56 protein-coding genes, 1 tRNA gene and 1 pseudogene (1 of these 58 cut by a window edge) are annotated in these 55,324 nt (G+C 65.0%); 28 read left to right on the forward strand and 30 right to left on the reverse strand.

Going from position 1 to position 55,324, the window contains the following annotated elements:
- The first annotated feature begins 449 nt into the window (after nt 1–449).
- Complete coding sequence (gene rpoH / locus KW832_RS24675; protein ID WP_121420951.1) at nt 450–1,391, forward strand: RNA polymerase sigma factor RpoH; 942 nt, start codon at nt 450–452, stop codon at nt 1,389–1,391.
- 116 nt (nt 1,392–1,507) lie between these two features.
- Complete coding sequence (locus KW832_RS24680; protein WP_121505573.1) at nt 1,508–2,545, forward strand: tripartite tricarboxylate transporter substrate binding protein; 1,038 nt, start codon at nt 1,508–1,510, stop codon at nt 2,543–2,545.
- A gap of 133 nt (nt 2,546–2,678) precedes the next feature.
- Here KW832_RS24680 and KW832_RS24685 read toward each other — a convergent pair whose 3' ends face one another.
- The 5 genes from KW832_RS24685 to KW832_RS24705 are packed head-to-tail and all read right to left on the reverse strand — an operon-like array spanning nt 2,679 to nt 6,855.
- Nucleotides 2,679–3,296, reverse strand: a complete 618-nt coding sequence (locus KW832_RS24685) for an SCO family protein (RefSeq protein ID WP_370628785.1) — start codon at nt 3,294–3,296, stop codon at nt 2,679–2,681.
- Between the two features lie 8 nt (nt 3,297–3,304).
- The gene (gene cyoE, locus KW832_RS24690; protein ID WP_055398593.1) at nt 3,305–4,207 is read right to left on the reverse strand and encodes a heme o synthase; all 903 of its coding nucleotides are present in this window, start codon (nt 4,205–4,207) and stop codon (nt 3,305–3,307) included.
- A complete protein-coding gene (locus KW832_RS24695) occupies nt 4,204–5,385 on the reverse strand; it encodes a heme A synthase (RefSeq protein ID WP_218301840.1) in 1,182 nt (393 codons plus the stop codon). The genes cyoE and KW832_RS24695 overlap by 4 nt, the downstream gene beginning before the upstream one ends.
- A complete protein-coding gene (locus tag KW832_RS24700) occupies nt 5,385–6,128 on the reverse strand; it encodes a hypothetical protein (protein WP_218301841.1) in 744 nt (247 codons plus the stop codon). Before KW832_RS24700 ends, KW832_RS24695 begins: the two co-directional genes overlap by 1 nt.
- Nucleotides 6,070–6,855: an SURF1 family protein gene (locus KW832_RS24705; RefSeq protein WP_218301842.1), complete on the reverse strand. Its 786-nt coding sequence runs from the start codon at nt 6,853–6,855 to the stop codon at nt 6,070–6,072. The genes KW832_RS24700 and KW832_RS24705 overlap by 59 nt, the downstream gene beginning before the upstream one ends.
- A 15-nt stretch (nt 6,856–6,870) precedes the next feature.
- Between KW832_RS24705 and KW832_RS24710 the strand changes: the two genes are divergently transcribed.
- Nucleotides 6,871–7,095, forward strand: coding sequence for a twin transmembrane helix small protein (locus tag KW832_RS24710; RefSeq protein ID WP_055398589.1), 225 nt, complete (start codon nt 6,871–6,873; stop codon nt 7,093–7,095).
- Nucleotides 7,096–7,212: 117 nt separating this feature from the next.
- Here the strand turns inward: KW832_RS24710 and KW832_RS24715 are convergent, their stop codons facing one another.
- The 8 genes from KW832_RS24715 to KW832_RS24750 form a co-directional block, all read right to left on the reverse strand.
- Nucleotides 7,213–8,094 carry a cytochrome c oxidase subunit 3 gene (locus tag KW832_RS24715; protein WP_121420955.1) on the reverse strand — a complete coding sequence of 294 codons (882 nt, stop codon included), beginning with the start codon at nt 8,092–8,094 and terminating at the stop codon, nt 7,213–7,215.
- 65 nt (nt 8,095–8,159) lie between these two features.
- Nucleotides 8,160–8,384, reverse strand: coding sequence for a DUF2970 domain-containing protein (locus KW832_RS24720; RefSeq protein WP_218301843.1), 225 nt, complete (start codon nt 8,382–8,384; stop codon nt 8,160–8,162).
- On the reverse strand, nt 8,381–9,016 hold the full coding sequence (locus tag KW832_RS24725) for a cytochrome c oxidase assembly protein (RefSeq protein ID WP_121505569.1): 636 nt from the start codon (nt 9,014–9,016) through the stop codon (nt 8,381–8,383). The genes KW832_RS24720 and KW832_RS24725 overlap by 4 nt, the downstream gene beginning before the upstream one ends.
- A 13-nt stretch (nt 9,017–9,029) precedes the next feature.
- A complete protein-coding gene (locus KW832_RS24730; protein WP_212742253.1) occupies nt 9,030–9,140 on the reverse strand; it encodes a cytochrome oxidase small assembly protein in 111 nt (36 codons plus the stop codon).
- 11 nt (nt 9,141–9,151) lie between these two features.
- On the reverse strand, nt 9,152–10,783 hold the full coding sequence (ctaD, locus tag KW832_RS24735; RefSeq protein WP_055398585.1) for a cytochrome c oxidase subunit I: 1,632 nt from the start codon (nt 10,781–10,783) through the stop codon (nt 9,152–9,154).
- A 30-nt stretch (nt 10,784–10,813) separates the two neighbouring features.
- Nucleotides 10,814–11,983, reverse strand: coding sequence for a cytochrome c oxidase subunit II (coxB, locus tag KW832_RS24740; RefSeq protein WP_055398584.1), 1,170 nt, complete (start codon nt 11,981–11,983; stop codon nt 10,814–10,816).
- Between the two features lie 59 nt (nt 11,984–12,042).
- Entirely contained in the window at nt 12,043–12,519 is a 477-nt protein-coding gene (locus KW832_RS24745; protein ID WP_121420957.1) for a DUF2244 domain-containing protein, read from the reverse strand.
- A gap of 151 nt (nt 12,520–12,670) precedes the next feature.
- The gene (locus tag KW832_RS24750; protein WP_218301844.1) at nt 12,671–13,576 is read right to left on the reverse strand and encodes a biotin synthase; all 906 of its coding nucleotides are present in this window, start codon (nt 13,574–13,576) and stop codon (nt 12,671–12,673) included.
- Nucleotides 13,577–13,599: 23 nt separating this feature from the next.
- Here KW832_RS24750 and KW832_RS24755 point away from each other — a divergent pair, with 23 nt between their 5' ends.
- Together KW832_RS24755 and KW832_RS24760 are read left to right on the forward strand one after the other, a co-directional pair.
- The gene (locus tag KW832_RS24755; RefSeq protein ID WP_218301845.1) at nt 13,600–14,322 is read left to right on the forward strand and encodes a ComF family protein; all 723 of its coding nucleotides are present in this window, start codon (nt 13,600–13,602) and stop codon (nt 14,320–14,322) included.
- A gap of 85 nt (nt 14,323–14,407) precedes the next feature.
- Complete coding sequence (locus KW832_RS24760) at nt 14,408–14,935, forward strand: tRNA (cytidine(34)-2'-O)-methyltransferase (protein ID WP_055398580.1); 528 nt, start codon at nt 14,408–14,410, stop codon at nt 14,933–14,935.
- Between the two features lie 49 nt (nt 14,936–14,984).
- On the opposite strand, the gene KW832_RS24765 is transcribed toward KW832_RS24760, so the two are convergent.
- From KW832_RS24765 to KW832_RS24780, 4 genes are all read right to left on the reverse strand, one after another.
- Entirely contained in the window at nt 14,985–15,929 is a 945-nt protein-coding gene (locus KW832_RS24765; protein WP_121505565.1) for a LysR family transcriptional regulator, read from the reverse strand.
- A gap of 32 nt (nt 15,930–15,961) precedes the next feature.
- A complete protein-coding gene (locus tag KW832_RS24770; RefSeq protein ID WP_218301846.1) occupies nt 15,962–16,426 on the reverse strand; it encodes a MaoC family dehydratase in 465 nt (154 codons plus the stop codon).
- A 96-nt stretch (nt 16,427–16,522) separates the two neighbouring features.
- Nucleotides 16,523–17,143: a ParA family protein gene (locus KW832_RS24775; protein ID WP_055398577.1), complete on the reverse strand. Its 621-nt coding sequence runs from the start codon at nt 17,141–17,143 to the stop codon at nt 16,523–16,525.
- 108 nt (nt 17,144–17,251) lie between these two features.
- Nucleotides 17,252–17,890 carry a LysE family translocator gene (locus KW832_RS24780; protein WP_218301847.1) on the reverse strand — a complete coding sequence of 213 codons (639 nt, stop codon included), beginning with the start codon at nt 17,888–17,890 and terminating at the stop codon, nt 17,252–17,254.
- 252 nt (nt 17,891–18,142) lie between these two features.
- Between KW832_RS24780 and kefC the strand changes: the two genes are divergently transcribed.
- From kefC to KW832_RS24830, 10 genes and pseudogenes are all read left to right on the forward strand, one after another.
- Nucleotides 18,143–20,041 (forward strand): glutathione-regulated potassium-efflux system protein KefC, encoded by a 1,899-nt coding sequence (gene kefC, locus KW832_RS24785; protein ID WP_218301848.1) that lies wholly within the window; start codon nt 18,143–18,145, stop codon nt 20,039–20,041.
- A gap of 394 nt (nt 20,042–20,435) precedes the next feature.
- A complete protein-coding gene (gene kdsA / locus KW832_RS24790) occupies nt 20,436–21,287 on the forward strand; it encodes a 3-deoxy-8-phosphooctulonate synthase (protein WP_218301849.1) in 852 nt (283 codons plus the stop codon).
- A 404-nt stretch (nt 21,288–21,691) separates the two neighbouring features.
- Nucleotides 21,692–23,851, forward strand: coding sequence for a TonB-dependent siderophore receptor (locus KW832_RS24795; RefSeq protein ID WP_218301850.1), 2,160 nt, complete (start codon nt 21,692–21,694; stop codon nt 23,849–23,851).
- Between the two features lie 30 nt (nt 23,852–23,881).
- A pseudogene (locus tag KW832_RS25960) lies at nt 23,882–25,015 on the forward strand (PepSY-associated TM helix domain-containing protein); the annotation flags it as partial.
- Nucleotides 25,016–25,926: 911 nt separating this feature from the next.
- Nucleotides 25,927–26,301 carry a hypothetical protein gene (locus tag KW832_RS24805; RefSeq protein ID WP_218301851.1) on the forward strand — a complete coding sequence of 125 codons (375 nt, stop codon included), beginning with the start codon at nt 25,927–25,929 and terminating at the stop codon, nt 26,299–26,301.
- A gap of 172 nt (nt 26,302–26,473) precedes the next feature.
- Entirely contained in the window at nt 26,474–27,118 is a 645-nt protein-coding gene (locus KW832_RS24810) for a trimeric intracellular cation channel family protein (RefSeq protein WP_121505556.1), read from the forward strand.
- A gap of 104 nt (nt 27,119–27,222) precedes the next feature.
- Complete coding sequence (locus tag KW832_RS24815) at nt 27,223–27,915, forward strand: transglutaminase family protein (protein ID WP_218301852.1); 693 nt, start codon at nt 27,223–27,225, stop codon at nt 27,913–27,915.
- Nucleotides 27,912–28,355: a PaaI family thioesterase gene (locus KW832_RS24820; protein WP_218301853.1), complete on the forward strand. Its 444-nt coding sequence runs from the start codon at nt 27,912–27,914 to the stop codon at nt 28,353–28,355. Before KW832_RS24815 ends, KW832_RS24820 begins: the two co-directional genes overlap by 4 nt.
- Nucleotides 28,356–28,580: 225 nt before the next feature.
- Nucleotides 28,581–29,213: a helix-turn-helix transcriptional regulator gene (locus tag KW832_RS25800; RefSeq protein ID WP_255577948.1), complete on the forward strand. Its 633-nt coding sequence runs from the start codon at nt 28,581–28,583 to the stop codon at nt 29,211–29,213.
- Nucleotides 29,210–30,499 carry a type II toxin-antitoxin system HipA family toxin gene (locus KW832_RS24830; RefSeq protein WP_218301854.1) on the forward strand — a complete coding sequence of 430 codons (1,290 nt, stop codon included), beginning with the start codon at nt 29,210–29,212 and terminating at the stop codon, nt 30,497–30,499. Before KW832_RS25800 ends, KW832_RS24830 begins: the two co-directional genes overlap by 4 nt.
- A 21-nt stretch (nt 30,500–30,520) precedes the next feature.
- On the opposite strand, the gene KW832_RS24835 is transcribed toward KW832_RS24830, so the two are convergent.
- Nucleotides 30,521–31,414 carry a LysR family transcriptional regulator gene (locus tag KW832_RS24835; RefSeq protein ID WP_218301855.1) on the reverse strand — a complete coding sequence of 298 codons (894 nt, stop codon included), beginning with the start codon at nt 31,412–31,414 and terminating at the stop codon, nt 30,521–30,523.
- Nucleotides 31,415–31,544: 130 nt separating this feature from the next.
- On the opposite strand from KW832_RS24835, the gene KW832_RS24840 reads away from it, so the two are divergent.
- A complete protein-coding gene (locus KW832_RS24840) occupies nt 31,545–32,147 on the forward strand; it encodes a short chain dehydrogenase (protein ID WP_218301856.1) in 603 nt (200 codons plus the stop codon).
- Between the two features lie 99 nt (nt 32,148–32,246).
- Here the strand turns inward: KW832_RS24840 and KW832_RS24845 are convergent, their stop codons facing one another.
- From KW832_RS24845 to KW832_RS24865, 5 genes are all read right to left on the reverse strand, one after another.
- Nucleotides 32,247–33,260 carry a tripartite tricarboxylate transporter substrate binding protein gene (locus tag KW832_RS24845; protein ID WP_218301857.1) on the reverse strand — a complete coding sequence of 338 codons (1,014 nt, stop codon included), beginning with the start codon at nt 33,258–33,260 and terminating at the stop codon, nt 32,247–32,249.
- Between the two features lie 163 nt (nt 33,261–33,423).
- Nucleotides 33,424–34,155 (reverse strand): SDR family NAD(P)-dependent oxidoreductase, encoded by a 732-nt coding sequence (locus tag KW832_RS24850; RefSeq protein ID WP_218301858.1) that lies wholly within the window; start codon nt 34,153–34,155, stop codon nt 33,424–33,426.
- A 5-nt stretch (nt 34,156–34,160) separates the two neighbouring features.
- Complete coding sequence (gene pcaF, locus KW832_RS24855) at nt 34,161–35,372, reverse strand: 3-oxoadipyl-CoA thiolase (protein ID WP_218301859.1); 1,212 nt, start codon at nt 35,370–35,372, stop codon at nt 34,161–34,163.
- 36 nt (nt 35,373–35,408) lie between these two features.
- Nucleotides 35,409–36,059, reverse strand: coding sequence for a 3-oxoacid CoA-transferase subunit B (locus tag KW832_RS24860; RefSeq protein ID WP_218301860.1), 651 nt, complete (start codon nt 36,057–36,059; stop codon nt 35,409–35,411).
- A gap of 29 nt (nt 36,060–36,088) precedes the next feature.
- Nucleotides 36,089–36,790 carry a 3-oxoacid CoA-transferase subunit A gene (locus KW832_RS24865; protein ID WP_218301861.1) on the reverse strand — a complete coding sequence of 234 codons (702 nt, stop codon included), beginning with the start codon at nt 36,788–36,790 and terminating at the stop codon, nt 36,089–36,091.
- A gap of 91 nt (nt 36,791–36,881) precedes the next feature.
- On the opposite strand from KW832_RS24865, the gene KW832_RS24870 reads away from it, so the two are divergent.
- A complete protein-coding gene (locus KW832_RS24870) occupies nt 36,882–37,682 on the forward strand; it encodes an IclR family transcriptional regulator C-terminal domain-containing protein (protein WP_218301862.1) in 801 nt (266 codons plus the stop codon).
- A 140-nt stretch (nt 37,683–37,822) separates the two neighbouring features.
- On the opposite strand, the gene KW832_RS24875 is transcribed toward KW832_RS24870, so the two are convergent.
- On the reverse strand, nt 37,823–38,044 hold the full coding sequence (locus KW832_RS24875; protein WP_176886849.1) for a hypothetical protein: 222 nt from the start codon (nt 38,042–38,044) through the stop codon (nt 37,823–37,825).
- Between the two features lie 200 nt (nt 38,045–38,244).
- Here KW832_RS24875 and KW832_RS24880 point away from each other — a divergent pair, with 200 nt between their 5' ends.
- On the forward strand, nt 38,245–38,679 hold the full coding sequence (locus KW832_RS24880; RefSeq protein ID WP_010459392.1) for a DUF1841 family protein: 435 nt from the start codon (nt 38,245–38,247) through the stop codon (nt 38,677–38,679).
- A gap of 26 nt (nt 38,680–38,705) precedes the next feature.
- Here KW832_RS24880 and KW832_RS24885 read toward each other — a convergent pair whose 3' ends face one another.
- A complete protein-coding gene (locus tag KW832_RS24885; protein WP_055398597.1) occupies nt 38,706–39,968 on the reverse strand; it encodes a putative Na+/H+ antiporter in 1,263 nt (420 codons plus the stop codon).
- A gap of 239 nt (nt 39,969–40,207) precedes the next feature.
- Here KW832_RS24885 and KW832_RS24890 point away from each other — a divergent pair, with 239 nt between their 5' ends.
- Nucleotides 40,208–40,663 carry a DUF3429 domain-containing protein gene (locus tag KW832_RS24890; protein WP_255577949.1) on the forward strand — a complete coding sequence of 152 codons (456 nt, stop codon included), beginning with the start codon at nt 40,208–40,210 and terminating at the stop codon, nt 40,661–40,663.
- A 62-nt stretch (nt 40,664–40,725) separates the two neighbouring features.
- Here the strand turns inward: KW832_RS24890 and KW832_RS24895 are convergent, their stop codons facing one another.
- The gene (locus KW832_RS24895; protein ID WP_218301864.1) at nt 40,726–41,388 is read right to left on the reverse strand and encodes a cytochrome c; all 663 of its coding nucleotides are present in this window, start codon (nt 41,386–41,388) and stop codon (nt 40,726–40,728) included.
- A 106-nt stretch (nt 41,389–41,494) separates the two neighbouring features.
- On the opposite strand from KW832_RS24895, the gene KW832_RS24900 reads away from it, so the two are divergent.
- The 7 genes from KW832_RS24900 to KW832_RS24930 all read left to right on the forward strand — a co-directional run bounded on the left by KW832_RS24900 (nt 41,495) and on the right by KW832_RS24930 (nt 51,103).
- The gene (locus KW832_RS24900) at nt 41,495–42,349 is read left to right on the forward strand and encodes a MoxR family ATPase (RefSeq protein WP_218301865.1); all 855 of its coding nucleotides are present in this window, start codon (nt 41,495–41,497) and stop codon (nt 42,347–42,349) included.
- 10 nt (nt 42,350–42,359) lie between these two features.
- Complete coding sequence (locus tag KW832_RS24905) at nt 42,360–42,596, forward strand: hypothetical protein (RefSeq protein ID WP_055401590.1); 237 nt, start codon at nt 42,360–42,362, stop codon at nt 42,594–42,596.
- Nucleotides 42,597–42,612: 16 nt separating this feature from the next.
- Nucleotides 42,613–43,215 (forward strand): GNAT family N-acetyltransferase, encoded by a 603-nt coding sequence (locus KW832_RS24910; protein ID WP_218301866.1) that lies wholly within the window; start codon nt 42,613–42,615, stop codon nt 43,213–43,215.
- Between the two features lie 18 nt (nt 43,216–43,233).
- Nucleotides 43,234–44,421 carry a VWA domain-containing protein gene (locus KW832_RS24915; protein WP_218301867.1) on the forward strand — a complete coding sequence of 396 codons (1,188 nt, stop codon included), beginning with the start codon at nt 43,234–43,236 and terminating at the stop codon, nt 44,419–44,421.
- Between the two features lie 133 nt (nt 44,422–44,554).
- Nucleotides 44,555–46,510 (forward strand): BamA/TamA family outer membrane protein, encoded by a 1,956-nt coding sequence (locus tag KW832_RS24920; protein WP_218301868.1) that lies wholly within the window; start codon nt 44,555–44,557, stop codon nt 46,508–46,510.
- Between the two features lie 14 nt (nt 46,511–46,524).
- Nucleotides 46,525–50,973: a translocation/assembly module TamB domain-containing protein gene (locus tag KW832_RS24925; protein WP_218301869.1), complete on the forward strand. Its 4,449-nt coding sequence runs from the start codon at nt 46,525–46,527 to the stop codon at nt 50,971–50,973.
- A gap of 55 nt (nt 50,974–51,028) precedes the next feature.
- A tRNA-Arg gene (locus KW832_RS24930) sits at nt 51,029–51,103 on the forward strand.
- A gap of 130 nt (nt 51,104–51,233) precedes the next feature.
- Here the strand turns inward: KW832_RS24930 and KW832_RS24935 are convergent.
- Nucleotides 51,234–51,611 (reverse strand): hypothetical protein, encoded by a 378-nt coding sequence (locus KW832_RS24935; RefSeq protein WP_218301870.1) that lies wholly within the window; start codon nt 51,609–51,611, stop codon nt 51,234–51,236.
- Nucleotides 51,612–51,796: 185 nt separating this feature from the next.
- On the opposite strand from KW832_RS24935, the gene KW832_RS24940 reads away from it, so the two are divergent.
- A complete protein-coding gene (locus KW832_RS24940) occupies nt 51,797–52,624 on the forward strand; it encodes a hypothetical protein (RefSeq protein WP_218301871.1) in 828 nt (275 codons plus the stop codon).
- A gap of 38 nt (nt 52,625–52,662) precedes the next feature.
- Here the strand turns inward: KW832_RS24940 and KW832_RS24945 are convergent, their stop codons facing one another.
- Together KW832_RS24945 and KW832_RS24950 are read right to left on the reverse strand one after the other, a co-directional pair.
- A complete protein-coding gene (locus KW832_RS24945; RefSeq protein WP_121420983.1) occupies nt 52,663–52,884 on the reverse strand; it encodes a hypothetical protein in 222 nt (73 codons plus the stop codon).
- 130 nt (nt 52,885–53,014) lie between these two features.
- Nucleotides 53,015–53,905: an EamA family transporter gene (locus KW832_RS24950; RefSeq protein WP_176886870.1), complete on the reverse strand. Its 891-nt coding sequence runs from the start codon at nt 53,903–53,905 to the stop codon at nt 53,015–53,017.
- 89 nt (nt 53,906–53,994) lie between these two features.
- On the opposite strand from KW832_RS24950, the gene KW832_RS24955 reads away from it, so the two are divergent.
- Nucleotides 53,995–54,486, forward strand: coding sequence for an Lrp/AsnC family transcriptional regulator (locus tag KW832_RS24955; protein WP_218301872.1), 492 nt, complete (start codon nt 53,995–53,997; stop codon nt 54,484–54,486).
- On the opposite strand, the gene KW832_RS24960 is transcribed toward KW832_RS24955, so the two are convergent.
- Nucleotides 54,487–55,324: the 3' portion of a 2-dehydropantoate 2-reductase gene (locus KW832_RS24960; protein ID WP_218301873.1), read on the reverse strand. Its footprint extends 155 nt past the window's final position; the window shows 838 of its 993 coding nt (coding positions 156–993); its start codon lies off the right edge, out of view — the gene reads right to left on this strand; the stop codon is at nt 54,487–54,489.

The raw sequence follows: 55,324 nt of genomic DNA on the forward strand, positions 1-55,324 counted from the left end.
AAAACGGAATTGAAGTGAACTTCACTTCTATTCTCATGAGCGTTTGTAGTGCTAAGCACTAGTTCCAAAGAACTTGGCACTCGCCATCAAACGCCCACGCTTATCGGCTGTATATTTTTAATGAACCTGACCACAAATCCAACCGAAGTTTTCTTTGCTTTCCCGACTTAGCTGCGATCAGCTGAGCCTTGAATTCTAGCACAGTTTTTGAAGACCAGCCAAACGCGTGCCTTCGGTTCCCGAGCTGACACTAATGAAGCGCCTCAGTTTCCGTGGAGGCCGTTTGTGTTGGTACCGATGCAAATTTGACCAGCCGGGTTAGGTTTGCTTGGAAATTAACACGACAGTGACAGGCAGGCGGCATCGCCTACAACCGGACGGGAACTCCTGGCTTAGCACTCTGTCCTATGGAGTGCTAATATCATGGCTTAGAGGAAAGGATTCCCGGAATGAACATTCAATCTGGAACCGCTACGACGACTTTGGCGCCCGCCAACCCGTGGGCGCTGGTGCCCCCATTGGGCAACCTGGACGCGTACATCTCCGCCGTCAATCGCCTGCCGCTGCTCACGCACGAAGAAGAGCAGACCTACGCTCGGCAGCTCAAGGACAACAACGATCTGGACGCCGCCGGTCGGCTGGTGATGTCGCACCTGCGTCTGGTGGTTTCGATTGCGCGCCAGTACCTGGGCTATGGCCTGCCCCATGGCGACCTGATCCAGGAAGGCAATGTGGGCCTGATGAAAGCCGTCAAGCGCTTTGACCCCGACCAGGGCGTGCGTCTGGTGAGCTATGCCATGCACTGGATCAAGGCCGAGATCCACGAGTACATCCTGAAAAACTGGCGCATGGTGAAGGTTGCCACCACCAAGGCGCAGCGCAAGCTTTTCTTCAACCTGCGTTCCATGAAGCAGGGGTTCAAGGCCGATGCGTCTGCCGCTGATGCGGCCACACACCGCGATACGCTGTCGGACCACGAAATCGACACGGTGGCTGCGCAGCTCAACGTCAAGCGCGAGGAAGTCATCGAGATGGAAACCCGCATGTCGGGCGGTGATGTGCTGCTGGACCCCGCACCCTCGGACGATGGCGAACAGGCTTTTGGGCCGATTGCCTATCTGGCCGACGCCTCGCACGAACCTACGGCCATGATCGAGTCGCGCCAGCGCGATGCCCTGGCCACCGATGGCATTGCCACGGCGCTGGGCAGCCTGGACGACCGCAGCCGCCGCATCGTGGAAGAGCGCTGGCTCAAGGTCAACGATGACGGTACGGGCGGCATGACGTTGCACGAGCTGGCAGCTGTGTATGGCGTGAGCGCCGAGCGCATCCGGCAGATTGAAGTGGCTGCAATGAAGAAGATGAAGAAGGCGCTGGCGGAGTACGCCTGAGCCTGAGGGCGGCGGGGTTAATATCCCCGGCTGCAGAAGTTGCCTCACGGGGCCCCAGTTCTGGGGCCCCGTGTCGTTTTGGCCCCTGAATGTTCTTGTTGAGGAGACCCCTTCCCATGTTGTCGTCACGTCCTGTTGTTTCTCGCCGTGCGTCTACGCTGCTGATTGCCCTGGCAGCCGCCTCCCCCTGGGCTCTCGCCCAGAACGCCGCCAAGCCCGGTGCCGCAGCAGCCGCCGCGCCCCTGGCATGGCCCACCAAGCCGCTCAAGATCATCGTGGGCTTTCCGGCCGGGTCTTCGCCCGACCTCACGGCGCGCACGTTCAGCGAGCCGCTGTCCAAGGCCCTGGGCCAGCCGGTGATCGTGGAAAACAAAGTGGGCGCAGGCGGCAATATTGCGGCTGATGCCGTGGCCAAAGCGCGTGATGACCACACCGTCGGCCTGATGATCAACGGCAACATGACAATTGCCAAGCTGCTGAACCCGGCCGTACCCTACGACCCGCTCAAGGACCTGGCGCCACTGAGCCTCATCGGCACATCGCCCCTGATCCTGACCGCGCCCGTGAGCCAACCCGGAGTGCCCGCCAACAGCAGCGCCCGCGACTTCTTTGTGGCAGCCCGCAATGGCGGCGACAAGTGGAGCTATGGCACGCCCGGCGTGGGCACGGTGGGCCACATTGGCACCGAGTTGCTCAAGTCGCGCAGCAACATCAACCCGGTGCATGTGCCCTACCCGGGCTACCCGCAGGTGGCCACCGCCATGCTGGGCGGGCAGTTGCAGATGGCCTTGCTGCCCCCGGCCCTGGCGCAGGCCCAGGTGCGTGCGGGCAAGTTGCGCGCGATTGGTGTGACGTCTTCCGGGCGCAGCCCGCTGGCACCCGATGTGCCGAGCCTGGCCGAGGCCGGCATCAGCAACTTCAACCTGGAAATCTGGAACGCCTTTGCGGCGCCTTCGACCCTGCCCAAGCCCATCCAGGCCAAGCTGGCGGCGCTGATCAGCGAAATCGCGCGAAGCGAAGAGGTGCGCGGCAAGCTGTTCCAGCAGGGCTGGCAGACGGTGGGCTCGTCGCCCGAGGGGCTGGCCAACCGCGTGAAGGCCGACACCAACTTGCTGGGCGGCGTGATCGCGATGCGCGGCATCAAGGCGGAATAAATCTGCGCGACGGAAACGCCGCACGCCTTTGCTGCTAGCAAACATCAACCCGGGTCTGGCCGATGCACCTGCCCGGGTTTTTTGTTGCAGGTGCTGTCAAACCAGCAGGCGGACTGGCGGGCCCGCAGAAACCTCAGCCCGCCTCGGCCAGCAGTGCCTTGACGTCTGCCGCCAGGGCCTGCGCGCCACTGCCATAGCGGTTGTAGATGCGAAGGCGCCCCGCCGTGTCATACAGGTAGCTGCCCGCCGAGTGGTCCATGGTGTAGCTGGTGGGCGTTTTGCCATCGACCTTCTTGTAGTAGATCTTGAAGTCCTTGGCGACCGCAGCCAGTTGCTCTGGCGAGCCATACAGGGCCAGAAAACTGGGATCGAAATTGGCCATGTAGGCCTTGAGCACTTCCGGCGTATCGCGTTCGGGGTCTACCGTTACGAAGATGCCCTGCAGGCGGTCGCCGTCCTTGCCCAGCATCTTCTTCACCTCGGCCAGCTCTTGCATGGAGGTGGGGCACACGTCCGGGCACTGCGTGAAGCCGAAGAACACCACCACCACCTTGCCCGCAAAGTCCTTGAGGTGTCGCGCCTGGCCGTTGTGGTCGGTCAGCGGGATGTCACGGGCATAGTCCGCACCGGTGATGTCCACGCCACGAAACTCTGCCTTTTTCTCGGAACAGGCACTAAAAATGCCCGCAGCGCTTATAGATAAGGCGCTAACAGCTATCGTTTTAAGAGCACTTCTTTTCAGCATGGTCATGGCGGTCTTCACAGCACGTAGTGGTCCACCAGGAGGGCGGCAAACAGGGCGCTCAGGTGGATGAGGGAAAAGCGAAAGGTCTTGCGCGCGAGCGCGTCCGAATAGTTGCGCCACAGGGCAAAACCGTAGCCGCAGAAGCCTGCGCTGAGCACCACCGCAGCGGCCAGGTAGATCCATGAGCTCATGCCGTAGACGAAGGGCATCAGGCACCCGGCAAACAGGATCAGGGTGTACAGAAACACCTGCAGGCGGGTGAACTCGTTGCCATGGGTCACCGGCAGCATGGGCAGGCCAGACTTGCGGTAGTCCTCCACCCGGTACAGGGCCAGCGCCCAGAAGTGAGGAGGCGTCCACAGAAAGATGATGAGGAACAGGATGAGCGCTTCCGGTCCGACATCGTTGGTCATGGCCGCCCACCCGAGCACGGGCGGCATGGCGCCTGACGCACCACCAATCACAATGTTCTGCGGCGTGAGGGGCTTGAGAATCACTGTGTAGATGACCGCATAGCCCACAAATGTGGCGAACGTGAGCCACATCGTGAGAGGGTTCACCCAGAAGTACAACAGTGCGGACCCCGCACCACACAACACGGCAGAAAACAGCAGCGTCTGGGCGTTGGACAGCTGGCCCTTGGCTGTGGGACGCCAGGCGGTGCGCTTCATCTTGGCGTCGATGCCCTGCTCCACGATGCAGTTGAAGGCGGCGGCAGCGCCCGCCACCAGCCACACCCCGGCACAGGCCAAGGCCATCAGCCCAAGTTGCGAGGCCGACGGAAGCCCAGGCACAGCCAGCACCATGCCAATGAGGGCACAAAACACAATGAGCTGGACCACACGCGGCTTGGTCAGCGCATAGAACTGCGCAATGCGCGACGGCGTAGAAACAGCGGCGGGGGCAGCAACACTCATGCGGAAACTCTCGATGCACCCGAAGGCGCGGAAAACTCTTGCGGCGCGGACACCGCGCGGCTGGACACCAAGGCCCAGGTCAACACCACCACCAGCGCCGCAGCGCCACCGGTATGCAGCACGGCGGCCAGCAGCGGCCAGTCCAGCACCACGTTGGAGAGGCCGGTGGCCAGTTGCAGCAGCGCCAGCGCGGCCAGCCAGCGGGACTGAACCCGGAGCACGCTCGCCTGGCGAAGGCGCCAGCAAACGATGCCCAGGGCCAAGAGGACCACATAAGCCATGAGCCGGTGTACATAGTGGATGGCAGTGAGCCCGGCAAAACTGATGTGGCTGCCGTCCTGCAGCATACCCAGCGCGCGCCAGACCTGAAAACCCTGGCCAAAGTCCATGGCTGGCCACCAGCTCCCCTGACAGGTAGGAAAGGTGGTGCAAGCCAGCACCGCGTAGTTGGTGCTGACCCAGCCACCCAGCACCACCTGCACCGCCACGAGCACGCCGGTGATCACCAGGCCCCAGCGCAACCCGGTGGAGACACGCACAGGCAGCTTGCCCTGAGCGCGCTGGGTGTGGCGCACTGCCTGCACACACAGCAGCGCCAGCAGCACCAGCCCCCCGACGAGGTGCAGCGTGACGATGGCCGGAAAGAGTTTCATCGTCACCGTCAGCGCCCCGAAAGCCCCCTGCAGACACACCCAGAACAGCGTGAAGGTGGGCCACCACGGACTGATGGGGGGACGCTCGCCCCCCATACGCAAGTCCTTGCGATGCTGAACCCACGCCGACACCGTGAGCACGATGATGAGCACGCCCACGCCCGTGGCCAGGTAACGGTGAATCATTTCAACCCATGCCTTGCCATGGGTCACAGGGCCGGTGGGCATGGCCTCCTGGGCCGCCGCGATCTCGGTGCGCGCCCCCACGGGGCTGGCGCTGCCGTAGCACCCAGGCCAGTCGGGGCAGCCCAGACCCGAGTCGGTCAGGCGGGTGAAGGCGCCAAAAAGCACCAGATCAAACGTCAGGAACAGGGTGAGCACCGTGAGTGCCTGCAAGCGCCGCATGGGGGAGCTGTTGCGGTTGCGCCAGCCCACCCAGGCGAGCGGCCCGAGCGCAATCAGCACGCCCAGCAGCATCAGCCGGGCGATGGGCGCCAGATCGTAGAGCGGCTGTGGGGTGTCCATCACGGCTTCCCGGGACGCCCGGCCTCATCCCATGACGAGGACGCACGCAACAGGCGTTCAAGATCCCGCTTGGCCTTGGCCGCGCCTGCCGCGTCCATGGCTGCCGGAAAACGCATCATCCAGTTGCCCATGGGGTCCACCACATACAAGTGGTCCGCGATCTGGTGCCCCTCGGCGGGCGCAAGCCACGCATTGAGTGCAGCGGCATCCATGCGCAGCACCGTCGCTTTCTGCAATGCGCGCGTGAGCTCCGGGGGCACGCTGGTAGCGTCGTTCACCAGCCAGACCCAGTCCACGCGGTCTTTCTCCTTGCCCACACTTTCGCGCAGTTGCCGCTGCAGGTACAGGTGCTTCTGGCAGGCGGCATCACAGGCCCCGCCCGCAACGCTGACCAGAAGCCATTGCCCCTTCAGCGAAGCCAGGGGAACGGCCTTGCCATCGAGTGCCGTGGCGCTCAGGTCCGGCAGGGTGCGCTGCGGGTTGATCAACTCGCCATAGTTGCGCCGGCCTTCGGGGCGGATGACGTAGTACGTGAAATACGAGGCGACGACCGGCGCCGCGCAGATGAGCAGCACGCCCAGCATCTTCAAACGCCCATGGCGCGTGCGCTGCGTCAGGGCCACGGCGCCCGCCGCTTCGGGCAGCGTGTGCACGGTGAGCCCCAGGGGATGGTCCCCCTGGGCTTCAGGCGGCAGGGTGGCTGCGCGGGCGAATGAACCGTCGGACGATTTGGAACCAGACATAGAGAAGTGCAATCAGGCCGCAGAGCCCGAACCATTGAAATGCGTAACCGTAGTGTTTGTCGACGCCTGCGCCGACCACGGGCCAGTCGCGTTGAAGCCCCTCGCCTGCTTCGCCCGTCTGCAGCACCGTGAGGTGGGCAAGCGCCAGACCGGTTTCGGTGCGAAACGCTGCCAGATCGAGATTTTGCCGGATGCGAGAAGACCCCTGGGCACTGTCGGCGCCCTGGAACTCATACAAACGGGAAGGCGCGGGCGCCACACGGCCTTGCACCCGCACCGTTACATCCTGTGGCGTTTGCACCTGTGGCAGCCGCGTACGGTCCTGGAAATTGCGCGGCGCCCAGCCACGCTGCACCAGCACCGCCGCGCCACTTTGCCCTGCCAGCTGCAAGGGTGTCACCACAAAAAAGCCCGGGCGCCCGTGCATCTGGCGGTTGTCGAGGTACACCGTGTGCTCCGACAGCCACCGCCCCTCCAGAACCACGGCACGGTGCACCAACGAAGAGGCGTCCTTCGAGGATGGATCTGCCACCGCAGCAGCAAGCAAGGCGCGGCCGTCAATGGCAGGCATGCGCCCCCGTTCGTCCAGCGCGGCCTGAAGCGCCTCTTTTTCGGCTGCGCGCGACAGCTGCCAGCGGCCCAGCGATGCCGTGACCAGCATGCCCGCCACTGCGGCGAGTGTGATCAACCAGAAACGCAGGCCTGCGGGACGGCGGAAAGTGGTCACGGGATAATGTGCTCCATGAAATACCTCGTAGTGCTGGCGTTCATCGCCATTCTGGCCAGCCTGGCATCCGCCCTGTTCTTCATGATGCGCAATGGACGCGATGACAAGTCCAAGGGCAACCACATGGCCAAGGCGCTGGCCGTGCGGGTGGGGATCTCCATCGTGCTGTTCCTGTGTATCTTGGTCGCCTGGCAGCTGGGCTACATCCAGCCTACTGGCCTGCCGGCAACCGCCCGCTAACTCCCTCCAACCGTGGCGAGCAGCACGCCGCCAGCGATGGACCAGGGTCTGCGCTGACAGCTTGCTTGCCAACAAAAAAAGCGCCGCGAGGCGCTTTTTTTACATGGCAGGCGCGGTTTACATCCAGTAGACCAGCACGTACAGACCCAGCCACACCACGTCCACAAAGTGCCAGTACCAGGCAGCGCCCTCGAAACCGAAGTGCTTGTCGGCCGTGAAGTGGCCCTTTTGCAATCGCAGCGTGATCACCAGCAGCATCAGCATGCCCAGGAACACGTGGAAACCGTGGAAGCCGGTCAGCATGAAGAACGTCGAACCGAACACGCCCGAGTTGAGCTTGAGGTTCAGGTCGGTGTAGAGGTGGTAGTACTCATAGCCTTGCACCAGCAGGAAGACAAAACCCAACAGCACCGTGGCCCACATGAAGCCGATCGTCTTGCCGCGATGGTTTTCGCGCAGTGCATGGTGGGCGATGGTCAGCGTCACACCCGAGGTCAGCAGCAGAGCCGTATTGATGGTGGGCAGCCAGAAGGGGCCCACCGTCTGGAAGGGCTCGACGATGCCAGCCGGCGAACCGGTCACACCAGCAGCCAGACTGGGCCAGACCGCCTTGAAATCAGGCCACAGCAGTGCATTGTCCAGGCTTCCCAGGGCAGGTACAGAGTGCGAACGCGCCCACCACAGGGCCGTGAAGAACGCACCGAAAAACATCACCTCCGAGAAGATGAACCAGCTCATGCTCCAGCGGTACGACAGATCGATCTTGTGACCATACAGGCCACCTTCACTCTCACGCACCGCATCGCCGAACCATTGGTACAGCGTGAACAGCCACCACACCAGTCCCAGCGCCAGGGAATACTTGCCCCAGTCGTGGCCGTTGATCCACTGCCCTGCGCCCAGAATGACGAAGAACAGGCCTGCAGCCGCCATCACAGGGTGACGCGACTCGGCAGGCACATAGTAGTACGGGGTTCCGCCGTGGGTTGATGCACTCATTTCAGCTCCTGACTCTCAAAATCTTTGTTTTCAGTATTTGTTCGTACCAACCAACACACACTCACTCACACGATCCAGTTCACCAGCCCGATCAGGCCGATGACCAGCAGAAAGACCGCGATCAGTCCCACCACGATGATGTGCAGTGGGTTGAGCTTTTCGACATCCTGCTGGTATTCGCTGCCCTTGCGCAGGCCGATCAGCGACCAGGCCACTGCGCGCACGGTGCGCAGCAACGAGCCTTTGCGCGCATGCGGCTTCACCACGGGCGGCTCCAGTGGGGTATTCATGATCCTGCCCCTTCCAATGAGGAAATGGCCGGAAGGGATACATCCACGGCAGCTGTGGACTGCGGTGCTGCGGGTGTCTTGCCACCCACTTCAAAGAACGTGTAGGACAACGTAATGGTCGTCACGTCCTTCGAAATACGGGGGTCAATCACAAACGCCACCGGCCATTCCTTTTTCTCGCCGGGCTCCAGCGTGTACTGGTTAAAGCAGAAGCACTCCAGCTTGTTGAAGTGTGCAGCAGCCTGGCGGGGCGCGTAGCTGGGAATGGCCTGCGCAGCCATGCGGCGGTTCTGAATGTTCTGAAACTGGTACATCACCGTGGTGAGCTCACCCGGGTGCACCTGCACCGATCGCTGGGCAGGTTTGAAATCCCAGGGACCCCGCGCGTTGGCATCAAACTCCACCGTGATCGTACGGGTCTTGTCCACCTGCGTGTTGGCAGGAACCTTGACATCCTTGCCCGCCACGCCGTTACCAGGCACCTGACGCTCGGAGAGCGACAGGATGTTGATGCCCGTCATCTCGCAGATGTGCTTGTAGATGGGAATCAGCACATAGCCGAAGGCGAACATGCCAGCCGCGATCACGACCAGCTTGCCGACCATCTTGGCGTTTTCGCGGTGCAGGCTCATGGCAGGTGTGGACTCAACGGGAAAGGAAGAACACCTTGGCCATGAACCCGACGAAGAACACCACCGCAATCGACGCCAGGATCAGCGCCATCCGCAGGTTGCTCTTTTTCTGCTCGGGTGTCATCGTCGTGGCCCTCAGCCGATCACACGGGTTGCCGTGGCATCCAGCTTGGGTGGATTCTCAAAAGTGTGGAAAGGCGCTGGAGAGGGAACTTCCCATTCCAGACCTTCAGCACCGTCCCAAGGCTTAGCAGCTGCCTTTTCACCCTTGCCACGCATGGCAGGAACAATCACCGCCAGGAAGAAGTAGACCTGCATCAGACCGAAGCCCAGCGCGCCGACCGAGGCAATCGCGTTGAAGTCAGCGAATTGCATGGGGTAGTCGGCGTAGCGGCGGGGCATACCTGCCAGACCCAGGAAGTGCATGGGGAAGAAGGTGATGTTGAACGTGATCAACGAGCCCCAGAAGTGGATCTGGCCGCGCGTTTCAGAGTACATCACACCCGTCCACTTGGGCAGCCAGTAGTAGACACCAGCAAACATGGAGAACAGCGAGCCTGCCACCAGCACGTAGTGGAAGTGGGCCACTACGTAGTACGTGTCTTGCAACTGGATGTCGATGGGAGCCATGGCCAGAATCAGGCCGGTGAAACCACCCATGGTGAACACGAAGATGAAGCCCACGGCGAACAGCATGGGGGTCTCAAAGGTCATGGAGCCGCGCCACATGGTGGCGATCCAGTTGAAGATCTTCACGGCCGTGGGCACGGAGATCAGCATGGTGGCGTACATGAAGAAGAGCTGGCCCGTCACGGGCATGCCCGTCGTGAACATGTGGTGGGCCCACACGATGAACGACAGGATGGCGATGGACGACGTGGCGTACACCATGGAGGCGTAGCCGAACAGCTTCTTGCGGGCAAACGCAGGCACGATCTGGCTGATGATGCCGAAGGCCGGCAAGATCATGATGTACACCTCAGGGTGGCCGAAGAACCAGAAGATGTGCTGGTACATCACCGGGTCACCGCCGCCAGCGGGGTTGAAGAAGCTGGTGCCGAAGTGGCGATCCGTCAGCGTCATGGTGATGGCGCCAGCCAGCACGGGCATCACGGCGATCAGCAGGTAGGCGGTGATGAGCCAGGTCCAGGCGAACATGGGCATCTTCATCAGCGTCATGCCGGGTGCGCGCATGTTCAGGATGGTCACGATGATGTTGATCGAGCCCATGATGGACGAGGCACCCAGGATGTGCATCGCGAAGATGCCGGCATCCATGGAGGGGCCCATCTGCAGCGTCAGCGGCGCATACAGCGTCCAGCCCGCAGCAGGAGCGCCACCGGGCATGAAGAACGATGCCACCAGCATGATGGCAGCAGGGATCATCAGCCAGAAGCTGAAGTTGTTCATGCGGGCAAAAGCCATGTCGGATGCGCCGATCTGCAGCGGGATCATCCAGTTCGCAAAGCCCACGAAGGCCGGCATGATGGCGCCGAACACCATGATCAGACCGTGCATGGTGGTGAGCTGGTTGAACAGCTCGGGGTTCACCAGCTGAAGGCCGGGCTGGAACAGCTCGGCGCGAATCAACAGCGCCAGGACGCCGCCCACCATAAGCATGGCGAAGGCAAACAGCAGGTACAGGGTACCGATGTCCTTGTGGTTGGTGGCATACACCCAGCGGCGCCAGCCGGTGGGACCATGGTGTCCATGGTCGTCGTGTGCGTGGTCGCCCGCATGCCCGTGGTTGTCGAGAACTGCACTCATCTTGGATTCCTCAATACGTTAGGGCGCTGATTACTTGCCGCGCTGGGCCACGATTTCAGCAGGCTGCACCAGCTGGCCGGTCTTGTTGGACCACGAATTCTTGGTGTAGGTGGCAACGGCTGCGATATCGGTATCGCTCAGTTGCGCCCATGCAGGCATGGCACCATTGGCTGCGCCCTTGAGCAGAACCTGGATCTGCTTGACATGGTCCGCGTCCAGCACGATGGCCGAACCGTCCAATGGCTTGATGGGGCCAGCGCCCTTGCCGTTGGCCTGGTGGCAGGCCGCACAGTTGGCTGCATACACTTTCTCGCCACGCTTCATGATGTCGTCCAGCGCCCAGACCTTGGTGGGGTCGTCCAGCTTGGCAGCAGCCTTCTTCTTCTGATCAGCCACCCAGGCGGTGTAGTCCTCAGCAGACACGACCTTCACATGGATGGGCATATAAGCGTGCTCCTTGCCGCACAGCTCGGCGCACTGGCCGTAGTAGTCGCCAATCTTCTCGGCGCGGAACCAGGTGTCGCGCACAAAGCCAGGGATCGCATCCTGCTTGATGCCGAAGGCGGGCACCATGAAGGCGTGGATCACGTCGTTGGCCGTCGTAATGATGCGGATCTTCTTGCCCACCGGCACCACCATCGGGTTGTCCACCTTGAGCAGGTAGTCGGTCGGCGCATCCTTGACATTGCCGCTGTCAGACATCACGCGGTGGCTGCTGTCCAGCGTGGAGATGAAGGCCAGACCCTCGCCCTCGCCGGTGATGTAGTCATAACCCCACTTCCACTGGTAGCCCGTGGTCTTGATGGTGAGGTCGGCGTTGGTGGTGTCCTTCTGGGCCACCAGCACCTTGGTGGCAGGCAGGGCCATCAGGATCACGATGATGAACGGAACAATGGTCCAGACCACTTCCACCGTCACGGATTCATGGAAATTGGCCGACTTGGCGCCCTTGGAACGGCGGTGTTTCCAAATCGAGTAGAACATCACGGAGAACACTGCAACAAAGATCACCGTGCAGATGATCAGCATCATCCAGTGCAGAAAATGTTGCTCTTCTGCGATCTTGGTGACCGGGGGATGCAGGTTCAGCTGGTTGACTGCAGGGCCGCCAGGCAGGTCCTGAACGGCATGGGCTGCGGAGCCCACCCATGCACCGGCAATCAGCAGCAGAGAAGCCAGCTTGTTGGAAATGCTCTTCATAGTTCTCACTTACTTCTAAGCCTCAATTTAACCAATCCCTTTCGCGCGCCTGCGTGGGGTCAGGCTGCGCGCAAGGCCATGCGGATCTCCGATGCCAGAGCCGGTCGAAGTTCGGGGCGCATGAAGCGCCCCACTTCGACCGTTCGGCCCTGCGCAGACAGCATGATCAGCGAACGGTCCCCAGACTTGGGCTCTACGCGAACCCAACTCCGGTCAAACTCGGCGCGCTCCAGCTTGCCTGCTGTCTCCAGTTCCACCACAAGGCGTGAACCCTGCAGCGAAATCCTCTCGCCATCCGCCGCATGGCGACCGTACATGGCGAATGCAATTCCTACCGCCACCATCTCCAGCCACGCAAAGGGCATGACCAGGCGGGCACCGAGTATCCAGAAGCACGTTGCGATACCCAGGGACACCACACACAAGGACAGATACATCCAGCCCAACTGCACCGGCGTGACCGAACAGTTGCGAACGAGACGCCAGTCAATGCGTTGACCCGACACCGTGGCAAAACGAAAAACCAAGCCCGTCACCAGAAGTGCTCACAAGACTGCCAGCTGGGTGCCTGTCATGCCCAAGGCAAGACAGGCGCAGCCCGCAAAGTTGCGCGGGAAGATGCCCGAAATCTCAATAACCCGGAATTGTAGCGTGCCTTGTTCCATGTCATTGACACGCCGTTACAGGCTAGTTCTCTTTGCCGCCCTGGCGCAACATGGTGCGCATGTCCTGCAGCGACACAGCGCTGCTGGAACTGACGCGCACCCGAGGCGCAGGCTTGAAGGCATGGCCATAAATGATTTCGAAAGTCAGTGCCAACTGACCACCTTGTTGCGGATCTGCCAACCGGTCGGACAGCACTTGGTAGAGCTTCTCGCGCCAGCGCCGACCGCGCAATGAGGGAAAGCGATCAGGGTGCAGATTGCAACCCAGCTCGCGCAGCTCTTGAACCAGCCGCTCGGGCGTGGCAAACGTGAGCGTGATGCGCTCCATGTCCATCACCGGTTCGGCAAAACCGGCGTGCACCAGCATGTCACCCCAATCGTGCATGTCGGTGAAGGCATGCCCTGCCGGGGGCCAGCCCAGCTCGGCATACACCGCATGCAGTTCTCGCAGGGTATCGGGCCCCAGGCACGAGAACATCAGGTAGCCATCCACCGCCAGGGCACGGTGCCATTGCGCGATCAGCGCCTGCGGGTCGGTTGCCGTGTGCAGCGCCATGTTGGCCCACAGCATCTGCACACTCGCATCTGCAGGCATACCCAGCTGGGGGTTGCCTGCGCTCCAGCGCGCAGGACTCCACCACGGCTTGGCCAGCGCTTGCCGTGCAGAGTCCTCGCAATGGGCTGCCGTTTCGTAGATCTGGCAACGCGCTTTGGGATAGCGTGCGCTCACGAGCGCATGCGCCTGCAGGCCGCCACGCGCTGCGTCCCAATGGCACCACGATTCAGGGGCCTGGCGAATCCACTGCAAGCGGTCCTCCATGCGGCGGGCCACTTCTTCATGAAGCCAGGGAGATACGGCGGGGGCTGCTGCATGCCAGCGGGCCGCAGCAACGGGATCAATGGTGGGGGGGCGCTCGGAGGACGTCATGGGCCGCGCGAGTATATTGATTCATGCTTTTTACGGGCCTGACAGGGATATCGCGCCGTCTCCACACCTGGGCCCACCAAGTGCCCAGCCAGTGCGCGTTCTGCCACACCTGGCCCTCGCAGCGCATCTGCAACGCCTGCGTAGCGCGGTTTGCCCAGCCCACCACGCGCTGCCAGCGCTGCGCCCTGCGAGTGCCTGCAGGGGTAGAGGTCTGCGGCGCCTGCATCCAGACCCCGCCCAGCTTTGATGCCTGCATTGCCGCAGTGGACTACGCCTACCCCTGGGCCGATGCGCTGGCGCAGTTCAAGTTTCGCGGTGATCCGGGCTGGGCCAAGGCGCTGGCCACACTGATGCGCAGCACGCCGTGGATGGAACCGGCGCTGGAAGCGGCTGACCGCGTGCTTCCGGTGCCGCTGTCCACCGAACGCCTGCGCGAGCGGGGCTTCAACCAGTCGGCCCTGCTGGCAAGGCACCTGGTAGGCCCCAAAACCGACCTCCACACCCTGCTGCGCCTGCACGCCACCGAGGCGCAAAGCAGCCTGCCCCGCGCCCAGCGCATGCGCAACCTGCGCGGCGCCTTCGCCGTTGAACCCAGCCGCGCGGCAGCCCTGCGCGGCCAGCGGGTGGTGCTGATCGATGACGTGATGACCACCGGTGCCACGCTGCAGGCGGCCACCCTGGCGCTGCGCGAGGCAGGCGTGACGCATGTCACCGCCGCCGTCCTGGCGCGCACGGGGCTCGACTGAGCCCCGCAACCTCGCAGTACCAGCGGGATACTTTTGATTACGAGCGGTTGCTCAACTCACACGCCCAGCGATGACAATTGGCGGCATGTTCCATATCGTCCTCGTCGAACCCGAGATACCGCCCAACACGGGGAATGTGATTCGCCTGGCGGCCAACACGGGGTGCACTCTGCACCTCATCGAGCCGCTCGGGTTCTCGATGGAAGACCGCCAGATGCGCCGTGCGGGGCTGGACTATCACGAATACGCCCAGGTGCAAGTGCATGCAGGCTGGACCGCCTTCCTGCGGGATACCCAACCAGACCCGACCCGCATGTTCGCGATGACCACGCACGGCTCGCAGCCCGTGCATTCCACCTGCTTCCTGCCGGGCGACTGGATGGTGTTTGGCGCTGAAACGCGGGGGCTTCCGCCCGAACTGCGCGAGAGTTTTCCGCCCGCACAACGCCTGCGCCTGCCCATGGTGGCGGGCCAGCGCAGCCTGAATTTGTCCAACGCCGTGGCTGTGACGGTGTTCGAAGCCTGGCGCCAGAACAGTTTTGCCATGCCCGACGGCGAAATCGCCGTGGAGCCAGAGGGCACCATCATCAGCGGATTTGCGCAGCTGGGTTGATGCCTGGCTGATTGTTGGTGGGTGCATCACCCTGGCCGATGGCCTTGGGCTACTTGGACTGCTGCCCGCGTTGGTCCGCCACGGCCAGGGGCACCTGCTCGCTGAGAAAGTCCAGAAACACCTTGGTGCGCGCGGGCAGCATGCGGCCTGACGGCAGCGCGGCATAGATGGTGTAGCGCGAAAAAATCCACGCAGGCAGGATGTGCACCAGTTCGCCACGGGCCAGGTGTTCCTCGGCCAGCAGGCGCGATGTGACGGCCACCCCCGCGCCGTCTACCGCCGCGCGCAGAAGCAGCTCTGTGCTGACCGACTGCAGCACTGCCGGCACATCGACCTCTTGCGCGGGCATGCTGCCGTTGAGCGATTGCAGGCGCAGCTTGCGCGCTGGCCCCAACTGCGCTCGCGCGGCCATGCCGGAGTCGCGCAGATAGTCGTGTTGCAGCAGGTCTTGCGGCTCGCGCGGAATGCCCTTGCGCTCCAGGTAGTCGGGTGATGCAACAACAATCGCCTCCCCCTTCAACAGGGGGCGTGCCACGATGTTGGCATCAAAATCCTCGCCTGCCACCATGATGGTCACATCATATTCATCCACCCTCGCCGAGGCATAGGCGTCCAGGTCGATGTCAAGCAACAGCTTGGGGAACTCCGCATGCCACAGCGCCACCATTGGCGCCAGAAAGTTGGTCGCCAGCACCGGCGCCGCAACGATGCGGATGGTGCCACGCAGATCGCGCGTGTTGGCCGCCGCTGCCGCTTCGGCGTCGTCGATCTCGTGCAGGATGGTGCGTACGCGCTGCAGATAGGCATCACCCGCGTCGGTGAGCGCCAGCTTGCGGGTAGTGCGCTGCAGCAGCCGCGTGCCCAGATGCTGCTCCAACTCGGCCACCATGCGGGTGACCACAGGGGGTGACATGTCCATGGCGCGGGCGGCGGCGGCAAAGCCACCCTCTTCCACCACACGCTCGAAAATTTTCATGGCTTGCAGGCGGTCCATGGTTCAGACCTCCTGCCCGATGGCGACCAGGCTCAGGCCGGGGCGCCGAAGTTGCGCGCCAGCGATTCGGCCACGCACACAGGTTTCTCGCTGCCCTCGCGCTCCACCGTCACGAGCCAGGTCATCTGTATGCCATCGGGCGCCACGGGCTCGGCAGCCTGCAGCGTAAGGCGCGCTCGCAAGCGACTGCCCACAGGCACGGGCGCCGTGAAGCGCACCTTGTTGAGCCCGTAGTTCACGCCCATGCGCGCACCCTCGATGGTCAGGCCCGTCTCGAAAAACTGCGGGATCAGCGACAGCGTGAGAAACCCATGCGCAATGGGCGCGCCAAAGGGACCGGCCTTGGCCCGCTCGGGGTCCACATGGATCCACTGGTGGTCGCCCGTGGCCTGGGCAAACAGATTGACCTGTTCCTGCGTGATGGTGATCCAGTCGGTCACGGCGACCTCCTGGCCCACGCAGGCGCTGACTTCGGAATAAGAGCGGAAGATTTTCATCGTCGCAATGTAGCCCCGCGCCCTGGCGCGCCTTGTCTGCCGGGTGACAGGTGTTTTCCCGAGGGGCTGGTTGTACGTTCTGCTTCACGCTGTCCTTCAAGAATTGAGCCATGCACAGATGCCCTGCCACTGCTCCAGGTCGCGCGCCACGCGGCCGGGCGCCACGTCAAACAGCGTGAGGCCATGCGCCGCCAGGTGGATGTAGTTCTGCGTATCGCGCAGGTAGCCCAGCACCGGGAAGCCCAGGCTGTCCACAAAATGGTGCAGCTGCTCGGCGGCCTTGGTACGGGCGTCCACGCGCATGCCCACGATGCCGATCTGCACCCCTTCGGCGCGGCGGTGCTCGGCCAGCTGGTCCAGAAAGCTGCGCGTGGCAAAGATGTCGAACACGCTGGGCTGCAGCGGCACGATGATCTTGTCGGCCAGCTTGAGCACATCGTTCAGCCGCCAGCCGTGCAGCCCGGCAGGGGTGTCGAGCACCGCGTGCGTGGTGCCCTTGGGCGGGCGGCTGATCACGTCCGAGTTGATGCCATCCCAGGCGCCAATGGGGCGCGCGGCAGGCGGGCGCAGACCAAGCCAGAGCTTGGCGGATTCCTGCCGGTCGGTGTCGCCCAGAATCACGGGATGTCCCTGGCTCGCGTAGTAGCCCGCGATGTTGGTGGACAGTGTGGACTTGCCCACACCACCCTTCGGGTTGGCGACAACAACTACTGGCATGACAACCTCCTTGGAATCTGCGTATCCATGAAAAACCAAGCCAAATCAGCCTCTAGCGCTTTATAGGCAAGCGCAAGCAGCTATTAAAATCGAAGCACAACCATCCTATCAAGCGTGCTGCCCGCCGCGCTTGACGAAGAACAGCCCGGCGCCCACCGCCATCAGCAAGCCGCCAAACACACGGTTTTGCGCCCGCACCGCACGCGCGCTGCGCATCAGGCGGCGCAGCGCGCTGGCCCCCGCAGCGTAGCCGTGCATCACCACCACGTCCACCGTCACCGTGGTGGCGGCCATCACCACCAGCTGCGTCCACAGCGGGCGCGTGTCGGTCATGAACTGGGGCAGCACCGCCACCATGAAGATGATGCCCTTGGGGTTGGTGGCGTTGGTCAAAAAACCCGTGAGGCAGCGTTTTTGCCAGGTGCCGGCCGACTCTGATTCATCGCCCTGCACCGGCGATTTGTCCCCGGCACGCCACTGCGCAAAGCCCACATAGATCAGATAACAGGCGCCCAGCACTTTCACCACGCTGAAAGCCACCTCGGACGCCAGCAGCAGCGAACCCACGCCCGCCCCGGCAATCAGCAAAATCAGCAACAGGCCCAGCTGCAGGCCCAGGATGGTTGCGCCCGTCTTGCGCACGCCGTACGACAACCCATGGCTCATCGACAACACGGCCCCCGACCCCGGCGACACCGCAATCAGGCACGATGCCGCAAAAAAAGCCAGCCAAGTCTGAAAGTCCATGAATCACCAAGCCCGTGTGCGAAGAAGGGCGAGCATCTTAACAACGCCCCGTGTCACTGCCATGATCTGGATAAAAATGCCTGCTAGCGCTTGACCATAAAGCGCTACATGCTATCAAAATAGAAGCATTTCAATGCTATGCCACGCGCACCCCCGCATCGCTACGGCAATGCCAGAATCCTGACACGCCCACGCCCGCCCGTCCGCCCCCTGCGACGCCCCTCCCAACGCCACCACTATTGCCGCGCCTCCATGGAACACGCCCCCACCTGGCTCACTTACGGTTTCCTGTACCTCACCGCCGCCGTGCTGGCCGTGCCCATCGCCAAGGCGCTGGGCCTCGGCGCCATCATTGGCTACCTGGCGGCGGGCATCGCCATCGGGCCCTGGGGCCTGGGGCTGGTCAGCAACGTGCAGGACATCCTGCACTTTGCCGAGTTTGGCGTGGTGCTCATGCTGTTCCTGGTTGGGCTGGAACTGCAACCCAGCCGCCTGTGGGCGCTGCGCCGCCCCATCTTCGGCACCGGCACCGCCCAGGTGCTGGGCTGCGCGGCTGTGCTATTTGCGCTGGGTGCGCTGGCTGGCCTGCCCTGGCGCGTGAGCCTGGTGGGCGCTTTAGGCCTGGCGCTGTCGTCCACGGCGATTGCGCTGCAGGTGCTGGCCGAGCGCAACCTGATGCGCACCAGCAGCGGCCAGGCAGGTTTTTCGATCCTGCTGTTCCAGGACGTGGCCGCCATCCCCATCCTGGCCCTGCTGCCCGTGCTGGGCGCCGCCGCTGGCGAAGGCGCGGGCCACACGCCGGGCGAGATGGGGCTGGAGGTGCTGAAGATCGTCGGCGTGATCGCCGCCATCATCCTCGGCGGGCGCCTGCTGCTGCGCCCCGTGCTGCGCTGGATCGCCAAGAGCAACACCCCCGAGATCTTCACCGCCGCCGCGCTGCTGCTGGTGGTGGGCATCGCCTACCTGATGGTGCTGGTGGGCCTGTCGATGGCACTGGGCGCCTTCCTCGCCGGTGTGCTCCTGGCCGACAGCGAATACCGCCGCGAGCTGGAGGCCGACATCGAGCCCTTCAAGGGCCTGCTGCTCGGGCTGTTCTTCATCGCCGTGGGCATGAGCATCGACTTCGGCGTGATCCTGCGCTCGCCCGGCCTCATGGCCGCCATCCTGGTCGGCTTTCTGGCGGCCAAGGCCATCGTCATCTACACGCTGGCCAAGATCGTCGGCATCCCCTACCAGGAGCGGCCGGTGTTCACCCTGCTGCTGGCCCAGGGCGGCGAGTTTGCGTTTGTGGTGTTCCAGGCCGCTGCGGGCGCCAGCGTGTTCCCGGCAGAGACCGCCTCGCTGCTCATCGGCGCCGTGGCGCTGTCGATGCTGATCAGCCCCCTGCTGCTTGTGGTGATGGACCGCGTGCTGCTACGCCGCTACGCACAGCTCAAAAACACAACGCCCCAGGCCGAAGAAATTTCCGAACCCCAAGAGGCGCCCATCATCATCGCGGGCTTCGGCCGCTACGGGCAGATCGTCTCGCGCGTGCTGCTGGCCCAGGGCATCCCCACCACCGTGCTCGACCACAGTGTGGACATGCTGGAGGTGGCGCGCACCTTCGGCTACCGCGTGTTCTACGGCGACGCCACGCGGCTCGATCTGCTGCGCATCGCCGGGGCCGAACACGCACGCATCCTGGTGGTGGCCGTGGACGATGCCGAGCAGTCCCTGCAGATCGCCAAGCTGGCGCGTGAGCACTTCCCGCACCTGCAGATCGTGGCCCGCGCCCGCGATGTGACGCACTGGAACAAGCTGCGCGACCTGGGCGTGACCCTGGTGCAGCGCGAGCTGTTCGAGTCCAGCCTGCAAAGCGCCCACACCGTGCTGGAGCTGATGGGCCTGCCCCCCGCGCAGGCCACCGCCATCACCCAGCGCTTTCGCACCCACAACATCGCGCTGGCCGACCGCATGTACCCGCACCACAAGGACCGCGCCAAATTCATCGCCGTGGCGCGCGAAGGCCGTAACCAGTTTGCGGAGCAGATGGCGCGGGAGCGGCAGGAGAGTGCGGCGCTGAATGCGGCGGGAGGGGCGTACCCAGGGTATGGCGGGGTGGAGGGGGCCGAGGATGGGGAGGGGGCTACCTCTATCCAAAAATTGGATTAAAAACAGGCTCCTCCGCTCGACCATCATGACTTTTTAGCTATATATTTTGTAGCAAAAAGATCTAGCGCGGTGCGGAGGGCTCCAGAAAGCGCATCTGCAGGGGTGACCAGCTCAACAAAGTGGCTCGCAAACCGCTTTCGCGCCAGTTACAAATCGCTTTCGCGCCATCCAGTTGGCGCGATTTCTTTTCGCGACACACAAACTGACGCATCGGTGCTGGCCTACTGACATCCAGCGCACCATGCCTAATCGCTAGGTCAATGCCTAGACGTCAAGCACCGCAAGATTTGCTTCTGGGGCATGTCGCAACTTACGCTATGAGCCCCAAGCGGCCTCTTGCGTTAGGTCAGCTGACCGGAGCGAGAATGCGAGCAAAACTACCTGGGAGCTTTTCTTGACCACCGTTGCCATCACCCCTGCAATCAACGTCAGCAACAACGATGGCTTTGTGCTGTTTGGCGGCGTGAACGTACTCGAGTCCAAGGACATGGCGCTGCGCGCTGCGGAGGAATACGTCCGAGTCACCCGAAAGCTTGGCATCCCCTATGTCTTCAAGGCGAGCTTTGACAAGGCGAATCGCTCCTCTATCCACTCGTTCAGAGGCCCCGGCTTGGAAGAGGGTCTGAGAATTTTCGAGGCGGTCAAGGCAGAGTTTGGTGTTCCCGTCATCACCGACGTGCACGAACCATGGCAGGCGAATCCCGTCGCTGAAGTCGTGGATGTTTTACAGCTGCCTGCGTTTCTCGCTCGCCAGACTGATTTGGTCGTGGCTCTTGCCAGGACGGGCAAGGTCATTAACGTCAAGAAGCCTCAGTTCCTGAGCCCACCACAAGTGCTCAACATCGTCGAAAAAATCAGAGAAGCCGGTAATTCTCCCGTCATTCTGTGCGACCGAGGAACCTGCTTCGGCTATGACAACCTGGTAGTGGACATGCTTGGCTTCGGAGCAATGAAGAAGGTCACCGGAAACTTACCTGTCATCTTCGACGTTACACATGCCCTACAGCAACGCGAGGCGAACGCTGCCGTCTCTGGCGGTCGCCGTGACCAAGTGGTTGAACTGGCCCGCGCCGGTCTAGCCGTAGGGTTAGCAGGACTCTTTCTTGAAGCACATCCCGACCCGCAACAGGCCAAATGCGATGGTCCCAGCGCTCTGCCGTTGGACCAGTTAGAGCCTTTCCTCGCACAGTTGAAAGCTCTGGACGACTTGGTGAAGTCATTCGCGCCTTTGCATATCCGCGCCTGAATGTGACATCGCGACTCAACAAATTCGATCTCGGCCGCTTGGGCTGCGGGCTGTGTTGAAGGGCGGCTCTTGGCCGAAGGCAGAAGTCTAGCCTCGGAGTTCAGATTGGGCTCCTGGCGGGGCCGCGTGCTGCTACATGGATTGCAACTTCGTTTCAACGATACGTTTCGCGTTGTCCAGGGATAGCCCAAACAGTCCCAGTTTTCGCGCCACACGGCGGTGGCGGTTATCTCAACTCCCTCAAGAAGGCACTGCGGCTTCTCGCACTCCAGTCATTTCATTGCAAAATATCAAACGATAACCATTCGCATTATAATTCATCACTTTCTCGCCAGCCAACGTCCCTTGCCACGTGAGCCAGCGCCCCCAGCGTTTGTTGTCCGCTCACCTCCATCGGGACCCCCATGTCTTCTCAGCCCCTGCGCTTCGCGCACGCCCCGCGCTTGCCATCCGTCCGCGCGGCCACTCTTTTCACCCTGACCCCGCTGGCCCTGTGCCTCGCCCAGGCCGCCATGGCGCAGCAGGGCAGCGCACCCACTGCAGACCCAGCAACGGCAGCGCCCCAGCTGCAAGAAGTCCGCATCAACGCCAGCACCGAAAAAGACATGGGTTTTGCGCCCGTGGAGGCACAGACCGCCAGCAAGGCGCCCATGCGGCGGTTGGAAACCCCACAGTCCGTCAGCGTGGTCACGCGCGAGCAAATGGAGTCGCGGCAGATCACCAACGTGCAGCAAGCGCTGCAGACGGTGGCGGGGGTCAGCCCGGTCAACTTTGGGCGCCGGGGGTTTGACGACCTGAACATCCGGGGATTTCGCTCCACCGAATCGATCCTGGTCGATGGCCTGGTGCAAAGCCCCGGCATGTGGGCCAAGCTGCAGCCCTACGGCTACGAGCGCTTCGAGGTGCTCAAGGGCTCGGCCTCAGTGTTGTACGGCCAGGTGCAGCCCGGCGGCATTGTCAATGCGGTGAGCAAGCGGCCCAAGAAGGAAGCGATCAACGAAGTGGGCGTGGAGGTGGGCAGCTTTGGCCAGCGCACGCTGCAGGCCGATATGAACCGGCCGCTGTCCGAATCGGGCAAGACGGCGCTGCGCATCAATGCGCAGGTGTCGGATGCGGACGACCCGACGCAGTTCGTCTACCGCAAGGACCGGTGGTTTGCGCCCTCGCTGTCCATCGACCTGGGCGCGCAGACCGACCTGGTGCTGTTTGCCACCTACAGCCAAAGCCAGTGGATGCGCCAGCAGGGCATCACGCCCTACGGCACGCTGCTGCCCAATCGCAACGGCACGCTGCCCGTCACGATGTTCACGGGCGACCCAAGTTTTGGCGGGTATGACGTAGAGAGCAAAACCGTGGGCTACACGCTGGAGCACAAGATGTCGGAGGCCATGACCTTCCGCCAGAACGTGCGCTACGAGACCGAGAAGGGCACGGGCAACTTCGTCTCCAACCAGGCGCTGCAGGCCAACCAGCGGCTGCAGAACCGCCAGGCATCGCGCCAGTACATGGACTACGACCTGCTGGCCACCGACACCTCGCTGCTGTCGCGCTTTGAAGCGCTGGGCGTGAAGCACCAGTTGGTAACCGGCCTCGATGCGCGCAGTGGCACCAGCCTGCTCGCCAGCCGCACCTGCCGCATTGGCGCGCTGGACCTGTTTGCACCCGTGTATGGCATGCAGGCCACCTGCCCCGAGGCGCTGACGCAGGATGCGCCCGCCAAACTCACCGTGGCCGGGCTGTATGCGCAGGACCAGATCAAGTTTGGCCAGGGCTGGACGGCCCTGGTGGGCCTGCGCCGCGACTGGTCCACCACCGATACGAACAACCGCGTGGCCAACACGCAGACGCGCCAGAAGGACAACGCCACCACCCTGTCGGCCGGGCTGGTGTACGAGTTCAAGCCCGGCTGGGCCGCGTATGGCAGCTATGGCGAGTCGTTTCTGCCCCAGTCGGGCCTGACGTTTGGCGGATCGAACTTTGTGCCCGAAACCGGCAAGCAGTGGGAGGCGGGCGTGAAGTACGAAGCCCCCGGCGGCCAGGTCACCGGCGCGCTCGCCGTGTTTGACCTGGTGCGCGAGAACGTGACCACCGCCGACCCGGTGAACACGGGCTTCAGCGTGCAGACCGGCGAGCAGCGCGCGCGCGGGTTGGAGCTGGAGCTGGGTGCCGACCTGAAGAACGGCTGGAAGATCACCAGTGCCTACACCTACACGCAGACCAAGGTCACGCGTGACACCAACGCCGCCATCGTGGGCAAGCCACTCAACCTCACGCCGCGCCACACGCTCACGGCCTGGGCCACCTACAAGCTGCCGCAGTACCAGCGCGTGACGCTGGGCCTGGGTGGGCGCTACGTGAGCGAGCAGATCGGCTCCTACCCCTTCACACTGCCGTCGTACTTTGTGGCCGATGCGTCCGTGAGCTACGTGGGCGAGAACTACCGCGTGACGGCGGGCGTGAAGAACGTGTTCAACAAGGCGTATTACGACGGCGCGATCAACGCCAACGTGGTCTCGCCCGCGTTGCCACGCAACTTCAGCCTGGGCGTGACGTACTTCTTCTGACGCGCAGCGCCACCCCGCCTCCCGCACGCCATGACCAGCCAGCGTACGCTCAACCGCCTGTTCACCCTGCACTCCTGGGCAGGCATCGTCACGGGGCTGCTGATGTTCATCGTGTGCTTTTCGGGTGCGGTGGTGGTGTTCAAGCACGAGATCGACCTGTGGGCCAACCCGTCGCTGGCGCAGCTGCCGCGCTCTGACAAACCTGCGTCGCTCGACGCGGTGCTGAGCCAGCTGCAGACCCGCTACCCCGGCGCCACGGTGGAGACCATTGTGCTGCCGGATGCCGTCAACCCCAGCTACTTCGCCTTTGTGCGCGAGCGTGGCGCGCCCGCCAGCACGCGCACCAAGGTGGCCTTGCGCTCCGACACGGGCACGGTGGTCGGCCCGGTGGACAGCCAGCTGGGCCAGTACCTGCGCATGCTGCATGTGTTCCTGTTCTTCGGGCCGCGGTGGATCGTGGGTTTCCTCGGGGTGGCGATGCTGGTGCTGATTGCCACGGGCATCGTCATCCACCGCAAGATCCTGGCCGAGCTGTTCACCCAGCGCTGGGGTCGCAGCTTCCGCGTGGTGATGTCGGACCTGCACAAGTCTGCGGGCATCTGGGGGCTGGGCTTTCACATCCTGATCGCGGCCACGGGGGCGTGGATGGGACTGGCGCCGCTGTTTGAGCAGGGCTACAAATACGTGACCACCAGCACCGATGCCACCGCCTCCAAGCCAGCGCGCAAGGCCGAGGCCAGCGAGCCCGTGCCCATGCAGTCGCTGGACGCGCTGTACGCCACCGCGCAGCAGGCCGTGCCGGGGCTGGAGGCGCGCTATGTGTCGCTGCGCCGCTGGGGCAGCAGCACGGCCGAGGTGGGTTTCACCGGCAACCTGCGCGATCACCTGGCCAGCACCGCGCGGGTGGACATCCATGCCGCCACGGGCGTGCCGAAGAAGGTGCACGACCCGCGCACGGCGGGCTTCTGGTCGCTGCTCAATGGGCTGATGGAGCCCCTGCACTTTGGCGACTTTGGCGGGCTGGCGCTGAAATGGCTCTATTTCTTTCTGGGCATGACACCCGCGTTTTTGTCGATCTCGGGGACGCTGATCTGGCTGGATGCGCGCCAGCAGCGCAGGCGCGAGGCAGAGGCTGCGCAGGGCGCTGCGGGCGGCATCGCGGCGGCAGGCGACACCCACCAGCGTCTCTCTCACAGCGTCACAGCTTCGCCCACCATGCAACGTTTCTTTCTGGCACTGCACGCCACCACGCCCGCCGCGCTCATCGTGGCGGTGTTTGTGCACCTGTGGGGGCCTGCGGGTCTGCCCTCGCTGGCGCAGCGGCCCGTGTGGTCGGTGTGGGCGCTCATCGGCGTGTGGCTGCTGCTGTCGGCTGCGGCGGCGTGGGCGCTGCGCACGGTGGCGCTGTGGCGCGTCTCGCTGGGTGGCGCAGGCGCGCTGCTGGCCGTGGCTGGTGTGGCCGGGCTGGTGCTGGGCAGTGCCCAAGGACCCGCCATGTTGGTCAGCCTGGTCGTCATGGGGCTGGTCTGTGGGGGCATTGCGGTCTTCATCGGCCCCCAGCGGGTGCAGGCGCACCGGCGCAAGGCGTCGCGGTCTGCGGCCGTGGCCCGACCGGGCTCTGCAGTGCACGCAACCACCGCCCACCCGCGCTGGCACCCACGCGGTTGGGCCCGCTGGGTGGGGTCAGCCCACTGGCCCTTCTGGCTGACAGGTGTGCTGGCGGTGGAATCCTTCCGCCTGGCCCACATCGTGGCCACCGAACCCGCACGGTCGTCGGGCATGCTGGGCCTGCTGCTCGCCTTCTTCGTGGCCCTGCCCGCTGCCACCTTGCGCCACTGGACGCCCCGCACCGCCGTGCTGCTGTGGGCACTGGCCGCTTTGGCCTATGGCGGCCTGGCGGCCAAGGCGGGGATGGTGCAGTGGGCAGTGGCGTCGGCGCTGTGTGCCCTGGCTGTGGGTGCACCGCTGCGGTGGCGCGCAGGACAGGCGTGGTGGGCGCTGCGCTGGCGGCGGGCGGGCCACGGGGCGCCGCACGCGCCCAACCCAGGGCCCGACCGCCACCCGCCGGAGGCCGCATGAACGAACTCATCGGCGCCAGCGCCGCGCTGGCCTCATTGATCGCACTGACCCGCTGGGCGCGCACCGTGCCCACCCGCGCCTGGGGCGACGGCACGCCCCCCGCCACTGCGGCATCCCGGCGCGCCTGGGCGGTGGTTCTGGCTACCGTCGTGCTGCAGGCCCTCGCGGCCACCGCTGCGGCGGGGCTGGCGGCGGGGCTGGCGCTGTTGGTGGCGGCCTGGATGGTGATGGGCTGGCTGCTGGTGCTGGCCATGAACCAATGGCCCGCCGGCAGCCTGCGCTGGGGACACCGCCTGGGCGCACTGGGCGGCACGGGCTGTTTGCTGGCGCTGGCCTGGCAGCTTCTTCGGGCGGGGGGCTTGGTGTCATGAAGCACCCCAGTTGCCCAGGAGCAGGGACATTAGCGGATTGTTTTTGAATAGAAACAGGCCCCAGCGCTTGATCAGCAAGCGCCATTAGCTATATTTTCAATAGCAAAAACTTGACAGGCAGCGTGCTGCAAGCCCCTGCCCGCTCCCACAGCGCCACGGCACAATCGCGCCCATGGACCTGCCGCTCGACGCCCCCTGGATTCACACACTGCGCTTCACGCTGGAAGTGGCGGCCACCATCGCGTTTGCCCTGTCGGGCGTGATCATGGCCGCGCGCAAACGGCTCGATGCCGTGGGCGTGTGTGTCGTGGCCTTTGTGGCCGCGTTTGGCGGGGGCACGCTGCGCGACCTGCTGCTGGACCAGCGGCCCTTCTTCTGGATCCGCCACACCGAATTCGTATGGGGCATTCTGGCGCTGTGCATCGGCGCCATGCTGTTCATGCGCCAGCGCCACTTTCAGCCCACCGAGCGCGCCATGCTGCTGCCCGACGCCATTGGCCTGGGCCTGTTTGCCGCCGTGGGCGTGGACATTGCCACCGCCATCGGCATGCCGCCCATCATCAGCGTGATGATGGGTGTGACCACCGGCGTGTTCGGCGGCGTGCTGCGCGATGTGCTGTGCAACGAGGTGCCCCAGGCCTTCAGCGACCATCGGCCCTATGCGCTGTGTGCGTTTGCGGGCGGCTGGGCCGACGTGGCCCTGCGCCACCTGCAAGCGCCCGACTGGGCACCGCTGGTGGTCTGCGTGCTGCTCACGGCCGGGCTGCGCGGGCTGGCGCTGTGGCGCAACTGGGAGCTGCCTGCGTGGCGGGTGTGAGGGGGGCATGCGTCTCCTGCGGCAGAAGCTGGCGCACCCGTGACAGCATCCCGCGCGCAGAAGCCACACACTGATTCCCGACAGACTGCAGGAGACACCCGCCCATGACCAGCACCCCCACGCCCGCCCACCTGCGTGCCACGGCCCTTATCGACAGCGACGCACCTTCCATCCAGGCCTTTGCCGCCCAACACGCACGCGGCACCACCGACCGCGAACGCGCCGTCGCCCTGTACCTGGCCGTGCGTGACGGCTTTCGCTACGACCCCTACCGCATCGACCTCTCGCCCCAGGGCATGGCGGCCAGCACCGTGCTGGCCAACGGCCACGGCTGGTGTGTGCCCAAGGCCGCTCTCCTCACCGCCGCATGCCGCGCGGCGGGCATCCCCGCGCGCATGGGCTTTGCCGACGTGCGCAACCACCTCAGCACCGAGCGCATGCGCGAGACCATGAAGACCGACCTCTTCATCTGGCACGGCTACACCGACATCTGGCTCGACGGCGCTTGGCGCAAGGCCACGCCCGCTTTCAACATCGAGCTGTGCGAGCGCTTCGGCCTGCTGCCGCTGGAGTTCGATGGCGAAAACGATTCGATCTACCACCCGTTCGACAAATCCGGCGCGCGCCACATGGAATATGTGCACCAGCGCGGCGCGTTTGACGACATGCCGCTGGCGCAGATAGTGGCGGACTTTCGCACGGTGTACAGCGGCTGGCTGCCCGAGGACGGCGCCACCCACAGCAGCCTGGAGGGCGCCAGCTTTGCGCAAGATGTGGAGAAGGAGTCCCGCGCATGAGCAGCCATGCCGAGATCCCACCGGGCTTTGCGCCACTGCAGTCTGGCGGCCCGTTCATCCAGCACAACGGCCCGCTCTACCTGCGCCACGAAGGCAGCGTGGTGCAGTTCGGCTTTCGCGTGGAGCGCCGCCATGTGAACCCCATGAACAACCTGCACGGCGGCATGATGGCCAGCTTTTGCGACATGCTGCTGCCGCTGTCGGTGCACCGCAAAAGCGACCAGGTGGCCGACCGCTTCCTGCCCACCGTCAGCCTGCAGATCGACTACCTGGCCCCCGCTCCGCTGGGCGCCTGGGTGCAGGGCGAGGCCGAGCCGCTGCGCGTCACGCGCTCGCTGGTGTTTGCTCAGGGACTGGTGACGGCCGATGGCGTGCCCTGTGCGCGGGTGAGCGGGGTGTTCAAGATCGGGCCTGCGGTGCCCAGCAACGCTGTGGAGTGAGCCCTGTAGGCCCGGCATGGCGGCGCGTAGCAGCACGTCCTTGTGCTGATTGCCCCCTTGTTGCACGACCATGCCGACAGCTCAGCATCATTTAATTCATAGATGTTATTTTTTCTCGTATTCACGCGCATCTATGAATAATTTATACCAATCAACTCTTGCCTTTAGTCACCTACAAATAATTCATAGATGTTCAAAAATTCCTTCTTGAACTAATATCTATGAATGCCATCTCAAAACACCAAGCCCGCTGACTACCCCCAGGCGGTCCTCCAGCAGATCGCGTTGCTCGCGCAGAACATCGTGATTGCACGCAAGCGCCGCAAGGAAACACAAGCCCAGTGGGCCCAGCGGCTGGGCGTGTCCCAGCCGACCATGGCGCGCATTGAGCGGGGCGACCCGTCGGTGTCGATGGCGTCGTATGTGATGTGCATGTGGCTCATCAACCAGGCCCATGGGTTAGCCGACCTGATTGCGCCGCAGAACGACCTCACATCGCTGGAGCTTGAGGTAGCCAAAGCCCGCCCCCGGCGCGCTGCACAGAAGACGGCGCAGAAAGACGCAAAGACGCCAGCAAGCAACGCAAAGCCTGCCGCCTTGCCGTCCGTCTCCAAAACCAACGAACCTGCCCACTTGGGGACCGTGCACGTTGCCGAAGAGATGAAGGGCTCCTTCGAGGAAGCAAGCCCTGTCAAACCAACCATTGGGGCCGCGCAGAAGGTCGCTGGACTGGGCCCCGAAGAACAGATCCGGCAAGCCATTCGAGTTACAGGACTCGGTGCGCCAAAGCGCCAGCCCAACAGCACCGCCGCAGGCCTGGCCGCACTGATCGCGGGCCAGAAGAAAGCGCGGCCATGAGCCAGCAGCACCACGCGCAGCAGGTCACGCCGCGCTCCTATGTGCCGCAAGACACGCTGTATGTCTGGACGTTGGTCAACCCCGCCCAGCCGGTGCTGACCGGGGCGGTGGCTTTGTCGCAGCTCGTGCCCAACTGCGCCACTTTCAGCTACGCCACAGACTGGTGGCAGTTTGCGCTGAGCGAAGACCTGCCCCTCATCGCAGGCCAGACGTTCAGCGCAGGCCACAAGGACAGCGCGCCCGGCGCCATCGATGATGCGCGGCCAGACCGGTGGGGCGAGCGCATCATCCGCCACATCGACCGCCCCGCGCGCCTTTCGATTCTGGAGATGCTGCTGTTCGCTGGCGACGACCGCTTTGGCGCGTTGGGCATCTCCACATCGGCCGACCACTACATCCCGCGCCGCATCGGGCCGTATCCGCAACTGCGCGATCTGGAGGCCATGGTGCGGGCGGTGGAAGAGGTGCAGTCTCAAGCCCCGGTCACACCAGAAATCCAGCGGCTGGTGCAGCCCGGCGTGACGCTGGGCGGCGCACGGCCCAAGGCGCTGCTGCAAACCGACAGCGGGCCCTGCGTCATCAAGTTCAGCGAGCTGGACGACACCGTGGATACGCCTCTCATCGAACACGCCACCATGACGCTGGCAGCCCTGGCAGGCATCCACGTTGCCAGCACGGGTGTGCTGCCCATCCCATCGCGGCTGGGCCGGGGGCCGCAGCGCCATGCGCTGACCATCCAGCGGTTTGATCGGGTGCCGATGGGTGCCCTGAGCCTGCGCGTGCACTGCATCTCTGCCAAGACGGCACTGGCTGCGGCGGGCCTGGCCGAAAGCTATGGCGCACTGGCCACCGTGCTGCTGCGCCAGGCGCACCCCGACCGGCAAAAGGCGCAGCGCGAAGAGCTGTTTCGGCGCATGGTGTTCAACATCCTCATGGACAACACCGACGACCACGAGCGCAACCACTGTCTGCGCCTGGGCTTTGACGGCTACTACGACCTGGCCCCCGCGTTCGACGTGGTGCCCACGCTGCAGAACATGGGCTACCAGGCCATGGTGGTGGGCCAGCACGGCGCGCAGTCCACGCTGGACAACGCGCTGACCGACCTGAGCGAATTCGGTCTCACCCGCGCCCGGGCCATCGGGTTGATTCAGGAGGTTGCTCACGCGATAGAGCAATGGCCGCTGCATTTTGCGCAGCACGGCGTCTGCGCGACCGACATGGAACAGCTCGCGGCGAGCATCGACCGCGATGCACTCAAGGACCAGCGCAAAGCATTCTGCTGAGCCTGCTGCCGTATAGCTCAGTCAGTGGCCATCTACGCCCAGCGTCCCCACTACGTACTCCACAAACCTCGCCAGCTTGGGCAGCTGCCTCCTGTCGGGCGCATAGACCAGCTGCACGGGCCGTGGCGCGGGCAGGCAGGGCTGCATCACGGGCACCAAGGCGCCGCTGGCCAGATCGTCAGCCAGTAGTACCTCGGGTTGCATGATCAGGCCCAGGCCGCGCAACGCCGCCTGGCGCAGGCCGTCGCCCTGGTTGCAAGTCAGGCGGGCGTTCTCGGGCCAGAAGAATTCGGTGTCGCCATCGCGCAGCGTCCATTCCACCCGACGCTGCCACACCGAGTGGCTCAGGCACTGGTGGCGCGCCAGGTCGGCCGCGCACTCGGGCGTGCCGTGGCGCTGCAGGTAGGAGGGTGCCGCAGCAATCACCATGCGGTAGGGGCGCAGCGGGCGCGCCACCAGGCCTTCATTCACCACCTGGCCAATGCGCACGGCCAGGTCAAAGCCTTCGCCCGCCAGGTCCACCACGCTGTCGGTGAGCTGCAGGTCCACACGCACCTGCTCGTGGCGTTTCAGAAAGTCGGCCACCAGCGGTGCGATCACATGATTGCCCAGCGTGAAGGGTGCGCTCACCCGCAGCAGGCCCTGCGGCACGGCGCGGCTGCGCTCCACGGCCGATTCGGCCCATCGAACCTGCTCCAGCACGCGTTTGCTGTCTTCGTAGAACGCGGCACCCACCTCGGTCAGGCTGTTCTGGCGCGTGCTGCGCTGGAACAGGCGCGCCCCCAGGTGGGCTTCGAGCTGCTGGATGTGCTTGCCCACCATCACCGCCGATATCTGCAGCTGCCGCGCGGCGGCGGCAAAGCTGCCCGCCTCGACCACGGCCACCATGACTTCCATGTTGCGCAGCTTGTCCATGGTTCCTGGATATTCCTAATCAATAGTTAGCACAAGCATAACTTGTACGTACTTTATGCATTGATTGATTAGCAAAAGAATCGGGTTGTCAGTTCCTCATCAACTCTTTTTGACACCCAAGGAAAACACCATGTCCAAGATTCTTCTCATCGGCGCCAGCGGCACCATCGGCCAGGCCGTGCTGGCCAACCTGGGCGCGCGCCATGACGTGATCACCGTGGGCCGCAGCAGCGGCACGCACCGTGCAGACTTTTCGCAGCCAGGCTCGGTCGCAAAGCTTTTCGAGGCGGTGGGCAAAGTCGATGCCATTGTGAGCACTGCAGGCAACCTGCACTTTGGCCCGCTGGCCGAGATGACAGCCGAGCAATTCAACCTGGGCCTGCAGGACAAATTGCTGGGCCAGGTGCAGCTGGCGCTGGTCGGCCAGAAGTATCTGAACGACGGCGGCTCCATCACGCTGACGGCGGGCATCCTGTCGATTGAGCCCATCCGCAACGGCGCCAGCGCCACGGCCGTGAACGCAGCCATCGAAGGTTTTGTGGCTGCCGCCGCCATCGAGCTGCCGCGCGGCCTGCGCATCAACGCCGTGAGCCCCACCATCCTCACCGAATCCGTGGGCGTGTACGGGCCGTTCTTCCCGGGGTTCGACACGGTGTCTGCCGAGCGCGCCGCGCGCGGCTACCAGCGCAGCGTGGAAGGGGCGCAGACGGGGCGGGTGTACCGGGTTCAGTGAGCCAGACCACCTGGATTTGAAAGAAAAATAGCTGCTGCCGCCCGTCGAACAGGCGGCAGCAGCTATCAATTGGGTAGCTGCAGTGATCGAAGGTGCAGATCAGTCGAGACTTGCGCCCGACTCCTTCACCACCTTGCCCCACTTCACCGACTCGGCCTGGATGAAGGCGGCGAACTGCGCGGGCGTTTCGCTCATGGCTTCCGCGCCCTGGTCATTGATCTTCTTCTTCACATCGGCCTGGTTCAGCACCTTGACCAACGCGGTGTTCAGCTTGGCCAGCACTGGCGCGGGCGTGCCTGCGGGGGCAAACATGCCGAACCACGACGTGGCTTCGTAGCCCGCCACACCCGCTTCGGCGATGGTGGGCACGTTGGGCAGCTCGGGTGAGCGCTTGGCGGTGGTCACGGCAATGGGCACCAGTTTGCCGCTGCGAACATGCTGGATGGCAGAGGGCATGTTGTCGAACATGATGCCGATCTGGTTGCCCAGCAGGTCGGTGACAGCGGGTGCGCTGCCCTTGTAGGGCACGTGCACCATGTCCACCTTGGCCAGGCTCTTGAACAGCTCGCCCGACAGATGGATGGAGCTGCCGCTGCCCGACGAACCGAAGTTGAGCTTGCCGGGGTTGGCCTTGGCGTAGGCAATCAACTCGGGCACCGTCTTGAACGGCTGGGCGGGGTTGGCCACCAGCAGGTTCGGCACATTGGCCACGCGGGTCAGCGGCGCGAAGTCCTTCACGGGGTCAAACGGCATCTTCTTGTACAAGCTGGCATTGATGGCGTGCGTGCCCACCGTGCCCATGAACAGCGTGTAGCCGTCCGCGGGGGCCTTGGCAGCCATGGAGCCGCCAATGTTGCCGCCCGCGCCTGCGCGGTTGTCGACGATGACGGACTGGCCGAGTTCGGTGGTCAGCGCCTGGCCGATGATGCGCGCCAGGATGTCGGTGGTGCCGCCTGCGGCAAAGGGCACGACGATGGTGACGGGCTTGCTGGGATAGGCCTGGGCCATTGCTGCGCTGCTGCCCAGCAGGCCAGCACCGGCGATGGCGGCGATGCCAGCACAGGCTGCAGCCGACACCGCAAAGCGGCGGGTGGTGTGGATGGAATCGGTCATGGTTTGTCTCCTTCAAGAAGGTGGATGAATGAATGGGTCGGTGCCACCAGTGCTGCGTTAGTCCGCGTCTGGCCGCGCCATGGCCTCAACCGGGTGCCGAAGCCTCCGGGCGAGAACGGGGGTGCGCCCCTTGCGGGGCGACAGGGAAGATCAGTTCAGGTTGCTAAACAGGCGCCACTCCCAGCGTGGTGCCGCCGCACACGTACAGCACCTGCCCGGTCACGAAACCGTTGTCGGGCGAGAGGAAGAACAGCGCTGCGCGCGCCACGTCGTCGGGCGTGCCCATGCGGCCCACGGCAATGCTGTTCAGGATGCGCTGCGTCTGCGGCGCACCCTCAGGGTTGCTCTGTCGGAAGAGTTCAGTCGCAATCGGGCCGGGGCCGATGGCGTTGACGGTGATGCCGTCGCGCCCCAGCTCCATGGCGAGCGTGCGTGTCATGCCGATCATTCCGGCCTTGGTGGCCGAGTAAACGATGCGCTCACCCTTGCCCAGCGCGGCGCGCGACGACATGTTGACGATGCGGCCCTGACCGCTGGCGCGCAGCGTGGGCAGAAAGGCTTGCACCAGCAGTATGGGTGCACGCAGGTGCAGGCCCACCACGTCGTCGAGCTGCGCCGTGGTGGCGGTGTCGATGGTGCCAGGGCGCGTGGCGCCCGCGTTGTTCACCAGCGCTGTCACGTTGTGCTTGGCCGCAATCTCGGCCGCGCGTTCGCGGGTCGATGTTTCGTCGGTCAGGTCGCCCTGGTACGAGGTGAGTTGCGGGTGGCTCCAGCTGGGCAGCACGTAGTCCAGGTTGACCACCGCGTGGCCCTGGGCCAGAACGGCCTCGGCAATCGCGCGGCCGATGCCGTTGCTGGCGCCGGTGACGACCGTGACGGGAGTGCTTTTATCCATCGCTGTCACACGCGCTCCAGGATGATGGCAATGCCCTGCCCCACGCCGATGCACATGGTGCACAGCGCGTACTGGCCCGCGTGCTCGTGCAGGCGGTTGACGGCAGTGGTGATCAGGCGCGCGCCGCTGGCGCCCAGCGGGTGTCCCAGCGCGATGGCGCCGCCCCAAGCGTTCACGCGGGCATCGTCGTCCTTGAGGCCCAGCGCGCGCAGCACGGCCAGGCCTTGCGCGGCAAAGGCCTCGTTCAGTTCGATCACGTCCATGTGGTCGATGGTCAGGCCCGTCTGCGCGAGCACCTTCAGCGTGGCAGGCGTGGGGCCAAAACCCATGATGCGCGGCGCCACACCGGCCACGGCCATGCCCACCACGCGGGCGCGGGGCTTGAGGCCATATTTGGCAGCGTTGGCTTCATCGGCCAGCAGCAGCGCGCAGGCGCCGTCGTTCACGCCGCTGGCGTTGCCCGCCGTCACCGTGCCATCGGGCCGCACCACACCCTTGAGCTTGGCCAGCGCTTCGATGCTGGTCTCACGCGGGTGCTCGTCCTGGCTCACGATGATCGCGTCGCCCTTTTTTTGCGGGATGTGCACCGGCACGATCTCGCGCGCCAGATGGCCAGCCTTGATGGCGGCCACTGCGTTGAGCTGGCTGCGCAGGGCCATCTGGTCCTGGGCTTCGCGCTCAATCTTGAAGTCGGTGGCCACGTTCTCGGCGGTTTCGGGCATGGAGTCCACACCGTACTTTTCCTTCATCAGCTTGTTGACAAAGCGCCAGCCAATCGTCGTGTCATACACCGCGTTGTTACGACTGAAGGCCGACTCTGCCTTGGGCATGACGAAGGGGGCGCGGCTCATGCTCTCCACACCGCCCGCGATCATCAGACCTGCCTCGCCCGCCTTGATCGCGCGCGCTGCGGTGCCCACGGCATCGAGCCCCGAACCGCACAGGCGGTTGATAGTGGCGCCGGCCACGTCGATGGGCAGGCCCGCCAGCAGGCTGCTCATGTGGGCCACGTTGCGGTTGTCTTCACCGGCCTGGTTGGCGCAGCCGTAGAGCACGTCGGTCACGGCCGCCCAGTCCACGCCGGGGTTGCGCTCCATCAGCGCCTTGATGGGGATCGCACCCAGGTCGTCGGTGCGCACGCTGGAGAGCGCGCCGCCGTAGCGGCCAAAGGGGGTGCGGATGGCGTCGCAGATGAAGGCTTGGCGTTGTGTGCTCATGGTTTTGTCTCCTCGTTGCTTGGGGGGTGGATTCGTTCAGGCGGCAGGGCGGATGGGCAGGCCCACCAGTTGCTCCAGCTCGGTCAGCGACAGCCCGGGCACGGTGTCGATGAGCTGCAGCCCGGTAGGCGTGCAGGCCAGTGTGCACAGATCGGTGTAGATGCGCTTCACGCACGCGACACCGGTGAGCGGGTAGCTGCACTGCGTCACGATCTTGCTCGCGCCCTGCTTGGTCAGCAGGTCCATCATCACCCAGGTCTGCTTGGCGCCAATGGCCAGGTCCATCGCGCCACCCACGGCGGGGATGGCGCCGGGCTCGCCCGTGCTCCAGTTGGCCAGGTCGCCCGTGGCGCTGACCTGGAAGGCGCCCAGCACGCAGATGTCGAGGTGTCCGCCGCGCATCATCGCGAAGCTGTCGGCGTGGTGGAAGTACGCACCGCCGGGCAGCAGCGTCACAGGCTGCTTGCCCGCGTTGATCAGGTCATAGTCCTCCAGCCCCGCAGCGGGCGCGGGGCCCATGCCCAGGATGCCGTTTTCGCTTTGCAGGATGACCTCGCGGCCTGCCGGGATGTGGTTGGCGACCAGGGTCGGCTGACCGATGCCCAGGTTAACGTAGGCGCCATCGTGGATGTCTTGCGCCACGCGTTTCGCCAGCTCGTCTTTACTATGCTTTTGATAGCTGCTCATGCTTATTCTTTCTGCGCTTGGGGCCGATATCACGCGGATTTCTTGAATCCGCCCGCCTGCGTGGCGGTGCGGTCGATCTTCACCACATGCGTCACATAAATGCCCGGGGTGACGATGGCTTCCGGGTCCAGCGCGCCCAGCTCCACCACCTCGTGCACGGTGGCAATCGTGGTCTTGGCGGCCGTGGCCATCACGGGGCCAAAGTTGCGCGCCGACATGCGGTAGGTAAGGTTGCCCCAGCGGTCGCCCTTCTCGGCCTTGACCAGGGCCACATCGCCGTGGATGGGGTATTCGAGCACGTAGTGTTTGCCATTGATCTCACGCGTTTCCTTGCCTGCAGCCAATTCGGTGCCATAGGCCGTGGGGCAGAAAAAGGCGCCGATGCCCGCACCCGCAGCGCGCAGACGCTCGGCCAGATTGCCCTGGGGCACCAATTCCAGTTCGAGCTTGCCACTGCGGTACAGCTCGTCGAACACGTAACTATCGACCTGGCGCGGAAAACTGCAGATGATCTTGCGCACCTGCCCGGCCTTGAGGAGCGCGGCCAGGCCTTGGTCGGCATTGCCCGCGTTGTTGTTGACCACCGTGAGGTCACGTGCCCCCTGGGCGATGAGGCCATCGATCAGCTCGCCCGGAATGCCGGCCGTGCCGAACCCACCTATCAACACCGTGGCACCATCCTTCACCCCCGAAAGGGCCTGGGCCACCGAGTCCGCCAGTTTGTTGATCATTGCAACGCTTTCTTGGTTTCTCTGTTGTCTCTTTGAAATATGTTCGCATATAGAACAAATGTTCGCTTAAAGAATTATAGTTGGCATACGTATGAATTCCCAAACCCCTGAAGCCAAAGACCCCAAACCGAGCGACAGCTATGTGCAGTCGTTCGCGCGCGGGCTGGAGGTGATCCGCTCGTTCAGCGCGGCCACACCGCAGCAAACCTTGAGCGAAGTCGCCGTGCAGACTGGTCTGACCCGCGCAGGCGCGCGCCGCATCCTGCTCACGCTGCAGACGCTGGGCTATGTGGAGACGGACGGCAAGCTGTTTCGCCTGAGCCCGCGCATTCTGGATTTGGGGTTTGCGTACCTGTCCTCGCTGCCCATCTGGAACCTGGCCGAGCCGGTGATGGAAGACCTGGTGGAAGAGGTGCGCGAGTCGTCATCGGCCGCCGTGCTCGACGGCTTGGACATCGTCTATGTGCTGCGCGTGCCCACGCACAAGATCATGCGCACCACGCTGGGCGTGGGCTCGCGCCTGCCCGCGTGCTGGACGTCCATGGGCCGCATGCTGCTGGCCGGGTTGACGGACGATGAACTGCAGGCACGGCTGCAAGGCCACCCCATGCAGCGTTTTACCGAACACACCACCACCGATGTGGATGCACTGCTGGCCCACATCCGCCAGGCGCGGCAGCAGGGCTGGTGCCTGGTGAACCAGGAACTGGAAGAGGGTTTGATATCGATTGCTGCGCCGCTGACCAACCGCACGGGGCAGACGGTGGCGGCGCTCAACATCAGCGGTCAGGCCAACCGCACCAGTGCGGCGATGATGCAGGAGAGCCTGCTGCCCGCACTGCTGAGTGCGGCCCGGACCATCTCGCGAATGATGGGGGCGCCGAGGGGATGATGAAGGGAGGAAGGCATACCGAGAAAAGCCGGTGATCACCCCCGCAACGAGCAGCCCGTGGCAAAGCACCGACTCCCGTCTTAGTTGGAGAGGGCAAGAACCGGAGTCGTAACCCCAGTCGCTCGCCATGACAGGTGAAATCAGTTCTTGCGGAACCCCAGCACCAGCACCACGCCGCCCAGCACCATCGCACCCAGGCTCATCCACTGGGGGATATTGACGGATTCTTTTTCCTTCACGGTGAGCTCCAGCGGGCCCAGCTTGGCTTGGGTGGTGTCCTTGGTAAAGCTGAAGCCGCCGGTCAAAAACCCGGCCAGCCCCACCACCAACAACAGCACACCAACGATTCGCATTGCATTCATGACACTTCTCCCGATGCCGGGTTTGGAGGACTGCGACAAAGTGGACCCGGCTCCCGACCTTTGCGCCAGCCCAATGTAGGTGCGCCAGCGCAGGGCCAGCGTAGGACGCCGCGCCGGCGCGATGTAGCAGGCGGGCGCGATCCGAACCGCCTTCCCCTGTGCGCTCCGGGCTCTTGCCCTGCGTGCTACCCTCACGCCCCATGTTCAGCCCCTCCCAAGCCGATGTGCGCCGCTTTCTGTGCGGTGTGCACGCCAAGACCCAGAGCGGCGCCCCCATGGAAGCCATCGAGACGCTGGCCAGCCTGTGGATCGCCGAGCACCCCGAGTACCACGCCGACCTGTCCGACGCCGATGCGGCCGTGGCCCGCAACTACGACGAAACACCGGGGCAGACCAATCCCTTCCTGCACCTCTCGATGCACCTGTCCATCAGCGAGCAGTGCAGCATCGACCAGCCGCGCGGCATCCGCCAGGCAGTGGAGCTGCTGACGGCACGGCTCGACTCCTTGCACGACGCGCACCACGCCGCCATGGACTGCCTGGGCGAGATGCTGTGGGAGAGCCAGCGCGCAGGCCGTCCGCCCGATGGCGACGCCTACATCGCCTGCGTGCAGCGGCGCGCCACACGGGACTGACCACCCACGCTACATCCGCTGGCCGGTCACAACAACTTGAACGCCAGCACCGCCACCATGGTAGGTGGCAAGGCACCCAGCAGCAGCCCCAAGGGGTGGATGGCGTTGTCAGCGAACTTCTCTTTCAGGATTGCCGCGCCTGCGGGGTTGGGTGCATTGGCAATCACAGTCAGCCCCCCACCCGTTACTGCACCCGCCACCAAGGCGACCTTGAACTCGTCGCTCAGGCCTTCGACCAACGAGCCCAGGTAGGTCAGCGCAGCGTTGTCCGTAAAGGCAGTGAGCGCCGCCGCCCCAAAGAACACGGCATTGGCGTCCATCTTCATGAGCACCGGCTGCAGCCACCACTGCTGCAAACCACCCAGCACCACCAGCCCGGCCAGGAAGAAAGCCACCAGCAACGCCTCGCGCAGGATCAGCGGGTTTTGGTGGCGCTGGTAGGCCGTGGTGAACCCCATGAAAAACAGGAACAGGCCCATGAAGACTGCTGGGTGGTGCGCAAACAGCACGACAAGCCCCAGGAATACCAGATGCACCAGCATCACGGACACAGGCACGGGCGCCTCGTCCGTCGTGATCTTGCGTCCCATGTGCCCCACCTGTTGGCGAAACAGCAGCGTGGCGATACCGGCGTTGACCACCACCGCGACGGCCGCCTTCCAGCCAAAGTTGGACACCATGAACCACAGGTCCCAGTTCCACTGCGCCGCCACCATGAGCACCGGTGGCGCGGCGAACGGCGTGAGGGTGCCGCCGATCGAGATGTTGACGAACAGCACGCCAATGGTCGAATACTTGAGCTTGTTCGACAAAGGCTGCGAAAACAGGATGTCACGCAGCATCAGTGCCGCCAGCGTCATCGCAGCAGGCTCGGTGATGAAGGAGCCCAGCAGCGGAACGGCCGACAACACCACAAAGTACATCGCCACACCGCGCTGAAAAGGCATGCACCTTGCCAACACCCGCACCGCGGAGCCAGCCATCTGAAGAATCGGCCGTGTAGCCGCAATCACCATGATCGCGAACACAAACAGCGGTTCGGTGAAATTGCGCGAGTCCAGGTAGGCCGTGGCCTCCTGCTTGCCGCTGATGGAGAACATGAACAGCATGAGCACCAGCGCCCAGAAGCCGAAGACCACCTCGACCTCGCCCAGCAAATGCCAGATGCCCGCATGCTTGGGCTGCGTATGCGCCAGGCGTTCGAAATACTTGGTGGAGAAGGTGTGGAGGATGGCCAGGCCGAACAGGACGGCACCGATCACCTGAATCAGGGTGGGAGAGGAGTTCATGGGTCGCAGAAAAACCGCGTGGCGGCCCGACCAGCGCATGAACCTGCCGGGCCACCATGGCGCCGACACCCAGCCCCATTTTACCGTTGCACAACGGCGGCTCCGTGTAGGCGCAGCGCGCTTGGAACGCCGCTCACGGCATACACACAACCATGCACCGCACTCGGGAGTCGCGCTTTCCAGACAATGCGGGCACCGTACCCGGAGGCACCATGCACAGTCACCCATCCGCACAACCCTTGACTTCACCGCCCCCTGCGCCGATCCCTGGTCCCGTGGCCTGGCTGGGCTATGGTGGCCTGCTGCCGTTTGTGGCACTGGCGGCTGTAGGCCTGTGGGCACCCAGCACGCCCTGGTGGAGCGCGGCGCTACTGGCCTATGGCGCGGTGATTCTGAGTTTTGTGGGAGCGCTGCACTGGGGCTTCGCCATGGCGCAGAGCGGCCTCAGCACCGCCGAGCGCACACGCTGCTTTGTGTGGAGTGTGGTGCCATCGCTGATGGCCTGGCCTGCGACGCTGTTACCCCCAGCGGGAGGGGCAGCGCTGCTGGTGACAGGCTTTGTGGCGCACCTGGTGCAAGACCATCGGCTGGCCGCACGCACATCGCTGCCAGCGTGGTACCTGCCGCTGCGCTGGCGCCTGACAACCACGGCCTGCGTGTGCCTGGCCGTGGGCGCCATGGCCGCCAGCCGCTGACGATTCGATGGCCCAGCAAAAAGCCCGCAGAAGCGGGCTTTTTATCAACGGTGGTCTGTCGCTTAACGGAAACGCGACTGGGGCACCGTGTGCAGATCACCGTCGAGGCCGCTGATGTAGTTGGACAGCGCCTTCAGCTCAGCGTTGGTGAACTGCTTGGCCACACCGCCCATGATGGCGTTGCCACGGCCCACATTGGCGTTCTTCTCGACCTTGTAGGACTTGAGGGCCACGAAGAGGTAGTCGGCATGCTGGCCGGCGATCTTGGGGTACGAGGGATCAATGGGCTTGGCGAAGTTGTCGCCGTGGCAGGACACGCAGGCGCCCTTCTTCAACAACTCGGCCACCTGCACACTGGGTTCGCGGCCGGGCTTGGCGGGCAGTTCGGCCCCCGTCTTGCCGTGCTGTTCGTAGTAGGCCGACACGTCTGCGATGTCCTTCTCGGACAACGACTCGGCGATGCCGCGCATGGTGGGGTGCTTGCGCTCGCCCTTCTGGTAGGCGACCAGCGCTGCCGCAATGTACTTGGCGCTTTGGCCCGAGATCATGGGCACCTTGTGGATCTCAGGAAAGCTGGCCTGGTAGCCAACAATGCCGTGGCAGCCAATGCACATGGCAATCTTTTGCTTGCCGGCTTCCACGTCGCCTTTGGCTTCCTGGGCATGGGACAAGGCGGTCACGGAAGCGACAGCCAGGGCAAATAGCGTGGTCAGCGTTTTGTTCATTTTGCGCGCACAATCTCGTGGAAGTTCAGCTCTGGGCTCTGATCAGCCGCCGATTATAGCCAGCGCCCTGTCAAGCCCATTCATCAACGATCCGGTGTTTTCCCCCATGAAATTCCAAGGCTCCCAGAACTACGTCGCCACCCAGGACCTGATGCTCGCCGTCAATGCCGCCATCACGCTGCAACGGCCGCTGCTGATCAAGGGCGAGCCCGGCACGGGCAAGACGATGCTGGCCGAGGAAGTGGCCCAAGCGCTGGACATGCCGCTGTTGCAGTGGCACATCAAGTCCACCACCAAGGCCCAGCAGGGCCTGTATGAATATGACGCGGTGAGTCGCTTGCGGGACAGCCAGCTCAACGACGGCGACAGCGCCGAGCGTGTGAAGAACATCCGCAACTACATCATCCAGGGCGTGCTGTGGCAGGCCTTCACGGCCGACCGGCCCGTGGCACTGCTGATCGACGAGATCGACAAGGCCGACATCGAATTCCCGAACGACCTGCTGCGCGAGATCGACCGCATGGAGTTCTACTGCTACGAAACACGCGAACTCATCAAGGCCAAGCACCGCCCGCTGGTGTTCATCACGTCGAACAACGAAAAGGAGCTGCCCGACGCCTTCCTGCGCCGCTGCTTCTTCCACTTCATCAAGTTCCCCGAGGCCGACACCATGCGGCAGATCATCAACGTGCACTTCCCCACGCTCAAGAGCGAGCTGCTCAGCGTGGCGATGAAGACGTTCTATGACGTGCGCAACCTGCCGGGCCTCAAGAAGAAGCCATCGACCAGCGAACTGATCGACTGGCTCAAGCTGCTGGCGGCTGAAGACATTCCGCTCACCGCCTTGCAAAGCGCCGACAACAAGGTGGCGGTCCCCCCGCTGGTGGGGGCGCTGCTCAAGAATGAACAGGACGTGAGCCTGTTCGAAAAGCTGGTGTTCATGAATCAGCGCAACCGCTGACTCCCCGGCAATGTCCCAACACCCTACCCCTTCGCTGGCAGACGGCATTGCCGACGCCATTGGTTTTGTTGGCGGCGCACTCGCCGGTTTCTGGCTGGGTCAGTGGCTGGGCATGGACATCTTTGCGCCAGGCTACGGCACCCCGGCCCTGGTGGGCATTGCCCTGGTGGGACTGGGCGGCGGCCTGGGCCTGCACGCTGCGCGGCGCTGGCAGACCAGTCGGCGCAACAAGCCCTCCAAGGATTGACGAAGAGAAAAGACCCATGGCTTTTGTAGAACCAGTCACCCTGCGCGACCGAGGCATCCGCCTGGAGCCCCTGGCGCTCTCCCACGAACACGGCTTGGCCGCCGCTGCGGCCGATGGCGAGCTGTGGAAGCTGCGCATCACCTCGGTACCCGAGCCCCAAGACACCCGCGCGTACATCGAAGCCGCCTTGAAGATGCGCGAAGACGGGAACCGCTTTGCCTTTGCGGTGGTGGATGACGCGACGGGCAAGGTGCTCGGCTCCACCAGCTACCACGACATCGTGCCCGCTGTGAAACGCGTGGAGATCGGCTGGACCTGGTACTGCCAAAGTGTGCAGCGCACCCACGTCAACACCACCGCCAAGCTCTTGATGATGGGTCACGCCTTCGACACGCTGGGCTGCCATGTGGTGGGCTGGCGCACCGACAACTACAACTTTGCGTCGCAGCGCGCCATCAAGCGCCTGGGCGCCAAGAAGGACGGTGTGCTGCGCGGCCACGCGCTGCGCCGCGACGGCACCATTCGCGACACGGTGATGTACAGCATGCGCTCAGGCGAGTGGCCTGAGGCCAAGGCGCAGTTGCTATATCTTTTAGAGCGTCGAACGCTTACCAAATAAGCGCTGGAGGCCAAATTCATGCTGATCGACTTCTTCTACACCCTGCGCTCGGCCAAGTTGCCCGTGTCGGTCAAGGAATACCTCACCCTGCTCGAAGCCCTGCAGGCCGGTGTGGTGGGCCCCAAGTCGGATGACGCATGGAGCCTGGACGACTTCTACAACCTCTCGCGCCTCACGCTGGTCAAGGACGAGAAGCACTACGACAAGTTTGACCGGGCCTTCGGCGCCTACTTCAAGGGCGTGGAGATGGTGGCCGACTTCACCAAGGAGATCCCGGCCGACTGGCTGCGCAAGATCCTGGAAAACGAGCTCACGCCCGAGCAAAAGGCCGCCATCGAGAAGATGGGCTGGGACGAGCTGATGGAGACGCTGAAGAAGCGCCTCGAAGAACAAAAGGAACGCCACGAAGGCGGCAGCAAGTGGATCGGCACGGGCGGCACCAGCCCGTTCGGCCACGGCGGCTACAACCCGCAGGGCGTGCGCATTGGTGGCGCGGGCAAGAACAAGAGCGCGGTGAAGGTGTGGGAGCAGCGCGCTTACAAGGATTACGACGACCAGCAGGAGCTGGGCACGCGCAACATCAAGGTGGCACTGCGCCGCCTGCGCAAGTTTGCGCGCGAAGGGCACGAGCTGGAGCTGGACCTGCCCGACACCATCCGCAGCACGGCCGCCAACGCAGGTTACCTGGACATCAAGATGGTGCCCGAGCGTCACAACAACGTGAAGGTGCTGCTGCTGATGGACGTGGGCGGCACCATGGACGAGCACATCCAGCGGGTGGAAGAGCTGTTCAGCGCGGTCAAGAGCGAGTTCAAGCACCTGGAGTTCTATTACTTCCACAACTGCGTGTACGACTTCATGTGGAAGAACAACCGCCGCCGCTTTGCCGAGAAGTTTCCGACCCTGGACATCATCCGCAAGTACAACAAGGACTACAAGCTGATCTTTGTGGGCGACGCGACCATGAGCCCCTACGAAATCCTGCAGCCTGGCGGCAGTGTGGAATACAACAACGAGGAAGCGGGCGCCGAGTGGATTCAGCGCCTCACGCACGCCTTCCCCAAGTTTGCGTGGATCAACCCCGAGCCCCAGGGCGTATGGCAGTACCGCCAGAGCATCAGCATCGTTCAGCAACTGGTGAGCAACCGCATGTACCCGCTGTCGCTCAAGGGGCTGGAAGAGACCATGCGGCTGCTGTCGAAGTAGGCGAGATGGGGCCCCAGCGCTTTGGAGCCCATCGCGCGGAACTGTCTGACACGACCGGGCTGATTTTCGGTGCATAGTGGCGGTGGGCCGGTTTTGCAGCCAGCCCCAATCACCCAAACCACCTTCTCCTGCCGTGCCTTTTCGCGTCCTGCGCCCCACTGCCCTTTTCTCAACGCCGGCCCCATGGTCGGCGTTGCTGCTTTTCAGCGCGCTGTGCCTGCAGGGCTGCAGCCTGCTGCCGCGCGATGAGGATAGCGAGAGCACAGGCTCGGCGCCCACCCCGGCCATTGCCGAATCGGGCACGCCCTCTTTCGCCGTTCAGGTCAACGCCCCCGCCAACGTGCGCGAGACGCTGGAGCGCCACCTGGAGCTGCAGCGCTTTCGCCACCTGCCCGATCTCCACGCCAACGAGCTGCAGCGCCTGCTGGGCGCAGCCGATGCCAACGCCCGCGAACTGTTGGGCACGATGGGCTACTTTGCACCCACCATCACGGTGGAGCTGACCGAAACGCCCGACAGCAAGGCCGCCCCGCGCACGGTGGTGGTCACGGTGCAGCCCGGCCCGCAGACCCGCATTGCCAGCGCGGACATCGACTTCACGGGCGACACGGGCGGCACGGACAGCTCCAGCGCGGAGCGACCAACAGAAGAAACCGGTACCAGCGCCAGCATCCGCCAGCAGCAGCGCGTGCAGCGCAACTGGTCCCTGCAGCCGGGCCGGCCGTTCACCCAGTCTGCCTGGGACTCGGCCAAAAACGACGGCCTGCGCCAGCTGCAGGCGCGCCGGCACCCCACCGCCCGCATCGCCAGCAGCCGGGCCGAGATCGATGCCGACCAACACGCGGCAAAGCTCAGCGTGACCTACGAGCCCGGCCCGCCCTACCGCTTCGGGCCGCTACGGGTAGAGGGCAGCCAGCGCTACGACCCCGACGGCGCCCGGCGCCTGGCACGCCTGCCCACAGGCGCGGTGTATAACGAGGCCGAACTGCTCGACGCCCAGCTGCGGCTGGCCAGCAGCGGTTACTACGATTCGGTATTTCTCACGCTCGACACCGAGGGCGCTGACCCACAGGCCGCGCCCGTAGTGGCCCAGGTGCGTGAGGCACCGATGCAAAAGCTGGTGTTCGGCCCCGGCTTCTCGACGGACAGCGGCGCGCGCCTGTCGCTGGAGCACATCCACAACCAGTTGCCCGTCATCGGTTGGCGCGCGGTGAGCAAGCTCTCGCTGGACCGCGAGACCAAACACGCCAGCAGCGAATGGACCGACCTGCCCAACAACAACGGCTGGCGCTGGTTTGCAGGCGCCCAGCTGCAGCGCGAGGCGACGGGCGACTACGACGTCAACAGCGGACGCGTGCGCTATGGCCGCAGCAAAAGCACCAAGAACATCGACCGCAACTACTTCCTGCAGTACGACTACGCCAACAGCCAGGGGCTTGCCGCCAACGTGCAGTCGCCGTCCGACACCAGCACGGCCCTGAGCGTGAACTACGGCTGGACGGGCCGCTACTTCAACAGCGCCACCGCCCCCACGCGCGGCCATGGGATCGCCGTGGAGCTGGGGCTGGGCACCACGCTGCGGCCTGAGCGCGACCCGTTTGTGCGCACCCTGGTGCGCTGGCAGTCGTTCATCCCCGCAGGCCGCGTGCAGGACGCCGCTGGCGTGGGCCGCAGTGCCCGCGTGGCCTTGCGCGCAGAGGGCGGGACCGTGCTGGCGCGCGATGGCGCGCAGATCCCTGTCACCCAACTCTTCCTGACCGGGGGCGACACCACGGTGCGTGGCTACGGCTACCGCAGCATCGGCGCCCGCGCCGACAACGGCCAGCTCTACGGCGGCCGCTACCTGGCCGTGGGCAGCGTCGAATGGCAGCGCCCCATCGTCTACCAGGGCGCCATGACCGACTGGGAGAGCACGCTGTTCGTGGATGCTGGCGCTGTGGCCGACCGCCTGGGCGACCTGGACCCGCGCGTGGGCATTGGCGCTGGCGTGCGCTGGCGCAGCCCTGTGGGGCCGCTGCAGGCCGACCTGGCCTATGGCGTGAAAACCAAGGAGGTGCGGCTGCACCTGCGGCTGGGGTTCAGCTTCTGATGAGCGCTGCACCCATGCCCCCCCACTCCCCGACACCCCGCGCACGCTCCTCCGATTTCAGCGCAGGCGCATCGCACCACCAGGGCGGCCAGCACCCTTCGCCACGCCGTGGCCGCCGTGTGCTGCGTGCACTGGGCTGGCTGTTGGTCGCAATGATTGCGCTGCTGATCGCCGCCGCAGCCGCCGTGTGGTGGTGGGCAGGCAGCAGCACGTCGCTGGCCCTGGCGCTGGCGCGCGCGGCGCAGTACCTGCCCGCCAACCAGCAGCTGGAGAGCCGCGAGGTCACCGGATCACTGCGCAGCGGGGGGCGTATTGGCTGGCTGCGCTGGCGCAGCCCCAGCCTGTCGGTGGAGGTGACCGACATCCGCCTGGGCTGGCAGCTGGCCCCGTTGCTGCAACGCCGCCTGGAGCTGGGCGAGGTGCATGCCGCACGCGTGCAGATCACGCCACTGGGCAGCCAGCCCAGTGCAGAGCCACCCACGCCCCTGACACAGCTGGTGCTGCCCTTGCAGATCGGCGTGCCGTTCCGCGCAGACCAGCTGCAATGGGCGGGCGCCCCGGCCGTAGAAGCCCAAGGCCTGGCCGGCGACTACCGCTTTGACGGGCGCGAGCACCGCCTGAACATCGCCAGCGTGGCGCTGGCCCAGGGTCAATACACCGCGCGGCTGACGCTGCAGGCCCAGGCCCCCATGGCGCTGAACGCCACTGTGGACGGCACGGTGAGCGCCGCCGTGCCCGGCGGCACCACCGCCCTGCAGGTGGGTGCACACGCTACCCTGCAAGGCACGCTGGCCACAGCGGCAGCGCAGCTGCAACTGCAGGCGCGCATCAGCCCCACCGCCGCCCAGGCCGGGCCCACGGAGCCACCCCCTGCCCCAGCCAAACCACCCACCGCCAAACCAGCAGCACCGCCACCACCCGCCGCAGATCCCATGCAGGCCGACCTGCAGGCCACGCTGGCACCCTGGTCCCCACAGCCCTTGCAATCGGCCCAGGCCACGCTGCGTGCCGTCAACCTGGCAGCTCTGTGGCCCCAGGCCCCGACCACCCGGCTGCATGGCACCGTGCAGGCCGGGCCCACCGGGAGCGGAGCAACGGCCGGCACTGGTTGGTCCCTGCAGGCACAACTGCGCAACGAACTGGCAGGCCCGTGGGACCAGGCCCGCCTGCCCATCACCACCCTGCAGGCCGATGCCAACTACGACGGCACCCGCTGGACGGTGCCCGGGGCCACTGTGAATACAGGCACCGGCGCAGTCACCCTGCAGGGCAACTACACCCCCGCCACCGGCGCGCTGGAGGGCCAGGCTGAACTGCGCAACCTGCGCCCAGACGCCCTGCACACCGCCTGGGCAGCCGCCCCGCTGGCGGGCCGCGTGGGCGCGCAGATGCAGGGCGACGTGGTGCGCTTTACGGCAGATATCCGCGCCACCGGCACCGCCGCCTCCGGCAAAACCCCCACCAACCGCCCCGCCTTGCTGCGCATCAACACGCTGACCACCCAAGGTAGCTGGCAACCCCCGTCACCCACCCAGCCCGGCGGCACCTTGCAGCTGGAACGCCTGCTGCTGGACGCCCTGCAGGCCCGCATTGAAGCCACCAACCTGCGTGTGGCCCCCGGCGATCTGTCGGGCCAGGGCCAGATTGCGCTGACCGTGCCCGGCGCCACAGCGCGCGCCCAGGGCAGCATGGCGCCCCAGGAGGGCGCGGGCGACCTGCAGGTCCAATGGACCGACGTGGACCAAACCCAACGCTGGCTGGCCAGCCTGCCGCTGGTGGGCACCCGTTTGCAAGAAGCCTTGCAGGGCGCCACCGCCAAAGGCGCCGCGCAACTGAACGCGCGATGGAAAGGTGGCTGGCAGACAGCGGCCCGGCAACTGCAAGCCGCCACCGCAACCACCAGCGACAGCACATCCCCCAACGCCAGCCGTGCGGGCGGCACGCCGCCATCGGACAAAGCCACCTTCGAGCTGCAAGCCAAGCTCTCCACCCCGCTGCTGGACCTGTCACTGCCTCCCGGTAAAGATGAGGGCGGCGGTTCCACAGCCGTGCAACTGCGCGCTGTGCAGGCCGGCCTCTCGGGCACCCTGGCGCAGGCCACGCTGACGCTGGATGGCGAAGCCCGGCTGAATGCATCCCAGCCCCAGCAGATGCAGCGGCTGGCCCTGCAAACCCGCGCCACGGGCGGGCTGACCACACCCACGCAAGGGGCGCAGGTGCAGATCAGCGAACTGCGGCTGGTGGCACAAGACACCGCACGCCCCGGCCCCTGGACGCTGCAACTGGCCGAGCCCGTATCTATCACCGCACGCGCCACCACCGGTACACGCTCGCCAACAGCGGGCTACACCGTGTTGGCCACTGCAGGCCAGGCCCGCCTGACCGGCCCCCTGCCCGGCACCGCCGTGCTGCGCTGGCAGCCCCTGCGCGTGGCCACCGGAGCGAACCCTGTGCAACTTCAAACCCAAGGCACCGTGCAGGGCCTGCCCATGGCCTGGGTCGATGCGCTGGGTCTGGGCAACACCCCGGCCGCCGCAGGCCGTCCTGCCCAGCCGCTGCTGGCCCGCGTGGGGCTGGCCACCAGCATCGTGCTGGACGGGCAATGGAACGTGGACAACACCCAAGGCCCCCTGCGTGCCAGCGCCAGCCTGCGCCGCGCCAGTGGCGACCTGCGCATCCTGGCGGGCGACGCCACCGCCATCACCGCCGTGCAAAGCAGTGGCCAGGGCACGGGCGCAGGCGCCACGGCGGTGATCGCCACCGAGGCCTCGGCAAGCCCCTCGGCATCAGCTGCTGCATCCGGTGCAGGGGCAGGCACCGCCGCCGGTGTGCGCCAGGCCGAAGTTACCGTCGAGATCGAAGGGGAAGCCCTGCGGGCCCAACTCGCCTGGGCGAGCGATCGGGCGGGCGAGGTGCAGGCCAACGTCAGCACCCGTCTCACACCCGGAGCGCCCGGCGCCTCCGCCGCTGCGGGCGCCAGCCCCTCCTCGCCCGTCAACTCTTCGCCAGCCACCTCTTCGCCCTTCACCTGGGCGCCCGATGCACCCCTGGCCGGCACCCTGCGCGCGCGCCTGCCCGACGTGGGCGTGTGGTCGGCCCTGGCCCCGCCCGGCTGGCGCGTGCGCGGCACGCTGGACGCCAGCGCCACCTTGTCAGGTACCCGCAATGCGCCGCGCTGGGCCGGCACGCTGGGCGCCGACGACATGGCCGTGCGCTCGGTGGTCGATGGTGTAGACCTGCAGGGCGGCCGCCTGCGCGCCACGCTGCAAGGCAACCAGCTCAGCATCACCGAGTTCCGTCTGCTGGGCGGGCGCGGCAGCGGTGCGCGCATTGCGGGCTTCAGCGGCAACCGCACTTCCGCACCGCAAGACGGCGGCATGCTCACCGCCACTGGCCGCGTGAGCTGGGGCGACAGCGCCACCGCAACAGCAACCGCAGCCACGGGCCTGTCAGGCATCACCATGTCACTGCAGGCCGAGGCCAAAGCGCTACAGGTGCTGGTGCGGGCCGACCGGCAGATCAGCGTGTCGGGCCAGCTGCAAGCACAGCTTCAGCAAGGCCAGATCAGCCTGCGCGGCAAGCTCACCACCGACCGCGCCACCATCATCCTGCCCGACGAAACCGCGCCCACGCTGGGCTCCGACGTGGTGGTGCGCTCTGCTGCCAAAGACCGCGAAGACCAGGCCAAGGCCCAGGCCGCCGCCAAGGCCAACCAAGTGGCGGCGCAGGCCGAAACCGCCAAGCCCCCCGACATCGCGATCACCCTGAACCTGGGGCGCGACTTTGCCCTGAGCGGTCAGGGCATCACCACACGGCTCACGGGCGAGGTGGACATCCGCAGCAGCGCCGTGCCCGGCGCCCCACCGCGCGTGACCGGCGAGGTGCGCACCGACGAAGGCCGCTACCGCGCCTGGGGCCAGATGCTGGACGTGGAGACGGGGCTCATCCGCTTCAACGGCCCCTACAACAACCCCTCGCTCGATATCCTGGCACTGCGCCCCAACATTAGCGTGCGCGCAGGGGTGCAGGTCACCGGCAGCGCCCAGGCGCCGCGCGTCAAGCTCTATTCAGACCCCGAGCTGCCCGATGCCGAAAAACTCTCGTGGGTGGTCCTGGGCCGCAACGCCTCCGCCGGCGGCGCCGAAGCCGCCGTGATGCAGCAGGCCGCCCTGGCCCTGCTGGGCCGCCGTGGCGGCGGCAACACCAGCGCCAACATCGCCAGCCGCATCGGCCTGGACGAAATCGGCTTTCGCAGCGCCACCACAGGCGAAGACGCCAGCGCCGCCGCCCTCACCTTCGGCAAACGCCTGTCCAAGGATTTGTATGTGACCTACGAACGCAGTCTGTCGGGCACGCTGGGCACGCTTTACATCTTTTACGACCTTACCCGCAGCCTCACGCTGCGCGGGCAGACGGGCGAGAAAAGCGCAGTGGACATCATCTACACGGTGAAGTACGACTGAGGCTGCGCACGCCAGAAAGCGTGCGCGTGACCACTACAATGCTCGGCTGTCTTGCCTCCTCGTAGTTCAATGGATAGAACGAGTGCCTCCTAAGCGCTAGATACAGGTTCGATTCCTGTCGAGGGGACCAAATTCATGGTGAAATGGACTCTATCGCTTGATAGATAAGCGCTGCAAGCTATCAGAATAGAAGCATTTCCGCGACAGGCTCCTCGCAGTGTGTGCGGTGGAGTCTTTAGCCACACGAAGGCCCGCCGCCCTCAGCTTCTTGAACCGTCTCCGCGCACGCCGCTGTCGGAAGTAGCCTTGGTTGCCTCACCAGCTTCTTCGGCATTGACCGCCGTACCCGCTGCCGCGCCGCCCAGCGCGCCCGCAATGCCGCCCAAGGTGCCTCCGACGACCACGCCGACCGGACCAGCGACTGCAACGCCCACGGCCGCACCGGCAGCCGCGCCCGCCATCATGCCGCCGCCCACCAGCACGGAATGGGCCTCGCGCTCTGCGTCTTCCGGCTCCAGGGCGGTCTGGGCGCCAGGTCGCGGATCTTGCGATGGGATCCCGTAGCCGGGGCGGGCTTGGTCGGCCAGGTCTTCATCCACCGGTGGGGTGGCCGGATGAGGGAGTGTGGATGGATGCATGTGCGTCTCCTGGGAAGTGGGTGACAAAACAAAACGGTTTCATCTCCCTCTCTTTTAGGGTCCACTCAGCGCCGTGTGCGCCATCCTGCAGACCGTGAGGCTGTCGGACAATGCCCGGTGCCCACGCAGACGCAGACGCACAGCTTCTCAAGTCAATACGCCACTTGCCCATCTAAGATCAAACCATGTCGGCATCCCCTTCCCCCTCCATCCTTCCCTTTGCCCCACAGCCCTCCGCCAGCGCACTGGCGCAGGCGCTGGGGATTCCCGTTTTTTCCCCGCACTGGCACATGCCGCAGTACCCCGACGGGGCCGTGGGGCCGTGGCAGATGAAGCGCACTGGGGTGGGGCTGGACCGTGGTTACCACAGCGGCCCGTGTGTCACCTCGGGATCGACGGTACTGATGCGCCAGAGCGCTGCAGGCGGGTGGGAAACCTGGATGTCACTGTCGCCGATGGAAGTGGAAAGCCAGGAACTGGCCTGCCGCCATGCGCGGGGCCACACGGTGGTGATGGGCCTGGGCATGGGCTGGGTGGCGGCCAACATCGCGCTGCAGCCCACTGTGGAGCGCGTGACCGTGGTGGAGCGGGATGGGGATGTGCTGGAGCTGTTTGGCCGTTGCCGCGTGCTGGAGGGGCTGCCGGAGTCCGCAGCGCGCAAGGTAGAGCTGGTGCAGGCCGACGCGCTGCAGTGGCACCCCCAGGGCACGCCCGTTGACTTCCTGTATGCAGACATCTGGCTGTACCTGGCGGAGCCACAAACCCTGGCGGAGGTGCAGCGCATGCAGGCCAACGTGCACGCTGACCAGGTGTACTTCTGGGGGCAAGAACTGGTGCTGGGTGCCATGGCCAGCGCACAGGCGGCGCCTGGTACGACCGCATGGACCGACGCGGTGGACCATGCCGTGCGCGAGACAGGTTTGCCGCTGCTGGCGCAGGCAGACGAAGGGTATGCCAACCTCATTGCGCGGGTGTTGCAGCTGCGCCAAGGCGGCCGACCTACCGCCGGTTGACCGGCTGGCAGCCCAGCCAAGGGCCTCGGGCTTTTGCGTTATTTGGTGAGCCACTTGCGCTGCGCGCGCGGCTGTACGGTGATGTCGACGCTCTGGTGCACGGCTGGCTGGCCGCTAGCGGCGTCGGTTTCCACCACGTCTTCCAACGCGATGTCCTTGACCTCTGAATGGGTCGTTTCTTCCAGGTCGGCCAGGATGGCGCTGACCTTGCGTTCAGCCTCAGCGACCTTGGATTGTGGCAACGGCGAAGTGCGCATCATGGGCGGCTCCTGTGAGATAGACCCATTCTGGCCACGGAGCACGCTCTGTGCGTGTCATCCTTTGCCGACGGCCGGGTGTCAGCGTGACGGCCATCCCGGAGGTCTGGACATGCCCAGGCGGTGCGCGATTTCAGGCCGCCTGAGGCGCTGCGCGGTCGGCGCCAGAGGGCCGACCAGCAGTCATCGCACTGCCCATGGACGCCGCCACGATGCAGCCAATGGCCAACCACTGGATGGCGCTCAGGTGCTCGCCCAGCAGCATCAAGGCCAGCACGGCAGCCACCGCGGGCTCCATGCTGATCATGATGCCGAAGGCCTCCTTGGGCAGGCGCTTCAAGGCCATCATTTCGAGCGAGATCGGAATGGCGCTGGACACCGCCGCCACCGCCAAGCCGATGAGCAGCACGGTGGGTGACAACAGCGCAGCGCCCGCATGTACCACGCCCACCGGCACCACCACCAGCGCCGCCACCAAGAGGCCCAGCGACACCGTGTGCCCGGCGTGCAGGTGCCCGGCGCGCTTGCCGAACACGATGTACAGCGCCCAGAACACCGCCGCGCCCAAGGCATACAAAACTCCCACCGGGTCCAGCGTGCTGCCGTTCAAACCCAGCGGCAGCAGCATGCCCAACCCGGCCATGGCCAGCGCCACCCACACAAAATCCACGGCGCGCCGCGAAGACCAGATCGCCACCGCCAGCGGCCCTGAGAACTCGATGGCCACCGCCAGCCCAAACGGCAGGGTGCGCAGCGACATGTAGAACATAAGGTTCATGCCCCCCAGCGCTGCGCCGTACAACATGACGGCACGCGCATCGGCACGCGACAGATGCCAGCGCCACGGCCGCCACAGCAACAGCACCAGCAACGCCGAAAAGCCCACGCGCACGGCGGTGGTGCCCTGCGCCCCCACCACCGGAAACAGCCAGTGCTTGGCCCATGAGGTACCAATGCCCAACGCGGTGACGGAGCCCAGGACGGCGAGAAATGGGAAAAAACGGTGCAGAAGGGAAGCGCTCATGGGTTGAAAATATAGTGTGACCCCTGCGTGCTTTTTGCTCGATTTTCAGGGTCCGCGCGCAACTTTCGCTCACCACCACGAGGCGCCCCATGCCCGCCACCCCAGCACTCGACCGCTTTGATATCGCCATCCTGGACATCCTGCAGACAGACAACACCACACCCCAGCGCGTGATTGCGCAGGCGGTCAACCTGTCGGCACCCGCTGTGCAGCGACGCATCCAGCGGCTGAAAGACAGCGGCGTGATCCGCGCCAACGTGGCCGTGCTGGACCCTGTGAAAGTGGGCAAACCGCTGACCATCGTGCTGGAGGTGCACCTCGAAAACGAGCGCCCCGACCGCACCGCCCCGCTGCGCGCGCGCATTGCCGGCGAAGACGCGGTGCAGCAGTGCTACAGCGTGACGGGCGAGGCGGACTATCTGCTGGTGGTGAACGTGGCGTCGATGGCCGACTACGAGGCGCTGACGCAGCGGCTGTTTGAGGGGGATGACAACATCAAGCGGTTCAGAACGTCGGTCGCACTGGCCAGCCTGAAGACCGGGCTGCGTGTGCCGCTGGACCACGCGCTTCCAACTGCCTGACTACAGCCCCAACGCCCTGCGCATCTGCGCGCCCGTGAGGCGCTGGCGCGGGCCGCCCAGCAGTTCGCACATGCGCGCATTCAGCGGCGCCTCCATGCCCTGCTGAGCCGCCAGCCTCACCACAGCCCCGCTGAGTGCATCAATCTCGGTCACACGCCCGGCTTCCAGGTCGTCCCACATCGACGAGCGCGCCTTGGCGTCGATCTGCAGCATGCGTTTTGCCAGCCGGGTGAAGAGCCAGTTGGGCAGGCGCAGCACATGGGGCAGCAGCGTGGGCGACACGGCGGTGACCTGGGCGGGTGCGATGCCTGCGCGCGCCATCACACGCAGCGCCTCAGTTTGCAGGGCAGCAAAGACGCGGCGGCAGTCGCGGTCGAGCAGCTCTTGCCGCAGAGGCAGGTCGGACAGCGCATTGACCGGGTTGTTGAGGTTGAGCAGCAGCTTGCCCCACTGCACCGCACGGATGTCGGCGGGCAACACGGTGGCCAGGCCTGCAGCGTTGAAGACCGGCGCGATGCGTTCGGTGACGGCATCACGCTGCAGTTGCAAATGGCCCGCGGTGGCACGGTGCACCTGGGCGCCGCGCAGCACCACGTTGTAAGGCACCATGCCCGCCAGAACACTCAGGCCCAGCGCCCGGGCTGTGACACGGGCCACGTTGTCCACGCCGTTTTGCAGCGAGATGACGGGCGTTCCCGGCGCACAGGCGTCGGCCAGTTCGCGCGCAGCGGATTCGGTGGCGCCGCTTTTGACGCACAGCAGGATGATGCTGTCCGGGCCCGGCGCCGCGTCGGCCAGTGTGTGTGCCAGTTGCAGCGCAGACACGGGCACGGTGCGT

The organism is Acidovorax sp. sif0632, from assembly GCF_019218805.1.
Lineage (GTDB): Bacteria > Pseudomonadota > Gammaproteobacteria > Burkholderiales > Burkholderiaceae_C > Acidovorax > Acidovorax facilis.

Excerpts from the sequence above, each read along its gene's own strand:
- rpoH (WP_121420951.1), top strand. The coding sequence starts at position 450 with ATGAACATTCAATCTGGAACCGCTACGACGACTTTGGCGCCCGCCAAC.
- KW832_RS24680 (WP_121505573.1), top strand. The coding sequence starts at position 1,508 with ATGTTGTCGTCACGTCCTGTTGTTTCTCGCCGTGCGTCTACGCTGCTG.
- KW832_RS24685 (WP_370628785.1), bottom strand. The coding sequence starts at position 3,296 with ATGACCATGCTGAAAAGAAGTGCTCTTAAAACGATAGCTGTTAGCGCC.
- cyoE (WP_055398593.1), bottom strand. The coding sequence starts at position 4,207 with ATGAGTGTTGCTGCCCCCGCCGCTGTTTCTACGCCGTCGCGCATTGCG.
- KW832_RS24695 (WP_218301840.1), bottom strand. The coding sequence starts at position 5,385 with ATGGACACCCCACAGCCGCTCTACGATCTGGCGCCCATCGCCCGGCTG.
- KW832_RS24700 (WP_218301841.1), bottom strand. The coding sequence starts at position 6,128 with ATGTCTGGTTCCAAATCGTCCGACGGTTCATTCGCCCGCGCAGCCACC.
- KW832_RS24710 (WP_055398589.1), top strand. The coding sequence starts at position 6,871 with ATGAAATACCTCGTAGTGCTGGCGTTCATCGCCATTCTGGCCAGCCTG.
- KW832_RS24715 (WP_121420955.1), bottom strand. The coding sequence starts at position 8,094 with ATGAGTGCATCAACCCACGGCGGAACCCCGTACTACTATGTGCCTGCC.
- KW832_RS24720 (WP_218301843.1), bottom strand. The coding sequence starts at position 8,384 with ATGAATACCCCACTGGAGCCGCCCGTGGTGAAGCCGCATGCGCGCAAA.
- KW832_RS24725 (WP_121505569.1), bottom strand. The coding sequence starts at position 9,016 with ATGAGCCTGCACCGCGAAAACGCCAAGATGGTCGGCAAGCTGGTCGTG.
- KW832_RS24730 (WP_212742253.1), bottom strand. The coding sequence starts at position 9,140 with ATGACACCCGAGCAGAAAAAGAGCAACCTGCGGATGGCGCTGATCCTG.
- ctaD (WP_055398585.1), bottom strand. The coding sequence starts at position 10,783 with ATGAGTGCAGTTCTCGACAACCACGGGCATGCGGGCGACCACGCACAC.
- coxB (WP_055398584.1), bottom strand. The coding sequence starts at position 11,983 with ATGAAGAGCATTTCCAACAAGCTGGCTTCTCTGCTGCTGATTGCCGGT.
- KW832_RS24750 (WP_218301844.1), bottom strand. The coding sequence starts at position 13,576 with ATGACGTCCTCCGAGCGCCCCCCCACCATTGATCCCGTTGCTGCGGCC.
- KW832_RS24755 (WP_218301845.1), top strand. The coding sequence starts at position 13,600 with ATGCTTTTTACGGGCCTGACAGGGATATCGCGCCGTCTCCACACCTGG.
- KW832_RS24760 (WP_055398580.1), top strand. The coding sequence starts at position 14,408 with ATGTTCCATATCGTCCTCGTCGAACCCGAGATACCGCCCAACACGGGG.
- KW832_RS24765 (WP_121505565.1), bottom strand. The coding sequence starts at position 15,929 with ATGGACCGCCTGCAAGCCATGAAAATTTTCGAGCGTGTGGTGGAAGAG.
- KW832_RS24770 (WP_218301846.1), bottom strand. The coding sequence starts at position 16,426 with ATGAAAATCTTCCGCTCTTATTCCGAAGTCAGCGCCTGCGTGGGCCAG.
- KW832_RS24775 (WP_055398577.1), bottom strand. The coding sequence starts at position 17,143 with ATGCCAGTAGTTGTTGTCGCCAACCCGAAGGGTGGTGTGGGCAAGTCC.
- KW832_RS24780 (WP_218301847.1), bottom strand. The coding sequence starts at position 17,890 with ATGGACTTTCAGACTTGGCTGGCTTTTTTTGCGGCATCGTGCCTGATT.
- kefC (WP_218301848.1), top strand. The coding sequence starts at position 18,143 with ATGGAACACGCCCCCACCTGGCTCACTTACGGTTTCCTGTACCTCACC.
- KW832_RS24795 (WP_218301850.1), top strand. The coding sequence starts at position 21,692 with ATGTCTTCTCAGCCCCTGCGCTTCGCGCACGCCCCGCGCTTGCCATCC.
- KW832_RS24805 (WP_218301851.1), top strand. The coding sequence starts at position 25,927 with ATGAACGAACTCATCGGCGCCAGCGCCGCGCTGGCCTCATTGATCGCA.
- KW832_RS24810 (WP_121505556.1), top strand. The coding sequence starts at position 26,474 with ATGGACCTGCCGCTCGACGCCCCCTGGATTCACACACTGCGCTTCACG.
- KW832_RS24815 (WP_218301852.1), top strand. The coding sequence starts at position 27,223 with ATGACCAGCACCCCCACGCCCGCCCACCTGCGTGCCACGGCCCTTATC.
- KW832_RS24820 (WP_218301853.1), top strand. The coding sequence starts at position 27,912 with ATGAGCAGCCATGCCGAGATCCCACCGGGCTTTGCGCCACTGCAGTCT.
- KW832_RS25800 (WP_255577948.1), top strand. The coding sequence starts at position 28,581 with ATGCCATCTCAAAACACCAAGCCCGCTGACTACCCCCAGGCGGTCCTC.
- KW832_RS24830 (WP_218301854.1), top strand. The coding sequence starts at position 29,210 with ATGAGCCAGCAGCACCACGCGCAGCAGGTCACGCCGCGCTCCTATGTG.
- KW832_RS24835 (WP_218301855.1), bottom strand. The coding sequence starts at position 31,414 with ATGGACAAGCTGCGCAACATGGAAGTCATGGTGGCCGTGGTCGAGGCG.
- KW832_RS24840 (WP_218301856.1), top strand. The coding sequence starts at position 31,545 with ATGTCCAAGATTCTTCTCATCGGCGCCAGCGGCACCATCGGCCAGGCC.
- KW832_RS24845 (WP_218301857.1), bottom strand. The coding sequence starts at position 33,260 with ATGACCGATTCCATCCACACCACCCGCCGCTTTGCGGTGTCGGCTGCA.
- KW832_RS24850 (WP_218301858.1), bottom strand. The coding sequence starts at position 34,155 with ATGGATAAAAGCACTCCCGTCACGGTCGTCACCGGCGCCAGCAACGGC.
- pcaF (WP_218301859.1), bottom strand. The coding sequence starts at position 35,372 with ATGAGCACACAACGCCAAGCCTTCATCTGCGACGCCATCCGCACCCCC.
- KW832_RS24860 (WP_218301860.1), bottom strand. The coding sequence starts at position 36,059 with ATGAGCAGCTATCAAAAGCATAGTAAAGACGAGCTGGCGAAACGCGTG.
- KW832_RS24865 (WP_218301861.1), bottom strand. The coding sequence starts at position 36,790 with ATGATCAACAAACTGGCGGACTCGGTGGCCCAGGCCCTTTCGGGGGTG.
- KW832_RS24870 (WP_218301862.1), top strand. The coding sequence starts at position 36,882 with ATGAATTCCCAAACCCCTGAAGCCAAAGACCCCAAACCGAGCGACAGC.
- KW832_RS24875 (WP_176886849.1), bottom strand. The coding sequence starts at position 38,044 with ATGAATGCAATGCGAATCGTTGGTGTGCTGTTGTTGGTGGTGGGGCTG.
- KW832_RS24880 (WP_010459392.1), top strand. The coding sequence starts at position 38,245 with ATGTTCAGCCCCTCCCAAGCCGATGTGCGCCGCTTTCTGTGCGGTGTG.
- KW832_RS24885 (WP_055398597.1), bottom strand. The coding sequence starts at position 39,968 with ATGAACTCCTCTCCCACCCTGATTCAGGTGATCGGTGCCGTCCTGTTC.
- KW832_RS24895 (WP_218301864.1), bottom strand. The coding sequence starts at position 41,388 with ATGAACAAAACGCTGACCACGCTATTTGCCCTGGCTGTCGCTTCCGTG.
- KW832_RS24900 (WP_218301865.1), top strand. The coding sequence starts at position 41,495 with ATGAAATTCCAAGGCTCCCAGAACTACGTCGCCACCCAGGACCTGATG.
- KW832_RS24905 (WP_055401590.1), top strand. The coding sequence starts at position 42,360 with ATGTCCCAACACCCTACCCCTTCGCTGGCAGACGGCATTGCCGACGCC.
- KW832_RS24910 (WP_218301866.1), top strand. The coding sequence starts at position 42,613 with ATGGCTTTTGTAGAACCAGTCACCCTGCGCGACCGAGGCATCCGCCTG.
- KW832_RS24915 (WP_218301867.1), top strand. The coding sequence starts at position 43,234 with ATGCTGATCGACTTCTTCTACACCCTGCGCTCGGCCAAGTTGCCCGTG.
- KW832_RS24925 (WP_218301869.1), top strand. The coding sequence starts at position 46,525 with ATGCCCCCCCACTCCCCGACACCCCGCGCACGCTCCTCCGATTTCAGC.
- KW832_RS24935 (WP_218301870.1), bottom strand. The coding sequence starts at position 51,611 with ATGCATCCATCCACACTCCCTCATCCGGCCACCCCACCGGTGGATGAA.
- KW832_RS24940 (WP_218301871.1), top strand. The coding sequence starts at position 51,797 with ATGTCGGCATCCCCTTCCCCCTCCATCCTTCCCTTTGCCCCACAGCCC.
- KW832_RS24945 (WP_121420983.1), bottom strand. The coding sequence starts at position 52,884 with ATGATGCGCACTTCGCCGTTGCCACAATCCAAGGTCGCTGAGGCTGAA.
- KW832_RS24950 (WP_176886870.1), bottom strand. The coding sequence starts at position 53,905 with ATGAGCGCTTCCCTTCTGCACCGTTTTTTCCCATTTCTCGCCGTCCTG.
- KW832_RS24955 (WP_218301872.1), top strand. The coding sequence starts at position 53,995 with ATGCCCGCCACCCCAGCACTCGACCGCTTTGATATCGCCATCCTGGAC.